The 54,550-nt window shown below is 60.9% G+C and carries 59 protein-coding genes (2 of these 59 cut by a window edge); 37 read left to right on the top strand and 22 right to left on the bottom strand.

The window, feature by feature from the left end:
• The 7 genes from BSF79_RS04045 to BSF79_RS04015 all read left to right on the top strand — a co-directional run.
• On the top strand, positions 1-422 hold the 3' end of the coding sequence (locus tag BSF79_RS04045; RefSeq protein WP_090268529.1) for a Zn-dependent hydrolase. The gene continues 829 nt to the left of window position 1, outside the view; the window shows 422 of its 1,251 coding nt (coding positions 830-1,251); its start codon lies beyond the left edge, outside the window; the stop codon is at positions 420-422.
• A 96-nt stretch (positions 423-518) separates the two neighbouring features.
• Positions 519-1,979: a dihydropyrimidinase gene (gene hydA / locus BSF79_RS04040; RefSeq protein WP_090268526.1), complete on the top strand. Its 1,461-nt coding sequence runs from the start codon at positions 519-521 to the stop codon at positions 1,977-1,979.
• A gap of 85 nt (positions 1,980-2,064) precedes the next feature.
• Positions 2,065-2,856 (top strand): ABC transporter ATP-binding protein, encoded by a 792-nt coding sequence (locus BSF79_RS04035; RefSeq protein WP_090268524.1) that lies wholly within the window; start codon positions 2,065-2,067, stop codon positions 2,854-2,856.
• A 114-nt stretch (positions 2,857-2,970) separates the two neighbouring features.
• Positions 2,971-3,834, top strand: coding sequence for an ABC transporter permease (locus BSF79_RS04030; RefSeq protein ID WP_090268522.1), 864 nt, complete (start codon positions 2,971-2,973; stop codon positions 3,832-3,834).
• Positions 3,834-4,673 (top strand): ABC transporter permease, encoded by an 840-nt coding sequence (locus BSF79_RS04025; protein WP_090268520.1) that lies wholly within the window; start codon positions 3,834-3,836, stop codon positions 4,671-4,673. Before BSF79_RS04030 ends, BSF79_RS04025 begins: the two co-directional genes overlap by 1 nt.
• A gap of 34 nt (positions 4,674-4,707) precedes the next feature.
• Entirely contained in the window at positions 4,708-5,697 is a 990-nt protein-coding gene (locus tag BSF79_RS04020; protein WP_090268517.1) for an ABC transporter substrate-binding protein, read from the top strand.
• A 302-nt stretch (positions 5,698-5,999) separates the two neighbouring features.
• On the top strand, positions 6,000-6,578 hold the full coding sequence (locus BSF79_RS04015; protein WP_090268724.1) for a hypothetical protein: 579 nt from the start codon (positions 6,000-6,002) through the stop codon (positions 6,576-6,578).
• A 130-nt stretch (positions 6,579-6,708) separates the two neighbouring features.
• On the opposite strand, the gene BSF79_RS04010 is transcribed toward BSF79_RS04015, so the two are convergent.
• On the bottom strand, positions 6,709-7,122 hold the full coding sequence (locus tag BSF79_RS04010) for a MarR family winged helix-turn-helix transcriptional regulator (protein WP_175545250.1): 414 nt from the start codon (positions 7,120-7,122) through the stop codon (positions 6,709-6,711).
• 232 nt (positions 7,123-7,354) lie between these two features.
• Between BSF79_RS04010 and BSF79_RS04005 the strand changes: the two genes are divergently transcribed.
• The 10 genes from BSF79_RS04005 (at position 7,355) to BSF79_RS03960 (ending at position 17,120) form a co-directional block, all read left to right on the top strand.
• Positions 7,355-8,050 (top strand): fumarylacetoacetate hydrolase family protein, encoded by a 696-nt coding sequence (locus tag BSF79_RS04005; protein WP_090268510.1) that lies wholly within the window; start codon positions 7,355-7,357, stop codon positions 8,048-8,050.
• On the top strand, positions 8,047-8,694 hold the full coding sequence (maiA, locus tag BSF79_RS04000; protein WP_217650041.1) for a maleylacetoacetate isomerase: 648 nt from the start codon (positions 8,047-8,049) through the stop codon (positions 8,692-8,694). The genes BSF79_RS04005 and maiA overlap by 4 nt, the downstream gene beginning before the upstream one ends.
• Before the next feature lie 68 nt (positions 8,695-8,762).
• Positions 8,763-9,797, top strand: coding sequence for a TRAP transporter substrate-binding protein (locus tag BSF79_RS03995; protein ID WP_090268508.1), 1,035 nt, complete (start codon positions 8,763-8,765; stop codon positions 9,795-9,797).
• A gap of 99 nt (positions 9,798-9,896) precedes the next feature.
• Complete coding sequence (locus BSF79_RS03990; protein ID WP_245776310.1) at positions 9,897-10,469, top strand: TRAP transporter small permease; 573 nt, start codon at positions 9,897-9,899, stop codon at positions 10,467-10,469.
• Complete coding sequence (locus tag BSF79_RS03985; protein WP_090268503.1) at positions 10,466-11,788, top strand: TRAP transporter large permease; 1,323 nt, start codon at positions 10,466-10,468, stop codon at positions 11,786-11,788. Before BSF79_RS03990 ends, BSF79_RS03985 begins: the two co-directional genes overlap by 4 nt.
• Before the next feature lie 121 nt (positions 11,789-11,909).
• A complete protein-coding gene (locus tag BSF79_RS03980; RefSeq protein ID WP_090268722.1) occupies positions 11,910-12,680 on the top strand; it encodes a crotonase/enoyl-CoA hydratase family protein in 771 nt (256 codons plus the stop codon).
• A gap of 5 nt (positions 12,681-12,685) precedes the next feature.
• Positions 12,686-13,159: a MarR family winged helix-turn-helix transcriptional regulator gene (locus BSF79_RS03975; RefSeq protein ID WP_090268500.1), complete on the top strand. Its 474-nt coding sequence runs from the start codon at positions 12,686-12,688 to the stop codon at positions 13,157-13,159.
• An 11-nt stretch (positions 13,160-13,170) separates the two neighbouring features.
• On the top strand, positions 13,171-14,967 hold the full coding sequence (locus BSF79_RS03970) for a feruloyl-CoA synthase (RefSeq protein ID WP_090268497.1): 1,797 nt from the start codon (positions 13,171-13,173) through the stop codon (positions 14,965-14,967).
• A 77-nt stretch (positions 14,968-15,044) separates the two neighbouring features.
• A complete protein-coding gene (locus tag BSF79_RS03965) occupies positions 15,045-15,917 on the top strand; it encodes an amidohydrolase family protein (protein ID WP_090268495.1) in 873 nt (290 codons plus the stop codon).
• Between the two features lie 225 nt (positions 15,918-16,142).
• On the top strand, positions 16,143-17,120 hold the full coding sequence (locus BSF79_RS03960; protein ID WP_090268721.1) for an SLAC1 anion channel family protein: 978 nt from the start codon (positions 16,143-16,145) through the stop codon (positions 17,118-17,120).
• Between the two features lie 96 nt (positions 17,121-17,216).
• Here the strand turns inward: BSF79_RS03960 and BSF79_RS03955 are convergent, their stop codons facing one another.
• The gene (locus BSF79_RS03955; RefSeq protein ID WP_090268493.1) at positions 17,217-18,050 is read right to left on the bottom strand and encodes a 3-oxoadipate:acetyl-CoA acetyltransferase; all 834 of its coding nucleotides are present in this window, start codon (positions 18,048-18,050) and stop codon (positions 17,217-17,219) included.
• 171 nt (positions 18,051-18,221) lie between these two features.
• The gene (locus BSF79_RS03950; RefSeq protein WP_090268491.1) at positions 18,222-19,907 is read right to left on the bottom strand and encodes an acyl-CoA dehydrogenase family protein; all 1,686 of its coding nucleotides are present in this window, start codon (positions 19,905-19,907) and stop codon (positions 18,222-18,224) included.
• A 144-nt stretch (positions 19,908-20,051) separates the two neighbouring features.
• Here BSF79_RS03950 and BSF79_RS03945 point away from each other — a divergent pair, with 144 nt between their 5' ends.
• A complete protein-coding gene (locus BSF79_RS03945) occupies positions 20,052-20,822 on the top strand; it encodes a sulfite exporter TauE/SafE family protein (protein ID WP_090268489.1) in 771 nt (256 codons plus the stop codon).
• 4 nt (positions 20,823-20,826) lie between these two features.
• Here BSF79_RS03945 and BSF79_RS03940 read toward each other — a convergent pair whose 3' ends face one another.
• A complete protein-coding gene (locus tag BSF79_RS03940) occupies positions 20,827-21,204 on the bottom strand; it encodes a helix-turn-helix domain-containing protein (RefSeq protein WP_090268720.1) in 378 nt (125 codons plus the stop codon).
• A gap of 229 nt (positions 21,205-21,433) precedes the next feature.
• On the opposite strand from BSF79_RS03940, the gene BSF79_RS03935 reads away from it, so the two are divergent.
• Both BSF79_RS03935 and BSF79_RS03930 read left to right on the top strand, forming a co-directional pair.
• Complete coding sequence (locus tag BSF79_RS03935; RefSeq protein WP_090268486.1) at positions 21,434-22,336, top strand: helix-turn-helix domain-containing protein; 903 nt, start codon at positions 21,434-21,436, stop codon at positions 22,334-22,336.
• Between the two features lie 41 nt (positions 22,337-22,377).
• Complete coding sequence (locus tag BSF79_RS03930; RefSeq protein WP_090268483.1) at positions 22,378-23,082, top strand: hypothetical protein; 705 nt, start codon at positions 22,378-22,380, stop codon at positions 23,080-23,082.
• 75 nt (positions 23,083-23,157) lie between these two features.
• Here the strand turns inward: BSF79_RS03930 and BSF79_RS03925 are convergent, their stop codons facing one another.
• Positions 23,158-24,756 (bottom strand): phosphoenolpyruvate carboxykinase, encoded by a 1,599-nt coding sequence (locus tag BSF79_RS03925; RefSeq protein ID WP_090268481.1) that lies wholly within the window; start codon positions 24,754-24,756, stop codon positions 23,158-23,160.
• Positions 24,757-25,137: 381 nt separating this feature from the next.
• Between BSF79_RS03925 and BSF79_RS03920 the strand changes: the two genes are divergently transcribed.
• The 7 genes from BSF79_RS03920 (at position 25,138) to BSF79_RS03890 (ending at position 30,525) form a co-directional block, all read left to right on the top strand.
• Positions 25,138-25,839 carry a response regulator transcription factor gene (locus tag BSF79_RS03920; RefSeq protein ID WP_090268478.1) on the top strand — a complete coding sequence of 234 codons (702 nt, stop codon included), beginning with the start codon at positions 25,138-25,140 and terminating at the stop codon, positions 25,837-25,839.
• Positions 25,839-27,557 carry a sensor histidine kinase gene (locus tag BSF79_RS03915; protein WP_090268476.1) on the top strand — a complete coding sequence of 573 codons (1,719 nt, stop codon included), beginning with the start codon at positions 25,839-25,841 and terminating at the stop codon, positions 27,555-27,557. Before BSF79_RS03920 ends, BSF79_RS03915 begins: the two co-directional genes overlap by 1 nt.
• On the top strand, positions 27,499-27,990 hold the full coding sequence (locus BSF79_RS03910; protein ID WP_245776309.1) for an HPr kinase/phosphorylase: 492 nt from the start codon (positions 27,499-27,501) through the stop codon (positions 27,988-27,990). Before BSF79_RS03915 ends, BSF79_RS03910 begins: the two co-directional genes overlap by 59 nt.
• Positions 27,991-28,005: 15 nt before the next feature.
• Positions 28,006-28,917, top strand: coding sequence for an RNase adapter RapZ (gene rapZ, locus BSF79_RS03905; RefSeq protein WP_090268718.1), 912 nt, complete (start codon positions 28,006-28,008; stop codon positions 28,915-28,917).
• 16 nt (positions 28,918-28,933) lie between these two features.
• A complete protein-coding gene (locus tag BSF79_RS03900; protein WP_090268474.1) occupies positions 28,934-29,326 on the top strand; it encodes a PTS sugar transporter subunit IIA in 393 nt (130 codons plus the stop codon).
• A 5-nt stretch (positions 29,327-29,331) separates the two neighbouring features.
• Positions 29,332-29,610: an HPr family phosphocarrier protein gene (locus BSF79_RS03895; RefSeq protein WP_090268472.1), complete on the top strand. Its 279-nt coding sequence runs from the start codon at positions 29,332-29,334 to the stop codon at positions 29,608-29,610.
• An 84-nt stretch (positions 29,611-29,694) separates the two neighbouring features.
• On the top strand, positions 29,695-30,525 hold the full coding sequence (locus BSF79_RS03890; protein WP_090268717.1) for a lysophospholipid acyltransferase family protein: 831 nt from the start codon (positions 29,695-29,697) through the stop codon (positions 30,523-30,525).
• Here the strand turns inward: BSF79_RS03890 and BSF79_RS03885 are convergent, their stop codons facing one another.
• Positions 30,526-31,401 (bottom strand): 3-hydroxybutyryl-CoA dehydrogenase, encoded by an 876-nt coding sequence (locus BSF79_RS03885; RefSeq protein WP_090268470.1) that lies wholly within the window; start codon positions 31,399-31,401, stop codon positions 30,526-30,528.
• A 159-nt stretch (positions 31,402-31,560) separates the two neighbouring features.
• Here BSF79_RS03885 and BSF79_RS03880 point away from each other — a divergent pair, with 159 nt between their 5' ends.
• The 4 genes from BSF79_RS03880 to BSF79_RS03865 all read left to right on the top strand — a co-directional run bounded on the left by BSF79_RS03880 (position 31,561) and on the right by BSF79_RS03865 (position 34,911).
• On the top strand, positions 31,561-32,376 hold the full coding sequence (locus tag BSF79_RS03880) for a DUF6473 family protein (RefSeq protein WP_090268468.1): 816 nt from the start codon (positions 31,561-31,563) through the stop codon (positions 32,374-32,376).
• A gap of 146 nt (positions 32,377-32,522) precedes the next feature.
• Entirely contained in the window at positions 32,523-33,002 is a 480-nt protein-coding gene (locus tag BSF79_RS03875) for a GNAT family N-acetyltransferase (RefSeq protein WP_175545249.1), read from the top strand.
• A 50-nt stretch (positions 33,003-33,052) separates the two neighbouring features.
• On the top strand, positions 33,053-33,778 hold the full coding sequence (locus tag BSF79_RS03870) for a lipase family protein (protein ID WP_090268465.1): 726 nt from the start codon (positions 33,053-33,055) through the stop codon (positions 33,776-33,778).
• Positions 33,775-34,911 carry an alpha-D-ribose 1-methylphosphonate 5-triphosphate diphosphatase gene (locus BSF79_RS03865; protein ID WP_090268463.1) on the top strand — a complete coding sequence of 379 codons (1,137 nt, stop codon included), beginning with the start codon at positions 33,775-33,777 and terminating at the stop codon, positions 34,909-34,911. Before BSF79_RS03870 ends, BSF79_RS03865 begins: the two co-directional genes overlap by 4 nt.
• A gap of 71 nt (positions 34,912-34,982) precedes the next feature.
• Here the strand turns inward: BSF79_RS03865 and BSF79_RS03860 are convergent, their stop codons facing one another.
• From BSF79_RS03860 to BSF79_RS03850, 3 genes are read right to left on the bottom strand one after another with little or no spacing between them, the layout of a single operon-like run.
• Entirely contained in the window at positions 34,983-36,050 is a 1,068-nt protein-coding gene (locus BSF79_RS03860) for a 5-(carboxyamino)imidazole ribonucleotide synthase (protein WP_090268716.1), read from the bottom strand.
• Positions 36,043-36,531, bottom strand: a complete 489-nt coding sequence (purE, locus tag BSF79_RS03855; RefSeq protein WP_090268461.1) for a 5-(carboxyamino)imidazole ribonucleotide mutase — start codon at positions 36,529-36,531, stop codon at positions 36,043-36,045. Before purE ends, BSF79_RS03860 begins: the two co-directional genes overlap by 8 nt.
• 46 nt (positions 36,532-36,577) lie before the next feature.
• A complete protein-coding gene (locus BSF79_RS03850; protein ID WP_090268460.1) occupies positions 36,578-36,802 on the bottom strand; it encodes a YdcH family protein in 225 nt (74 codons plus the stop codon).
• Between the two features lie 162 nt (positions 36,803-36,964).
• Here BSF79_RS03850 and BSF79_RS03845 point away from each other — a divergent pair, with 162 nt between their 5' ends.
• Together BSF79_RS03845 and BSF79_RS03840 are read left to right on the top strand one after the other, a co-directional pair.
• On the top strand, positions 36,965-37,378 hold the full coding sequence (locus BSF79_RS03845) for an Hsp20 family protein (RefSeq protein ID WP_090268715.1): 414 nt from the start codon (positions 36,965-36,967) through the stop codon (positions 37,376-37,378).
• A gap of 4 nt (positions 37,379-37,382) precedes the next feature.
• Positions 37,383-37,610: a DUF1150 family protein gene (locus BSF79_RS03840; RefSeq protein ID WP_090268459.1), complete on the top strand. Its 228-nt coding sequence runs from the start codon at positions 37,383-37,385 to the stop codon at positions 37,608-37,610.
• 117 nt (positions 37,611-37,727) lie between these two features.
• Here the strand turns inward: BSF79_RS03840 and BSF79_RS03835 are convergent, their stop codons facing one another.
• Together BSF79_RS03835 and trxB are read right to left on the bottom strand one after the other, a co-directional pair.
• The gene (locus tag BSF79_RS03835) at positions 37,728-39,434 is read right to left on the bottom strand and encodes a bifunctional sulfate adenylyltransferase/adenylylsulfate kinase (protein WP_090268458.1); all 1,707 of its coding nucleotides are present in this window, start codon (positions 39,432-39,434) and stop codon (positions 37,728-37,730) included.
• A 157-nt stretch (positions 39,435-39,591) separates the two neighbouring features.
• Positions 39,592-40,536, bottom strand: a complete 945-nt coding sequence (gene trxB / locus BSF79_RS03830) for a thioredoxin-disulfide reductase (RefSeq protein ID WP_090268714.1) — start codon at positions 40,534-40,536, stop codon at positions 39,592-39,594.
• Positions 40,537-40,732: 196 nt separating this feature from the next.
• Between trxB and BSF79_RS03825 the strand changes: the two genes are divergently transcribed.
• Positions 40,733-41,233, top strand: coding sequence for an Lrp/AsnC family transcriptional regulator (locus tag BSF79_RS03825; RefSeq protein ID WP_090268456.1), 501 nt, complete (start codon positions 40,733-40,735; stop codon positions 41,231-41,233).
• Between the two features lie 48 nt (positions 41,234-41,281).
• On the opposite strand, the gene BSF79_RS03820 is transcribed toward BSF79_RS03825, so the two are convergent.
• From BSF79_RS03820 to lgt, 5 genes are all read right to left on the bottom strand, one after another.
• On the bottom strand, positions 41,282-42,058 hold the full coding sequence (locus BSF79_RS03820; protein WP_090268454.1) for a Hint domain-containing protein: 777 nt from the start codon (positions 42,056-42,058) through the stop codon (positions 41,282-41,284).
• Positions 42,059-42,396: 338 nt separating this feature from the next.
• Positions 42,397-42,531, bottom strand: a complete 135-nt coding sequence (locus BSF79_RS20195) for a hypothetical protein (protein WP_281248627.1) — start codon at positions 42,529-42,531, stop codon at positions 42,397-42,399.
• A gap of 258 nt (positions 42,532-42,789) precedes the next feature.
• Positions 42,790-43,545, bottom strand: a complete 756-nt coding sequence (gene pgeF / locus BSF79_RS03815) for a peptidoglycan editing factor PgeF (protein WP_090268452.1) — start codon at positions 43,543-43,545, stop codon at positions 42,790-42,792.
• Positions 43,542-44,603: a class I SAM-dependent methyltransferase gene (locus BSF79_RS03810; RefSeq protein ID WP_175545248.1), complete on the bottom strand. Its 1,062-nt coding sequence runs from the start codon at positions 44,601-44,603 to the stop codon at positions 43,542-43,544. The genes pgeF and BSF79_RS03810 overlap by 4 nt, the downstream gene beginning before the upstream one ends.
• Positions 44,600-45,502 (bottom strand): prolipoprotein diacylglyceryl transferase, encoded by a 903-nt coding sequence (lgt, locus tag BSF79_RS03805; RefSeq protein ID WP_090268450.1) that lies wholly within the window; start codon positions 45,500-45,502, stop codon positions 44,600-44,602. The genes BSF79_RS03810 and lgt overlap by 4 nt, the downstream gene beginning before the upstream one ends.
• Before the next feature lie 96 nt (positions 45,503-45,598).
• On the opposite strand from lgt, the gene BSF79_RS03800 reads away from it, so the two are divergent.
• Positions 45,599-45,844, top strand: a complete 246-nt coding sequence (locus BSF79_RS03800) for an accessory factor UbiK family protein (RefSeq protein ID WP_090268447.1) — start codon at positions 45,599-45,601, stop codon at positions 45,842-45,844.
• A 77-nt stretch (positions 45,845-45,921) separates the two neighbouring features.
• Here BSF79_RS03800 and hemC read toward each other — a convergent pair whose 3' ends face one another.
• Positions 45,922-46,866, bottom strand: a complete 945-nt coding sequence (gene hemC, locus BSF79_RS03795) for a hydroxymethylbilane synthase (protein WP_090268446.1) — start codon at positions 46,864-46,866, stop codon at positions 45,922-45,924.
• 317 nt (positions 46,867-47,183) lie between these two features.
• On the opposite strand from hemC, the gene hemE reads away from it, so the two are divergent.
• Positions 47,184-48,218 carry a uroporphyrinogen decarboxylase gene (hemE, locus tag BSF79_RS03790; protein WP_090268444.1) on the top strand — a complete coding sequence of 345 codons (1,035 nt, stop codon included), beginning with the start codon at positions 47,184-47,186 and terminating at the stop codon, positions 48,216-48,218.
• A 1-nt stretch (position 48,219) separates the two neighbouring features.
• Here hemE and BSF79_RS03785 read toward each other — a convergent pair whose 3' ends face one another.
• Positions 48,220-49,623: an FAD-binding oxidoreductase gene (locus BSF79_RS03785; RefSeq protein WP_090268712.1), complete on the bottom strand. Its 1,404-nt coding sequence runs from the start codon at positions 49,621-49,623 to the stop codon at positions 48,220-48,222.
• A 133-nt stretch (positions 49,624-49,756) separates the two neighbouring features.
• On the opposite strand from BSF79_RS03785, the gene BSF79_RS03780 reads away from it, so the two are divergent.
• A complete protein-coding gene (locus BSF79_RS03780; protein WP_090268442.1) occupies positions 49,757-50,752 on the top strand; it encodes an acyltransferase family protein in 996 nt (331 codons plus the stop codon).
• A gap of 74 nt (positions 50,753-50,826) precedes the next feature.
• Here BSF79_RS03780 and hpaH read toward each other — a convergent pair whose 3' ends face one another.
• The 4 genes in view from hpaH to hpaE are tightly spaced (at most 55 nt apart) and all read right to left on the bottom strand, a layout consistent with a single transcriptional unit that may run on beyond the window.
• A complete protein-coding gene (gene hpaH / locus BSF79_RS03775; protein ID WP_090268440.1) occupies positions 50,827-51,627 on the bottom strand; it encodes a 2-oxo-hept-4-ene-1,7-dioate hydratase in 801 nt (266 codons plus the stop codon).
• On the bottom strand, positions 51,624-52,481 hold the full coding sequence (locus BSF79_RS03770) for a fumarylacetoacetate hydrolase family protein (RefSeq protein WP_090268711.1): 858 nt from the start codon (positions 52,479-52,481) through the stop codon (positions 51,624-51,626). The genes hpaH and BSF79_RS03770 overlap by 4 nt, the downstream gene beginning before the upstream one ends.
• Before the next feature lie 55 nt (positions 52,482-52,536).
• A complete protein-coding gene (gene hpaD, locus BSF79_RS03765; RefSeq protein ID WP_090268438.1) occupies positions 52,537-53,517 on the bottom strand; it encodes a 3,4-dihydroxyphenylacetate 2,3-dioxygenase in 981 nt (326 codons plus the stop codon).
• 12 nt (positions 53,518-53,529) lie between these two features.
• Positions 53,530-54,550 carry the 3' portion of a 5-carboxymethyl-2-hydroxymuconate semialdehyde dehydrogenase gene (gene hpaE / locus BSF79_RS03760; RefSeq protein WP_090268436.1) on the bottom strand. 491 nt of this gene lie beyond the right edge of the window, so 1,021 of the gene's 1,512 nt are visible here — the last part of the coding sequence; its start codon lies beyond the right edge, outside the window; the stop codon is at positions 53,530-53,532.

The following is a 54,550-nucleotide window of genomic DNA, read 5'->3' as shown; positions in this document are numbered from 1 at the left end:
CGCGCAACGTGATCCCCGGCAAAGTGGTGTTCACCGTTGACTTCCGGTCGCCCGATCTGAGCGTGATCGAGGATATGGAGGCGCAGCTGAAGGCGGGTGCCACGAAAATTTGCGCAGACATGGGGCTGGGCGTAGAGTTCGAGAAGGTTGGCGGATTCGATCCGGTGGCCTTTGATGAAGGATGTGTCACGGCGTTGCGCAATGCGGCCGAGCGGTTGGGCTATAGCCATATGAACCTGATTTCCGGCGCGGGGCATGATGCGTGCTGGGTCAATCAGGTGGCGCCAACGGCGATGGTGATGTGCCCCTGTGTGGACGGTCTTTCGCACAATGAAGCGGAAGAGATTTCGAAAGACTGGGCCACGGCGGGCGCGGATGTGTTGCTTCATGCAGTGGTCGAGACCGCTGAGATCGTTGAATAAATGCGGCTCGCCTTGGGGCGTTGCCCCCGGGCCCGCAAAGCATGTGTGGCAAGATGAAAGAGCGCCCGGTGCGCTTGGCCGACAAGGAGGATTGAGATGAGCAAGGTGATCAAGGGCGGGCTGGTCTGTACGGCGGATCGGACGTGGAAAGCGGATGTGCTGATCGAGGGCGAGACGATCAAGCAGATCGGCGAGGATCTGGTTGGTGACGAATATATCGACGCCGAGGGGGCCTATGTGATCCCCGGCGGGATTGATCCCCATACCCACCTGGAAATGCCGTTCATGGGCACCACGGCGGCCGAAACGTTTGAGACCGGCACCTGGGCCGCGGCGGTGGGGGGGACGACGATGGTCGTCGATTTCTGCCTGCCGGGCGAAGATGGCAGTATCAAGAACGCGATTAATGAATGGCACCGCAAATCGGCGCCACAGATTTGTTCGGACGTCGGCTATCACATGGCGATCACTGGTTGGAACGAGAATGTTTTCAACGAGATGAAGGACGCCGTGGATATGGGCGTGAACTCATTCAAGCACTTCATGGCCTATAAGGGTGCGTTGATGGTGGAGGATGACGAGATGTTCGCCAGCTTCCAACGCTGCCGCGAACTGGGCGCTTTGCCGATGGTGCATGCCGAGAACGGTGATCTGGTCGCGGCGATGCAGGAAAAAATGCTGGCCGAGGGGATCACCGGGCCAGAGGGCCACGCGTATTCCCGCCCGGCGGAGTTCGAGGGCGAGGCGGCGAACCGGGCGATTACCATCGCCGATGCGGCGGGTGTGCCACTGTATATTGTGCATGTTTCCTGTGAGCAGAGCCACGAAGCGATTCGTCGGGCGCGGCAAAAAGGCATGCGGGTTTACGGTGAACCTCTCATACAATTCTTAACATTGGATGAATCCGAGTATTTTACCGGCGACTGGATGCATTCGGCGCGTCGAGTGATGAGCCCGCCGTTCCGCAACAAGGACCATCAGGACAGCCTGTGGGCCGGTTTGCAGTCGGGCAGCTTGCAGGTCGTGGCCACCGATCATGCGGCGTTCACGTCTGAGCAAAAGCTGATGGGCAAGGATAATTTCTGTTTGATTCCAAACGGATCGAACGGGCTGGAAGAGCGGCTGGCGGTGCTGTGGACCCAAGGCGTGGAAACCGGGCGGCTGACACCGAACGAGTTTGTCGCCGCGACCAGCACCAATGTGGCGAAGATCCTCAACATCTATCCCAAGAAGGGGGCGATTGTGGAAGGGGCCGACGCCGATATCGTGGTTTGGGACCCAAAAATCAGCAAGACGATCAGCGCAAGCAACCACCATTCCATCCTTGATTACAACGTGTTCGAGGGTTTCAACGTGTCGGCACAGTCGCGCTATACGCTGAGCCGGGGCGAGGTGATCTGGGCGTGGGGGCAAAACAGCCAGCCGCAGCCGGGACGGGGGCGGTTTGTGCCGCGCCCGGCGTTCAACTCGGCCAGCGTGGCGCTGTCGAAATGGAAAGAGCTGAGCGCGCCGAAGATGATCAAACGCGACCCGATGAATATCCCTGCAGGGATCTGATGCACCGCGCGCCTCGGAGGATTTTCGGGGCGCAACATGATGATAATAAAGAAAAGACTGCGGCATTTGACCGTGGCACGGAGTGATGGGATTGACGACGGAAACTGTGATCAGCGCAAAGAATCTGGGGCTTACGTTCCAGACGAATGACGGGCCGGTGCATGCGCTGAAAGACGTGACGCTGGACATCCACAAGGGTGATTTTGTGAGCTTTATCGGGCCGTCGGGCTGTGGCAAGACCACGTTCCTGCGGGTGATGGCGGATCTGGAAAAGCCAACCAGCGGTGATATCACCGTGAACGGTGTCAGCCCGGAAGAAGCCAGAAAATCAAGGGCTTATGGTTATGTTTTTCAGGCGGCGGGGCTGTATCCCTGGCGCACGATCGGGGGCAATATCCGGCTGCCGCTGGAGATCATGGGCTATGACAAGGCCGAGCAGGCAGAGCGGGTGAGCCGGGTGCTGGATCTGGTGGAACTGTCTGGATTTGAAAAGAAATTCCCATGGCAGCTGTCGGGCGGGATGCAGCAGCGGGCGAGTATCGCGCGGGCGTTGGCGTTTGATGCCGACCTGTTGCTGATGGACGAGCCGTTTGGCGCGCTGGATGAAATCGTGCGCGACCATTTGAACGAGCAACTGTTACAGCTGTGGAAGCGGACCAACAAAACCATTGGATTCGTTACACATTCCATCCCCGAAGCGGTGTATCTGAGCACGCGGATCGTGGTGATGAGCCCGCGTCCGGGGCGGATTACCGATGTGATCGAGAGCACTTTGCCACGGGACCGACCGCTGGATATTCGCGACACGCCGGAGTTTCTGGAGATCGCCCACCGGGTTCGCGAAGGGCTGCGCGCGGGGCATGCTTATGATGAATGAGGCGGCAAAAACCGGCTGCACGGGCCATGCACATGACATGCACACTACATGCATATACGGCAGCGTATGGTCTGAGCCGCGCAGCGGTTGCGAAATGACCGGGGGGGCGGGCGCATGAGGCGGGCTGTTCTTCCGGTGGTCGCGGTTGTCGCGATGATCTTTGTACTGTGGTACGCCGCAGCGGTAGCGCTGAATGCGCCATGGGCGCAGGACCGGGCGAAACGGGCCGGGGTCGAGTTGAGCTTTTCCGAGCTGGTGGCGGATACCTGGGCGCAGGACAAGCCGAAGCTGCCGGCGCCGCATCAGGTGGTGGCGGAAATCTGGAAGACCACGGCGCTGAAGAGTGTGACCTCGAAACGGTCGCTGGTGTTTCACAGCTGGATCACGCTGAGTGCGACCTTGCTGGGCTTTGCCATGGGCACCGCGCTGGGGATCGCTTTGGCGGTGGGGATCGTATTCAACCGGGTGATGGACATGAGCGTGATGCCGTGGATCATCGCCAGCCAGACGATACCGATTTTGGCGATTGCGCCGATGATTATCGTGGTGCTGAACGCGGTTGGTATCTCGGGGTTGCTGCCGAAGGCGATGATTTCGATGTATCTGTCGTTTTTCCCGGTTGTGGTCGGCATGGTGAAGGGGCTGCGTAGCCCGGACCATATGCAGCTGGACCAGATGCGGACGTGGAATGCCAGCGGCAACCAGACGTTCTGGCGGCTGCGGTTACCCTCGTCGATGCCGTATCTGTTTACCTCGCTGAAGGTGGCGATGGCGGCCAGTCTGGTGGGCGCGATCGTGGGTGAATTGCCGACGGGGGCCGTGGCCGGATTGGGCGCGCGTCTGCTGGCGGGCAGTTACTATGGGCAGACCATTCAGATCTGGAGTGCGCTGTTGATGGCGGCGGCTTTGGCGGCCGCGTTGGTGGCGCTCATCGGGGTGATCCAGCGGATCACGCTGAAGCGGATGGGGATGGCGTGATGGGCTGGATTGTTTTGGGGCTTGTTGCGTGGATCGTCGGCTGGGCGGCGAATGTCTGGTTGGCGCGGTTGCCGAAGACACGGTCGGTTGCGCTGGCGGTGCCGGTGATCTTTGGTGTGACGCTGATCGTGATCTGGGAATGCGTGGTGCGCGGGTTTGACATCTCGCCGGTGTTGCTGCCGACGCCTACGGCGATTGCGGTGCGGTTCGCGGCCTCGACCGGCATTCTGTGGCAGGATTTCGTGCAGACGGTGCTGAAGGGCGCGTTGTCGGGATATGTCATCGGCTGCGGGTCGGCGTTTCTGGTGGCGGTGGCGGTGGACCGGTTTCCGTTCCTGCAACGCGGGTTGCTGCCGGTGGGCAATTTCGTGGCGGCTTTGCCGGTGATCGGCATGGCGCCGATTCTGGTGATGTGGTTCGGGTTCGACTGGCAATCCAAGGCGGCGGTGGTCGTGGTCATGGTGTTCTTCCCGATGCTGGTGAACACGGTGCAGGGGTTGCAGGCGACCGACACAATGCAGCGCGACCTGATGCGGACCTATGCGGCGGGATACTGGCAGATGCTGTTTCGGCTGCGGCTGCCTGCGGCGATGCCGTTCATTTTCAACGGGCTGAAGATTGCCACTACGCTGGCGCTGATCGGTGCTATCGTGGCGGAGTTCTTTGGCTCGCCGATCCGGGGCATGGGGTTCCGCATTTCCACTTCGGTGGGGCAGCTGGCGCTGGATCTGGTCTGGGCCGAGATCGTCGTGGCGGCGATTGTGGGGTCGGCATTTTATGGCGGGGTCGCATTGCTGGAAAAAGCAGTGACGTTCTGGCACCCGTCACAACGAGGCTGAGCAAATAATTCAGTTCAACAAGGAGAGTATGACAATGAAAACAATGATGAAAACGCTGGGTGTGGCGGCGCTTGGGGTCTGGGCCGGAATGGCGCAGGCGGCGGACGACGTGACGCTGCAGTTGAAGTGGGTCACGCAGGCGCAGTTCGCGGGCTATTACGTGGCGCTGGACAAAGGGTTCTACGGTGAAGAGGACCTCAACGTCACGATCAAGCCGGGCGGTCCGGATATCGCACCGGCGCAGGTGATTGCGGGCGGCGGGGCTGATGTGGTTCTGGACTGGATGCCGTCGGCCTTGGCGAGCCGCGAAAAGGGTCTGGCGCTGGTGAACATCGCGCAGCCGTTCAAGTCGTCGGGGATGATGCTGACGTGCCGCAAGGATGCAGGCATCGAGACGCCTGCGGATTTCGCGGGCAAGACGCTGGGCGTTTGGTTCTTCGGCAACGAGTATCCGTTCCTGAGCTGGATGAGCAAGCTGGGTCTGGCGACCGATGGGTCCGAAGGTGGCGTGACGGTTCTGAAGCAGGGCTTCAACGTCGATCCGATCCTGCAGGGGCAGGCGGCGTGCGTGTCGACCATGACCTATAACGAATACTGGCAGATCATCGATGCGGGTCTGACGCCGGACGATCTGGTGGTGTTCAAGTACGAAGATCAGGGCGTCGCGACGCTTGAGGATGGCATGTATGTCATGGAAGAGAACCTGAAAGATCCGGCCTTCGAGGACAAGATGGTGCGCTTTGTGCGCGCGTCGATGAAGGGCTGGAAGTGGGCAGAAGCGAACCCGGATGACGCGGCGATGATCGTTCTGGACAACGATGCGTCGGGCGCACAGACCGAAGCGCATCAGAAGCGGATGATGGCAGAGGTCGCCAAGCTGACCGCCGGTTCGAATGGCGCGCTGGACGTGGCTGATTACGAGCGCACGGTGGCGTCGCTACTGGCGGGCGGGTCGGACCCGGTCATCAGCAAGGCACCCGAGGGCGCATGGACCCACGCGATCACGGATAAAGCGCTGCACTAAGGCGTTTGATCTGACAAGACAGGGGGCCGGTCCGAGTGACCGGCCCTTTCCGTTTGTGGGCCGCTAGGCTCCATACTCCAGACGCGCGCGTTGTTGCGTCAGGTGTCTGATGTGCTGACATCGTTGCGGTACAGGGCCGCAATGCCCCGATTGGCGATCTGAACGCCTGAGGCCGCCGCCGGACCTGCTCTGGGAGCTGTTATCATATTGCTACACTGGCGAGGTTGATTCCGATCAACGCGTTGCCAGAGCGTTCTGAATACAAAGGTCGTGCAGCCAAGGTGAGAAAGAAGGTGACGCCAATGACTAATCAAGATGAAAGCGAACGCAGAACCACAGTTATCGACATTCCAGAGGCCGTAGGTGTGTTTGACACCTTCGAAGACCTTCAGCGCGCCTTCTATGATCTGCGAATGGTTGGTTTCAGTCGGTATGACATCAGTCTGCTGGCCCGGCAGGAGATTCTGGAGGAAAAGCTGGGTAAAGCATACTGGCGTACGTCCGAATTGGAGGACGACCCCAATGCGCCACGCGCGGCCTTCGTGTCGGAAGAAGCGATTGGAGAGCTTGAAGGTGCTATTGTCGGTGGTTTTCTTTTTCTTGGCTCGTTCATCGCCATGGCCGCGATGCTGACGCCCGCCAGCACGTTGGCTGCGTCCATCGCCGCGATTGCGATCGGTGGCAGTCCCGCCACCGTGATAGGAACGCTGCTGGCACGTCGGGTCGGCAAGCACCACAAGGACTACTATACGAACCAGATTGAACACGGCGGCATTCTTCTGTGGGTGCGGGTGTCCGATAAGGAGCGTGAAGATGTGGCCACCAAGATAATGAAGGGCCACTCGGGCCGTGACGTGCATGTGCACGCGTGGAGTGAATGACCCCTTCTGTCGAGTCCGCTTAGGGATCAAAGCCGCCGGTCGGGAAATGATCACGCCGCCCGGTTGGCGCGATTTACGGCACATCTGGCAAGGGGTTTGGTCCGTGTGACCGGCCCTTTTTGATGCGCGGTTACTTTGGGTGGTTGTCGCAGACGCGTTGCAGCAGGTCGACTAGGATGTCGCGCTCTTGCGGGTTGAGACCTTGGGTGAGGCTGTCTTGGATGGCAAGCGCGACGGTTTCTGCCTTTTGCAGGATCGCGCGACCCGAATCGGTCAGGTGCAGCACGCGGGCGCGGCGGTCTTTGTCCGAGATCTGACGCAGCACCAGACCCTTTTCAACCAACCGGTCCAGCACGCCGCCCATGGTGGCGCGATCACAGGCGGTCCATGCGGCGGCGGTGGCTTGATCCAGCCCCGGCTGCATCTGGATCGCCGACAGGGCCGCAAACTGAAAGGGTGTGATATCAAGGCCCTCTTTCGTCATCTGTTCGACAAAGATGGCGGTGGCCACCTGATGTGCGCGCCTGACAAGGTGCCCGGGCATGGTGTTGAACTGTAGCATCCTGATTTTCGCGCCTTGGTAAGCTTGACCGTTCGGTCGGTTAAATATTAAGGTGCCGCAAGATTAAATTGACATAGCCTATAACAATATGAATACATATCGATGAATTGAGCAACACTCGAACCTGGGGAGGAGGAGCCGTGTTGAAAAACCTACCTGCTTTGTGCCGTTTTTCGCAAGTCGTCTGGCTGCTTCCTTTGGGGCGTGGTGCGAAATGAAGCCGCTATTTGAGCTTCCTGCGCCGCCGATGGTGCCTGTCAGCGGGCAAGATGTTGGCTTTCCTGTGCGGCGGATTTTCTGCGTCGGGCGCAACTATGCCGCCCATGCCGCCGAAATGGGCCACGAGGTGGACCGCGAGGCGCCGTTTTACTTCACCAAGACGCCCTGGGCCATCTGTCTGAGCGGCGCAACTGTGCCCTATCCGTTGGAAACCAACGACTGCCATCACGAGATGGAGTTTGTCGTGGCGATTGGCGCACCTGCATTTCGCGTGACGCAGGGCGATGCAATGGCAGCGGTTTATGGCTATGCCGCCGGGTTGGATATGACGCGGCGCGATCTGCAACAGCAGGGCAAGGACAAGCGCCGCCCCTGGGATCTGGGTAAGGATTTCGAGGATGCGGCGGTGATCGGGGCGATCACGCCTGCCGCCACCTTCGGAAACATCGCGGATCAGCAGATCCGTCTGACGGTTGACGGTGTGGTGACGCAAGAGGCCGTTCTGAGCGATCTGATCTGGTCGATCCCTGAACTGATCAGCCATTTGTCACGCTTTTACCATTTGATGCCGGGGGATCTGATCTATACCGGGACGCCTGCGGGTGTCGGGCCGGTTGTGCCGGGCAATGAGTTACATGGCGCGATCAGCGGGCTGGAGCCTGTGGTGCTGACGATTGGAGAGCCGGAATGATGCGATTTATGGGATATTTCCGCAGCTCGTCGTCGTACCGTTGCCGGATCGCCTTTAACCTCAAGGGGTTGGAGTATGATTTCGAGAGCGTGCATCTGAAGAGCGGCCAGCAGAAAGCGGCAGGGTTTGCGGCGGTCAATCCGCAGAAGCTGCTGCCGGTGCTGATCACCGAGGACGGGCAGGAGCTGTATCAGTCCCTGGCCATCATCGAGTGGTTGGACGAGACATATCCCGACGTGCCGCTGTTGCCGGGCGACAAGGATCTGCGGGCGCAGGTGCGGGCGTTTGCACAGGTCATCGCCTGCGAGGTTCATCCGCTGCAGAACCTGCGGGTGCTGCAGTATCTGCGCGCCGATCTGCGGCTGGACGAGGATCAGGTGCAGGCCTGGTTGTCGCGCTGGTTGGGCGAGGGGTTGCAGGCCTGCGAGGATATTTTGCAAAAGCGGGGCGGCGGGAGTGCGTTCTGTTTTGGCGAGGAACCGGGGTTGGCGGATCTTTGTCTTGTGCCACAAATCTTCTCGGCGCAGCGGTTCGGGGTTGATATCAGCGACCTGACCCGTCTGAATGAGATATACGACACCTGCGCGGCGTTGCCCGCCTTTGCCAAGGCGCACCCGGCGCAGCAACCGGATTTCGAAAAATAGTCCGGGCCTGAACGAATATCGCCCTGAATGCGGGGCGAATATAAAGCGATCCAAGGGAGGAAATACCAATGAAAATTCTTAAAACAGTTGCGCGTGGCGTTGCGGTTGCGGCGATTCTGGCGGGCACATCCGCCACCGCATTTGCGCAGGAAGTGACGCTGAAAATGCATCAGTTCCTGCCGGCGCAGGCCAATGTGCCCAAGCTGGTGCTGGACGTGTGGGCCGACAAGGTCGAGGCCGAAAGCCAGGGCCGGATCAAGATCGAGCGCTATCCCTCGATGCAGCTGGGTGGCAAGCCGCCCGCGCTGATCGGGCAGGTGCAGGACGGGATCGCCGATATCGTCTGGACGGTTGTGGGCTATACTCCCGGCCGGTTCCCGCAGGCCGAAGTGTTCGAGCTGCCGTTCACGATGACCAATGCCGAGGCCACCAGCCGCGCCTATTGGGAGTTTGCCGAGGCGAACATGCTGGACAAGGATTACGCGCCGTTCAAGGTGATCGCGGTTTGGGTGCATGGCCCCGGTGTGATCCACTCGAAAGCGCCGATCACGTCAGTGGCGGATCTGAACGGTGTGAAGCTGCGCGCGCCGACGCGGGTGACCAACATGCTGTTCAGCTCGCTGGGCGCAACCCCGATCGGGATGCCGGTTCCTGCGGTGCCCGAGGCCCTGTCGAAAGGTGTTATCGACGCGACAGTCATTCCGTGGGAAGTGACCGCGGCGTTGAAAGTGTCGGAACTGGTGGGCAACCACACGACCTTTGGGGATGAGTCGCTGTACACGACCTCGTTCATCTTCGCGATGAACAAGGAAAAGTACGAAAGCATGCCCGATGATCTGAAAGCCGTGATCGATGCCAACTCGGGGGCCGATGTATCCGCTTGGGCCGGCAAGGTCATGCAGGCGTCGGACGAACCGGCGATGCAGATCGCGGTCGACCGTGGCAACAACATTATCGAGCTGACACCCGAGCAGGTCGCCGAGTGGAAGGCCGCCGCAGAGCCGATCGCTGGCGAGTGGGTCGAAGAAATGAATGCCAAGGGCTTTGACGGGCAGGCGTTGCTGGATCAGGCGAAAGCGCTGATTGCCAAGAACACCAAATAAGCCGAACGGTATGTTGACGAAGGGCCGCGGCGGGTAATCCCTGCCGCGGCCCGGTTCCAACCCTCCTGAACAAGGACGAGGATATTTATGCAACGTTTCATGACTGGCCTGGCGCGTGCGATGGCGGTGTTGGGTGGCGTGGTTCTGACCCTGTTGATCCTGCTGACCTGCGTGTCGGTGATCGGGCGGACGCTGAACACTTTGCTGCATACGGATTGGGTTGAGGGGCTGCTTGGTGGCTTTGCCAAGACGCTTCTGGGCACCGGGATCGGGCCTATATTGGGGGATTTCGAGCTGGTTGAAGCCGGGATCGCCTTTGCCATTTTCGCCTTCATCCCGCTGTGTCAGATCACCGGTAGTCATGCCACGGTCGATATTTTTACCTCGGTTCTGTCGAGCCGGGTGAACCGGGCCATTCAGATGGTGGTGGAAATCGTGTTCGCACTGGTTCTGATCCTGATCGCCTGGCGGCTGTATGAGGGGATGAATTCGAAAATGCGGTATCAAGAGACAACCTTTTTGCTGCAATTCCCGATCTGGTGGGCTTATGCCGCCAGTTTCGCGGCCTCGGTCGTGAGCGCGGTTGTGGCGGTTTACATGGCGGTCGTTCGGATCGCCGAATCCCTGAGCGGGCGCACGATCATTCCGGTCGGCGGAGGAGCAGAGCATTGACCAACCTTGAAATCGGACTGACGTCCTTTCCCGTTCTGCTGCTGATGATTTTCCTGCGGGTGCCGATCGGGCTGGCGATGTTTCTTGCCGGACTGGGCGGGCTGTATTTCATCACGGGCGGCACCAACGTCGCCTTTGCCAAGCTGAAGACCGAGACCTATTCGACGTTTTCCAGCTATTCGTTGTCGATCGTGCCGATGTTCCTGCTGATGGGGCATTTTGCGACGCTGGGCGGGATGTCGCAGGCGTTGTTCAAAGCGGCCGAGAGCTTTTTGGGGCATCGCAAGGGCGGGGTGGCGATGGCCGCCGTGGGCGCGTGTGCCGGATTCGGGTCGATCTGCGGATCGTCGCTGGCGACGGCGGCCACGATGAGCCAGGTCGCGCTGCCTGAATTGCGACGCTATGGTTATTCGGGGGGATTTTCGACCGCGACGCTGGCGGCGGGGGGCACATTGGGCATTCTGATCCCGCCCTCGGTGATCCTGGTGATCTATGCGATCCTGACCGAGCAGAACATTGCCAAGCTGTTTCTGGCCGCGTTCATTCCGGGGATTCTGGCCGCGATCGGCTATATGATCACGATCTCGATCTATGTGCGGATCCATCCTGATGCGGCGGGTGTGCGCGAGCCTGTGCCGATGGCGCAGCGGTTCAAGGCGCTGGCCGATGTCTGGCCGGTTCTGCTGGTGTTCCTGCTGGTGGTCGGCGGGATCTATATGGGGATTTTCACCCCGACCGAGGGCGCCGCTGTGGGGGCTGCCGGGACCGGTGTGATCGCGCTGATCAATGGCGGGCTGAACCGGGCCACGTTGATCGAAAGCTTCATGGCGACGGCGCGCAACACGGCGATGATCTTTTTCATCGTGCTGGGGGCGGCGTTCTATAACGGGTTTTTGGCGCTGAGCCAGGTGCCGCAGGAGCTGTCGAACTATGTTGCTGGTCTGGGCTATAGCCCTTGGGTGATTTTGGCGATCATTCTGCTGCTGTATCTGGTGTTTGGCTGTCTGATGGACAGCCTGTCGATGATCCTGCTGACGATCCCGATTTTCTTTCCGATCATCTCGGTTCTGGACTTCGGGATGACGCTGGACGAGACGGCGATCTGGTTCGGGATTATCGTTCTGATCGTGGTCGAGGTCGGGTTGATCACGCCACCTGTTGGGATGAACCTGTTTGTTATCAACTCGATGGATCGGCTGACGCCGATGGTCGAGACCTATAAGGCGGTGATGTATTTCGTTGCCTCGGACATCGTGCGGGTGATCATTCTGGTCGCGTTCCCGGGCATCACGCTGTTCCTCTTGCGCTTGTTTAACTGACATTGCGGGCCCTGCGTTTTCGAACGCGGGGCCTGATTTTCGCGGGTGCGTTCCCCGACTGGACGAGATGAGCTATAATAGTTATGAGTTATAGCCAAATATGACATTGCCGGAGATGAAGATGAGCGAAACAGAGATCCTGAACATCACGCTGGAGGGGCCGATTGCGGTTCTGACGATGACGCGGCCCGACAAGCGCAACGCGATGAACGATCAGCTTTTGGCAGCGCTGGATGGGTTTTTCAGCGCCCCGCCCGAGGGGGTGAAGGTGGTGGTTCTGACCGGCACGGCGGGGCATTATTGTTCCGGGCTGGACCTGAGCGAGCATGTAGCGCGCGACGCCGAGGGCACGTTGCGCCATTCGCGGGCCTGGCATGCGGTGATGGAGAAGATCCAGTTTTCCGGTCTGCCAGTGGTGTCGGCCATGTTCGGCGCGGTGATTGGTGGCGGGCTGGAGCTTGCGACCTCGACCCATGTGCGGATTGCCGAACCGTCAGCGATTTTCCAACTGCCCGAGGGGCGGCGCGGGATTTACGTTGGCGGCGGCGCGAGCGTGCGGGTCGGGCGCATTCTGGGCGCTGACCGGATGATCGAGATGATGCTGACCGGTCGCAAATACGGCGCCGAAGAGGGCAAGGCCTTGGGGCTGTGCCACTATGCCGTGGGCGAGGGCGAGGCGCTGCCGCTGGCGATGGAGCTGGCGGGGAAGATCGCCAAAAATGCCGGGCTGTCGAACTATGTGATGATCCATGCGCTGGCGCGGATCGAGGATATGTCGAAGGCGGATGGGCTGTTTACCGAAAGCCTGTGTGCCGCCCTGACCCAGACCAGCCCGGATGCGCAGGAGGGGCTGAAGGCCTTTCTTGAAAAGCGCACTCCGACCTTTCGGTGAGCGGAATGGCGCGGTCAACATCCACCTCTGCTGATCCTGCGTCGCCTGTGGTGGGGTTGGATCGGGGGCTGCGCGGGCTTGTCGGGTATAACATGAAGCGCGCGGTTCATATCCTGCAGGCCGATGCGGCGCGGGTCTTGGACGAGTTCGGCCTGCGGATCACCACATTTTCGGCGCTGTCGGTGATCTGTGACACGCCGGATGTGACGCAGTCGCAACTGGCGGCAGCGCTGAACATGGAGCGGTCCAACACCGTTGTGATCATCGACACGCTGGAGCAGGCCGACCTGATTGGCCGCCACCGGGTGCCGACCGACCGGCGGTCCTATGCGCTGCGTGCGACGCTGGCGGGGATCAAGCGCCGCGAGGCGGCGTCGGTCGCGCTTTATGCCCATGAAGACCGGCTTTTGGCCAATCTGACACCGCAGGAGCGCGCGCAGTTGATCGCGCTTTTGCGCCGTATTGATTCACCAGACTGAAGGAGCGCGAAATGCTTGCCCACTCTGTTACTGTTCCACAGAAAGTTCTGAGCGAAACCCGGCCTGACGGTAGTTTGGTGTTGCGCTCGGCGCACCCGCTGGGGCCGGTTGCTGAAACCACCGGGGCCTGGCTGCATCACTGGGCCGCAGCGACGCCCGACGCGGTGTTTCTGGCCGAACGGTCGGGGGCGGGCTGGCGCGAGGTCACCTATGCGCAGGCGCTGGAGATGGTGCAGACGCTGGGCGCGTGGTTGCTGGCCGAAGGGCACGCGGAGCGCGGGCCGCTGGTGATGCTGTCGGGCAATTCGGTCGATCACGGGCTAATGACGCTGGCGGCGCAATATGTCGGGATGGCCAGCGTGCCTGTGGCCGAGCAATATTCGCTGATCCCCGGCGCCCATGACCGGCTGTTGTATATCATTGAAAAGGTGAAGCCGGGGCTGCTGTTCGTTGACGACGCGGCGCGCTATGGCGAGGCTTTGGCGCTTGAGGCACTGGCAGGGTATCCGGTTCTGACCAGCGCCCCGGCGGGGGCGCCACGACCGGTGATCACGATGAATCAGGCCTTGCAGGGGGGGGCTGCGGATGTGGCGGCGGCTTATGCGGCGGTCGGGCCGCAGACGCTGGCCAAGATCCTGTTCACCTCGGGGTCGACATCGCACCCCAAGGGGGTGATCACGACGCACCGGATGATGTGCGTGAACCAGACCCAGATTGCCGATGCCTTTCCGGTGCTGCGGGCGCGGGCGCCCAAGATCGTGGACTGGCTGCCGTGGAACCATGTCTTTGGCGGCTCGCACAACTTCAACATGATGCTGGCCAACGGCGGAGCGCTGTATATCGACGACGGCAAGCCGACCGCGGCACTGTTCGGGCGCAGCCTTGAAAACATGAAGATGCATACCGGAACGCTGGCCTTCAACGTGCCGGTGGGCTTTGCCCGACAGCTTGAGGCGCTGCGCGCCGATGCGGATCTGCGGCAGGCGTTTTTCACCGGGCTGGAGTTCACCTTCTATGCCGGGGCGTCACTGCCGCAGGAAATCTGGGACGGGATCGCCGAGATGGCCCGCGAAGTGACCGGCACGGTGCCTTTGATGGTTTCAAGCTGGGGTATGACTGAAACGGCGCCTGCGGTTCTGCTGACCCACGAGCGGGTCACGCGTTCGGGCATCGTCGGCGCGCCGCTGCCCGGCACCGAGGTTCGCCTGATCCCCGAGGATGAGGGCCGGTACGAGTTGCGCGTGAAGGGGCCGAACGTGATGGAGGGCTATTTCGAGGACCCCGAAAAGACCGCCGAAAGCTTCGATACCGATGGCTTCCTGATCACCGGCGACGCGGTGCAGTTCGTCGATGCGCAGGACCCCGACCGCGGGCTGAGCTTCGCCGGGCGGATCTCGGAGGATTTCAAACTGACCTCGGGCACATGGGTGCGGGCGGCGGCCCTGCGCGGGCAGATCATGACGGCGCTTGAAGGGCTGATCGGCGATCTGGTGATTACTGGACACGACCGGAGTGAACTTGGCGTGCTTTTGTTCCCGGCCACACCCACGAATGGCGCCGAGGGCGATGTGATCAGCGACCCTGCGCTGATGCAGGACATCGCCGCAAGGCTGGCGGTTCTGGCCGAAAGCGCCACGGGGTCGTCCACGCGGGTCGGGCGCGCGATGGTTCTGGCCGAAGCGCCTTCGCTGGCGGATCACGAGGTCACGGCCAAGGGCAACCTGAACACCCGCAAGGTGCTGACCCGCCGCGCCGCCTTGGTCCAGCGCCTGTATGATGACACGGCTGCGGACGTGATCCGCGTCTGAGCACTTCACATTTTCCAAATATCCCCGCCGGAGGCATCCGTCCTCGCCCCCTGCGCCAACGACGAAAGAGGTAAGCCATGGTTGATATTTCCAAAATCCGCGCGATCGACATCCACACCCACGCCGAAGAACCCTGCGGTTGTCACGCTGACGACGGCTATGACGATCTGCAATCGACAATGGCCACGTATTTCGGCGCGCCGTGGTCCCATCCGCCGACGATCGAACAGACCGCCGCGCATTACCGCGAGCAGAATATCGCGGCGGTGATTTTCCCGGTCGATGCCGAGCGCGAGACCGGATATCGCCGGTACAAGAACGAAGAGGTCGCCGCGCTGGCTGCGGAAAACGATGATGTTCTCATTCCCTTTGCCAGCATCGACCCCTGGAAAGGCAAGATGGGCGCGCGTGAAGCGCGGCGGTTGATCAAGGATTTCGGCATCAAGGGGTTCAAGTTCCACCCCACCATGCAGGGGTTTTATCCCAATGACCGGATGGCCTATGAGCTCTACGAGGCAATCGAGGAAAACGGCGGCATTGCGCTGTTTCACACCGGGCAGACCGGGGTTGGTTCGGGGATGCCAGGCGGCAATGGCATGCGGCTGAAATACTCGAACCCGATGTATATGGATGACGTGGCAGTGGATTTCCCCGACATGAAGATCATCCTCGCGCACCCGTCGTTCCCCTGGCAGGAAGAGGCGCTGGCCGTGGCTCAGCACAAGCCGAACGTCTATATCGACCTGAGCGGGTGGTCCCCGAAATATTTCCCGCCGATTCTGGTGAAATACTGCAACTCGATCCTGAAGAAGAAGGTGTTGTTCGGCTCGGACTGGCCGATGATCACGCCTGAGCGCTGGTTGGCGGATTTCGAGAAGATTGATATCAAGGATGCACTGCGCGAGGACATCATCAAGGGCAATGCCGCGCGGTTGCTGGGCCTGACCTGAGCCGAGTCTGCGCAGGCCGAGTCTGCGCGTGCGGGCAAAGTGGACATCAGGCGCGCCCTGCTTTGGTATCAGGGCTTGTGGCGGGGCGCGGCTGCGGTCATCCTGTATGAGAGTCTGACGCGCGGCATCTTTTTGACTTGGCGCAAAGCGGCGAGTCGAGGTTGCATGCAATGGCTTGCATGTAAGGCGCGGGCAAGGCCGTGTCAGCGCAGGAAGGAACCGCACATGACGGACGCAAGCCAGACCCCGCACGCCGATAGCTGGTTAGAGCATTATCCAGTCACATTTTTCGCCATTGTCATGGGCGTGTCGGGGCTGACGCTGGCCCTGCATGCAGCTGAGGTGGCGTATGGGCTGAGCAGCACGGCCTCGACCGTGGCCTATGGCCTGGCGGTGGGGCTGTTTGCGCTGATCCTGCTGATCTATGCGCTCAAGGCGCTGCGGTATCCGGCGGCTGTGGCGGGCGAGTGGCATCATCCGGTACGGATGGCGTTTTTTCCGGCAATTTCGATCTCGCTGCTGCTGCTGGGCACGGCAACGCTGTCACGCGCGACCCCGGTGGCAGAGGCGCTGTGGCTGGTGGGGATGGCGATGCACGGCGCGCTGACCATCGCAGTTGTTTCGGGCTGGATCGGATCGCGGAGCTTTCAGACCGGGCAGTTGAGCCCTGCGTGGTTCATCCCGGCGGTGGGCAACGTGATTGTGCCGATCGCGGGGGTGCCTTTGGGGTATGTGGAACTTAGCTGGTATTTCATGGCGGTCGGGCTGATCTTCTGGGTGGTGCTGCTGACGCTGGTGATGAACCGGCTGATCTTTCATGATCCGCTGCCGGGGCGGTTGCAGCCGACGCTGGTGATCCTGATTGCGCCACCGGCCGTGGCCTTTGTGGCTTGGGTGCGGCTGGTGGGGGATGTGGACGCATTCGCGCGCATCCTGCTGAACGGAGCCTATCTGTTCACGCTGATCGTCGCGGTTCAGTTGCCACGTATCGTGAAGCTGAACTTCGCGCTGAGCTTTTGGGCGCTGAGCTTTCCCTTCGCTGCGGTCACCATCGCCAGCTTCAACTTCGCCGCCACAACGGGCAGTACGGTGCACAAGCTGATCGGCACCGGGTTGCTGGCAGTTTTGCTGGTGATCATTCTGGCGCTGCTGATCCGCACCGCACGCGCGATACGCGCAAACGAGATCTGCGTGCCGGAATAACCGCGCCGCGCAAACAGGGCGGCCTGCGCCGCCGCCCGGTTCCACATTTTAAAAATATCCCTGCCGGAGGCATCTTCGCGTCCGGCAGGCAATGCCTTAGCTGATCGGGCGCAGCCCCAGCATCTCACGCGCCTGGGCCGCGGTGGCGACGGGGCGTTGATACTTGTCGCACAGATCAACCACGCGCTGCACCAGCGCGGCATTCGACGGCGCGAGGGTATTTTTATCGAGGCGGACGTTGTCCTCAAGCCCCGCGCGGGCGTGGCCGCCCGAGGACACGGCCCAGTCGTTCAGCGTGATCTGGTGCGGGCCGATACCGGCGGCGCACCATTCGCTGTCGGGCAGCAGGCGTTTGACGGTTTTGATATAGTAATCGAACACGTCGCGGTCGACGGGCATGGCGTTTTTCACGCCCATGACGAACTGCACATAGGGCGAGTCGACCAGACGGCCATCGGCATACATTTTAGCGGCCTGATGGATGTGGGACAGGTCGAAGGCTTCGATTTCGGGACGGACGCCATAGGTTTTCATCTCGGAGGCCAGCCAGTCAACCAGCGCAGGCGGGTTCTCGTAGACGCGGGTGGGAAAGTTGTTGGACCCGACCGAAAGCGAGGCCATATCGGGGCGCAGCGACAGCATGCCGCCACGGGTCTCGCCCGCGCCAGAGCGGCCACCGGTGGAGAATTGGATGATCATGCCGGGGCAGTGCTTTTCCAGCCCTTCCTTGAGGCGGGCGAATTTCTCGGGGTCGCTGCTGGGGGTCTCATCAGGGTTGCGCACGTGGGCGTGACAGATGCTGGCGCCGGTCTCGAAGGCTTCTTGTGTGCTTTCGATCTGTTCTTCGACGGTGACGGGCACGGCGGGGTTGTCGGCCTTGGTGGGCAGGCTGCCGGTGATGGCAACGCAGATGATGCAGGGTTTTGTCATTAGGGGCGCGCTTTCTGGTCTGGTGCGGCCGGTGCCGCAAGGTAATTGACATTGCCATATATCTATCCCGCCGGGCAAGTCTTGCAAAGGCGATGTGGCGCGCAAGGGCCGTTGGCACACGAAAAAGCCCGGCACGTGGCCGGGCTTATATCATGTCGATTTGAGGCTGGATCAGTCCAGAAGGCGGCGGGCGATCACCTGCGCCTGAATTTCGGCGGCCCCTTCGAAGATGTTCAGGATACGCGCGTCACACAGGATGCGGCTGATTTTATATTCCAGCGCAAAGCCATTACCGCCATGGATTTGCAGCCCGTTATCGGCCGAGGCCCAGGCGACGCGAGCGCCCAGAAGTTTGGCCATGCCCGCCTCAAGGTCGCAGCGTTTGTCGTGGTCTTTTTGCCAGGCGCTGTAATAGGTCAGCTGCCGTGCGACCATGATTTCGACGGCCATCATCGCCAGTTTACCGGACACGCGGGGGAAGTTGATCAGCGATTTGCCGAATTGTTTGCGGTCGATGGCATATTGCATCGCGACATCCAGTGCCGATTGCGCGACGCCAATGGCGCGGGCGGCGGTTTGGATGCGGGCGGATTCGAAGGTCTGCATCAGCTGCTTGAAGCCTTTGCCTTCTTCGCCGCCGAGCAGATTTTCACCTTTGACGTGGAAGTTGTCGAAGCCCAGTTCGTATTCCTTCATGCCGCGATAGCCGAGCACCTCGATTTCGCCGCCGGTCATGCCTTCGGTCGGAAAGGGCGCCTCATCGGTGCCGGGGGTTTTTTCGGCAAGGAACATGCTGAGGCCGCGGTGATCGGTGGTGTTGGGATCGGTACGCGCCAGCAGGGTCATGACATGGGTGCGGGCGGCGTGGGTGATCCAGGTCTTGTTGCCGGTGACGCGGTAATCATCGCCGTCTTTGGTGGCGCGGGTGCGCAGGCTGCCAAGATCGGAGCCGGTATTGGGTTCGGTGAACACGGCGGTCGGCAGGGTTTCACCGCTGGCGATCTTGGGCAACCATTGGGATTTCTGCTCGTCCGTGCCGCCGCAAAGGATCAGCTCGGCGGCGATCTCGGACCGGGTGGCCAGAGAGCCGACGCCGATATAGCCCCGTGAGAGTTCTTCGGAGACGACGACCATGCTGGCCTTGGACAGGCCGAAACCGCCGAGGTTTTCAGGGATGGTCAGGCCAAAGACGCCCATTTCGGCCAGTTCCTCGATGATCTCCATCGGGATCAGTTCGTCCTTGAGGTGCCAGTCGTGCGCAAAGGGTTCGACCTTGTCCAGCGCGAAGCGGCGGAACTGATCGCGGATCATTTCCAGTTCGTCCTCAAGGCCGGTGGCGCCGACGGTGACGTTGGCGGACTGTTCTTGCATCAGTTCGACCAGACGGGTGCGGGCGGCCTGATTGTTGCCTTGCGCCATGAGGGTTTGCACCTCGGTGGTCTGGAAGGGCGCGAGCGCATCCCAGCCCAGCCCCATATCGCGCAGGCGGAAGATTTCGGTCTGGCTCATCGGGATGCCGCCAGCGATCTGGTGCAGGTATTCGCCAAAGGCGATCTGGTGGATCAGCTGTTCGATCTCGCCGAATTTGCCGTCGGTGCTGAGGCGCTCGGCCCATTTTTGCATCTGGCGCAGCGCTTCGGTGTAGGTGGCAAGCCAGGACAGGCCGTGGGCGGCGGTCTGGTTTGCCTCGATCAGGCCGGCGGACACCCGGCCATCAGCCGTGACAAGGCCGCGCAGGCTTTCGGTGGCGGTGGCAAGCACCTGTTCCACCGGGGCAATCGACGCCGCTGTCAGCGTCAGAAGATCGGGAAGAAGAGTGGGGGTTGCCATTGCGCTGTCCTGTCCGTCGTGGGCCATGAATCTTATCCTGTTTTGCTGCGCCCCGTCCTAGACACTTTGCAAGTGCAGCGCAACAAAAATACCTTATTTGTCTGCGTCACGTTCGATTATTGCGCGTCGATTTTTGCGGTGCAGCATGCGAGAACGGTGATAAGAGAGCGAATGGATATGCTTTTCTCACTGATGTCGCCGCAGGTTTTTCTATTGTCCTGCATGGTTGCCCTTTTGGCGGGCGTGATCAAGGGCATGGTGGGATTCGCCATGCCGATGATCCTGATTTCCGGGCTAAGCAGCCTGATCAGCCCGGAATTGGCGCTGGCGGGGTTGATCCTGCCGACGGTTTTGACCAACGGCTGGCAGGCGCTGCGCCAGGGGCACGCGGCGGCGTGGGGCTCGGTCAAGCGATTCCGGGTGTTTTTGCTGGTCGGGCTGGTGGCTTTGCTGATCAGTGCGCAACTGGTGCGGGTGATCCCGCATTGGGTGATGCTGTTGCTGATCGGGGGCCCGGTGTCGGTGTTTTCGATCATCCAGCTGCTGGGGTGGCAGTTTCGGCTGCCCGAGCGCGGGCATGGCTGGGTCGAAGCGGGCATTGGCGGTTTTGCCGGTTTTTTGGGCGGCATGTCGGGGGTCTGGGGCCCGCCGACGGTGCTGTATCTGACAGCGCTGGACACGGCGAAGACCGAGCAGATGCGCATTCAGGGCGTGATTTACGGGCTGGGCGCGGTGGCACTGTTCGGCGCACATATCGGTTCGGGCGTGGTGCGGGCCGAGACGTTGCCGTTTTCCGTGGCGCTGCTGGTGCCCGCGCTGGCAGGCACCTGGCTGGGGTTTCAGATACAGGACCGAATTGATCAGGTGGCTTTCAAGAAAGCGACGCTGCTCATCCTGCTGATTGCGGCGCTTAATCTGGTGCGCCGCGCTTTGATCGGCTGACGCCTTAGCTGACGGGCGTTTCTTCGGGGGTCGGAGCATACCCGGCGACCGCATCGATGAACGAGCGGATCTGTGATTTCAGGCGCTCGTCCTTGATCTTGCTGAAAACAGCCGCGATGCGGGCGGTTTCCTCGTCGATGACGGGGCTTGAACCATCTGCGGACTGATTCAATCCGTCGAAGAAATAGGATGGCGCCACATTCAGGATGTTCGAAAGTTCGAACAATTTGCTGGCGGAAATCCGGTTCCGGCCAAGTTCATACTTCTGAACCTGCTGGAAGGAGATATCCAACCCCTTTGCGACATCGGTCTGGGTCTGTCCGCGCAGAACGCGCAGATTTTTAAGCTTTTTTCCAACATGAACATCTACTGGGTGCGACATAACTTTTTCCATTTCAGACTACCTGAACAAGAAAAGACAATTCCGATTTTCAATCAACTGGTTAGAAATTTCCAATTTGGGAAGATTTGTGTACCTATGATGTATGATTTGCGTACCGTCGCGTTAGAGTGGTAAAGGTCGTTGTTTTTATGGTATTTTGCGGTGCAGCATAACGCAGGGTGTTGGGGAATTCTCTGCGAGTGCGGGTGAAACGGGGCAAGGAGCATTTATGTCAGAACAACAGAATCACGCTTTGCTGTTTGAATTACTACGCTCTTTCACGACTCTCGCCGATACGTTGAACCTGTCACGGGCGGTGGAAAAGTTGTCTTCGACGCGCCAGACGGTGCGGCGGCACATCAGTATTCTGGAGCAGATCAAGGGTGAGGCGCTTTTCGAAGTCGAGGACCGACAATACCATCTGACAGATGCGGGCCGCAGGTCAGTGCGCGAAGCCGAGGATATTCTGGCGCGGGGCCGGGCGTGGATCAACAATGAAGCGGGCCATATTGGCGGGCTGTATCTGATCAACCGGGGCGGGGATGGCGATTGGTATTACCACCTGCAACAACATCCGATCAGCGACATCTGGACCAGCAAATCGCGTTTGTTGAAGCAGGGGATCAAGTGTTGGGCCGAAGCCGAGGGCGATATTGAAAGCCCGGCGCTTGAACCGATCCGGCCCAATCTGATGGTGTTTCGCAGGCTGGAGGGCGATTGGGTCTGTGCCAAGGTTGGCAGCGAGTCTTCTTATGCGACTTGGTATGGCTGGCGGTGGGAATTAAGCGCGATCGGGCGCAAGGTGCCCAGTCTGCCGGGCGGCGCCGCGCTGGCGCATCTTCTGGCGCAACCCTTTGAGGAGGTGCGCGCCAATCACGGGCTGAGATACGACCACGTGTTCACCCAGATGCACCGCGGTGAGGACGGCAATATGGAGCCGATCAGCTTCAAGAGATTGCTGATGGGGTGCCGCTTTCCTGACGGTAGTTTCGCGCTCGCCTCGTTGGTTGAGCGCAGTCACGATCTGCGGATTGAAGGGGTCAGCGATGCGCAGATCCGCTTGATGCCGGAAAATCTGGTAATGGATTCAATACCCGCAGAAGAGGAACTAGGAAAAGACTTTTCCTCATAGGTTGGTCATCCTGTGTGAACCGGAACACACAGGAGACCCAAATGACCATTCACGACGTTTTTGACGGCGCGCGCTTTCTGACCGAAACGATGAATACGCTGAGCGCCAACCAGATTTATCTGACAGTCGGCGACGACTTCGATGAATATGCCCGGCTTGTCAGTCAAGGCCGCCCCGAGCAGCCGCTGGGCCCGCCGTTTGACCCGAAAAAGCAATTTTTGCCTTCTGCCAGAGGGTTTTGGGTGGTTGGACGCAACCCGCAGGGGCAGGTGGTGCACACGCAGGCGATGCGTTTGCTGGACCTGTGCGATCAGACCTTGGCACGGTATATGTCGGCGCGTTTCGGTGACTTTCCGCCCGGCGGTGCGGGGATTGATATGGACGGATCTTGGTTCCGTCCGGGGCCGGGAGCCAAGCGAATCACTGGGCGCGCGGTGTATCACGGAGAAATGTGGCTAAAGGATGACCCTATCTATCGCGGACGCGGATTGATCGATGTTTTGGCGCGTTTCGCGTTTCTGACCTCGATGTTGAACTGGCAGCCGGATTTCGTGTTTGGTTTCATGCTGCGCCCGATTGCCCGGCGCGGACTGGCCGAGCGGGAAGGCTATATGCATAGCGACCCATATTGTCTGAGCTGGAAGATCGAGGGCAAGAACAAGCCGATGGACTGCAATATGGTCTGGATGGGGCTGGAGGATATCCGCCACGTCATTCACATTCCGGCCGAGGAAATCGCGGCGTGACGGCAGGCAAAACAAAACCGCCCCGGCATCAGGATGACCGGGGCGGTTTGCAATAATCTTACAGGTGAAGCGAGATCAGCCGATCGAGGCGGCTTTCACGTCTTCGTCGATATAGGGCAGGTACTGCTCGAAGTTGTCGGCAAACATCTGCACCAGCTTCTTGGCCTGCGCGTCATAGGCGGCCGGATCGGACCAAGTCTGGCGCGGGTCCAGCAGCTTGTCATCAACGTCGGCAACCGAGACGGGAACATCGAAGCCGAAGTTTTCGTCCTTGCGGAAGGTTGCATCGTTCAGGGAGCCTTCAAGCGCCGCAGTGAGCAGGGCGCGGGTGGCCTTGATCGGCATCCGGCTGCCGCTGCCGTACGCGCCGCCGGTCCAGCCGGTGTTGACCAGCCAGCAGGTGGCGCCGTGCTTGGCGATTTTTTCGCGCAACAGGTTGCCGTACGCCTCGGGGCGGCGCGGCATGAAGGGGGCGCCGAAGCAGGTCGAGAAGGTGGGCTCGGGTTCGGTCACGCCACGCTCGGTCCCGGCAACTTTGGAGGTGAAACCGGACAAGAAGTGGTACATCGCCTGCGCCGGGGTCAGCCGCGAGATCGGGGGCAGAACGCCAAACGCATCACATGTCAGCATGATGATATTCTTGGGGTGGCCGCCAAGGGCCGTGTCCGACGCGTTCGAGATGTATTCCAGAGGATAGGCGCAACGCATGTTTGCGGTCAGGCTGTCATCCTCGAAATCCAGTTCTTTGGTTTCTTCGTCGAAGACCATGTTCTCGATCACGGTGGCGAATTTTTTGGTGGTGGCATAGATTTCCGGCTCAGCCTCGGGGTTGAGGTTGATGGTCTTGGCATAGCAGCCGCCTTCGAAGTTGAAGGTGCCGCGATCGGACCAGCCGTGTTCGTCATCGCCGATCAGCGTGCGCGAAGGATCTGCCGACAGGGTGGTTTTGCCAGTGCCCGACAGGCCGAAGAACACGGCGGTGTCGACCGGATTTCCGGTGGCGTGGTTGGCCGAGCAGTGCATCGGCATGATGCCCTTTTCCGGCAGCAGGTAGTTCAGCAGGGTGAATACGGATTTCTTGTTCTCGCCCGCGTATTCGGTGCCACCGATCAGGATGATCTTCTTGTCGAAGTTCATCGCGATCACGGTTTCGCTGCGGCAGTCGTGTTTGGCGGGATCCGCCTGAAAGGTCGGGCAGTTGATGACGGTGAAATCCGCCAGGAACCCGTTCAGTGCGTCGCGTTCGGGGCGGCGCAGCAGGTGGCGGATGAACAGCCCGTGCCAAGCCAGTTCGGTCACCATGCGGACGTTGATCGAATGGGCCGGGTCGGCGCCGCCAACCAGATCCTGAACGTAATAGTCTTTGCCCTTCATGTGGGCCAGCATATCGGCATAGAGTGCGTCAAATCCTGCGGGCGACATGGCGGCGTTATTTTCCCACCAGATGCTGTCGACCACGCTGTCGGTTTTGACCACATGTTTGTCTTTCGGCGACCGGCCCGTAAATTTGCCGGTGGTCACAAGGAAGGCACCGCCATTCCCAAGTGTTCCTTCATCGTTTTTGAGCGCGGCTTCAACAAGCGCAGGCTCCATAAGATTGTAAAAGACATTGCCCAGACCTTCGATCCCCTGATCTTCCAGCCGGAATTGGGGGTTTACCCGTCCAAATGTCATATTGCCAAGCTCCTGTAGCCGCGAAATCTGCGGCGTTCTTATCTGCGGGGCGGGACTCCTCTCCCGCCACGATCGGGAACACACCCGATAGTCGGGGTCTTAACATGACGCTTCCATGAAGGAACAGGACGCTTTTGCGCAGTTAGCGCAACCAGTCTCAGGTTAGCGCAATCACGGCGAAATTCCTCTGACCTGAGGTCACCGAGGCTGAACAATGCGACCCAAATTAGCCATTGGTTGAGGAATTTAACGCTAAATCATTTCCGGGCGGCTCCTGATTCGCAGTTAGGGATTGATTGCAAACGCTGAAAATGACCATAATAGGGAAAAAATCAGGCAATAAGAAAATCAGGCAATAAGAGTAGTAAAAGGAATTCGCGAATGTCGAAGATCGCCCTTGTGGACGATGACAGGAATATCCTGACATCGGTGGCCATGACCCTTGAGGCAGAAGGGTTTGAGGTAGAAACGTATAACGACGGACAGTCGGCTTTGGATGCTTTCAATAAAAAGCTGCCCGATATGGCTGTTCTGGATATCAAGATGCCTCGCATGGACGGGATGGATCTGTTGCAGCGTCTGCGGCAGAAAACCCAGATGCCGGTGATTTTCCTGACCTCGAAGGATGACGAAATCGACGAGGTTCTGGGGCTGCGCATGGGCGCGGATGACTATGTGAAAAAGCCGTTTTCGCAGCGGCTTCTGGTCGAGCGTATCCGGGCGCTGCTGCGCCGTCAGGAAGCTGTGGCGACAGATGAGGTGGGCGAGACCGAAGAAACCAAGGTTATCGAGCGCGGCGAATTGCGGATGGACCCGCTGCGCCATTCGGTCAGCTGGAAGGGGAACGATGTGTCCTTGACGGTCACCGAATTTCTGCTGCTTCAAGCGCTGGCACAGCGCCCCGGTTTCGTGAAATCGCGCGATCAGCTGATGGACGTCGCCTATGATGATCAGGTTTATGTCGATGACCGCACCATCGACAGCCATATCAAGCGTTTGCGCAAGAAGATGCGCACGGCCGATACCGAATTTTCGGCGATCGAGACGCTGTATGGCATCGGATACAGATATAACGAAGAGTAATGGCTCTCGCGGAAGGGATCAGCTTGCGGGATACTGCACCAGGGCGCGACGGTGATGTCGTGTTGGGGGACGATTTTGTTGCCCCCGACAGCACCGTCGAGAAGGAGCTGCGCGTTCGGAGGGAACGGCGCGGCTTTCTGACGTTGAACCGTTCACCACTGACGCGCAAAATCATTACGTTCAATCTGATCGCGCTGAATATTCTGGTCGCAGGCGTGCTGATGCTGAATTCCTCGCGGGATTCGCTGGCGGTGGAGCGGGCGAATGCACTGGCCGCGCAAGCAGAGCTGATTGCTGATGTGTTCGAGGCGCAATTGCCGGTCGGGGCGCCCGTTAGTCTGGGCGCCGGTGACGGGCTGGACGTGGTGCGGACACTGGATGGTCTGGACCTGCGCAAAGGGGTCGAGGTGTTTGTCTTTGATCCCGCAGAAGCCCTGATTGGGGCGGGCGAAGGCAAAGGTGTTGTGCGGGCCAAGGATTCTGCCGGGCGCGGCACGACAGTGATTACTGATACGCTGACCTGGATTTGGTCCGGCCTGTCGGGGGTGCTCAACCCGCACGGGGCGGCGCAGGTGCTGCCCAGCCTTGAGGATCAGGCGCGCGCGCTGGCGGTTCGGGCCATGGCCTCGGGGGCGCAGATCGAAACCGGGCAGGCCGCTGATGGCGGAACGGTTTTCACCGTCGCGACCCCGATCATGCAGGACAATCAACCGGTGGGGGCCGTTGCCCTGACCAGTGCTGCGGGCGAGGTGGACAACCTTGTGCGCAGCGAGCGTGAGCGTGTGCTTCAGATGTTCCTGATTGCGACGCTGGTCTCGATCGGGCTGAGCCTTGTTCTGGCCTCGACCATAGCCAATCCGCTTGCGGATCTGGCCTCGGCGGCGGAGCTGGGCAGCGCCCGTGACCGCAGGCAAGCCGCGGCGGGACGGATCCGCATCCCGGATCTGACGGCCCGCCCGGATGAAATTGGCCGTCTGTCTGGCGCGTTGCGCGGTATGGTTTCGGCGCTTTATGACCGGATCGACAGCAACGAACAGTTTGCAGCGGATGTGTCGCATGAGATCAAGAATCCGCTGGCCAGCCTGCGCTCGGCCGTGGGGACGCTGCGGGTCGCCAAGCGCGATGATCAGCGCGAGAAACTGCTGGATGTGATCGACCACGATGTGCGCCGTCTGGACCGGTTGGTGTCAGATATTTCGAATGCCTCGCGGCTGGACAGCGAGCTGGTAAAGGAAGAGCAGGAATCCTTCGACCTGATGAAGATGTTGGGCAACCTGAGCGAATATCTGGGGCAGCAGGCAGGCGAGCAGGGGATTGATTTCATTACCGATCTGCCAAAAACGCCGGTCATGATCCTGGGGCTTGAGGCGCGTTTGGCACAGGTGTTTGTCAATCTGATCACCAATGCGATCAGCTTTTGCGAGGATGGCGATGCGATCCGGGTCTGGGCCCGTCGGCGGGAAAACCGCGTTCTGGTCGTGGTCGAAGATACCGGCCCCGGCATCCCCGAACAGGCGCTGACAAAAGTGTTCAAACGCTTCTATTCCGAGCGACCAGAAAGCCAGTTTGGCAATAATTCCGGTCTGGGGCTGGCGATCTCGAAGCAGATTATCGAAGCGCATGATGGGGTGATCTGGGCCGAGAATATCCGTCCGACCGATGCGGATGTTACGTCAGAACCACTGGGCGCGCGCTTTGTCGTGGGCCTGCCTGTCTGACGTGGCGACGGGCGCTGACCGTTTAATCCTACATGCCAGCAGTGTGGCGCTGAACGGGCGCGCGGTGGTGATCACCGGCGCGTCGGGCGCCGGAAAATCGGCACTGTCGTTGCAGCTTATGGCGATGGGGGCCATTCTGGTTGCGGATGATCGGACCTGTCTGTGGCGTCAGGGCGATATGTTGCTGGCCGATGCGCCGGACACGATCCGGGGGCAGATCGAGGCGCGGTTTGTCGGCATTCTTGGCGCCGAGGCCGAGGGGCCTGCCGAGGTGGCGCTGTGGGTGGATCTGGACCAAATCGAGGATCAGCGCCTGCCCGAAGTTCGGCACAAGACGGTGCTGGGCGTTTGCTGTCCCTTGGTGCACAATGTGCAGGCGCAGCATTTTCCGGCTGCGATTCTGCAATTTCTGAAGGTGGGGCGACAGAGCTGACCGATGACAGACAGCATGAGCCAACAGCCACCGCGACGCCGCATCGTTCTGGTGACGGGGCCGTCGGGGGCAGGGCGAACAACCGCGATCCGGACGCTTGAGGATCTGGGATATGAGGCGATTGATAACCTGCCTTTGTCCTTGTTGCCGCGCCTGTTGGACGGGCCGCCGCTTTCGCGGGATCTGGTGCTGGGGCTGGATGTGCGCAACCGGGATTTTTCGGTCAATGCGCTGATTGAAACCCTGGACCGGTTGCAGGGGATGCCGGGGATCGTGCCGGATCTGCTTTATCTGGACTGCCGCCGCGATGTTTTGCTGCGGCGGTTTTCCGAAACGCGGCGGCGGCATCCTTTGGCCCCGGCGGAAGACCCCGAGCAGGGGATCAGGCGCGAATGTGACCTGCTGGTGCCGATTCTGGCGCGTGCCGATATGCTGATCGACAGTTCGGACCTGACCCCGCACGAGTTGCGCGCGGAATTGCAGCGGTTGTTCGCCAGCGAGACCGGGCCGCGGCTGGCGGTGTCGGTCAACTCGTTTTCCTATAAGCGCGGGCTGCCGCGCGGCATGGATATGGTGCTGGACTGCCGATTTTTGCGCAACCCATATTGGGAGCCTGCGCTGCGCGGGATGGATGGGCGCGCGGGGAAAGTGGCAACCTATGTGGCCGAAGATGCGCGGTTTGCGGCGTTCTTTGACAAGGTGCTGGACCTGACGCAGATGCTGCTGCCTGCCTATTTGGAGGAGGGCAAAGCGCATTTCGCAATCGGCTTTGGGTGTACCGGAGGGCAACACAGATCGGTCGCAATAACAGAAAAGCTGTCGCAGGCCCTTGCGGAGGACGGCTGGCAGGTGTCAACTAGACATCGCGAACTGGAGCGAAAACAAAGCTCTGCCCCCGCCGTGATTGCGGCAAACAGCGACTTGTGAGCAAAGGAAGGCAAGCGTGATCGGTATCGTCATCGTCGCGCATGGAGGCTTGGCCAAGGAATATTTGGCCGCGATCGAACATGTGGTTGGGGCGCAAAGCGGTATCCGGGCGATTTCGATCGAAGCCGAACACGACCGCAGCCTGAAACAAAGAGAGATTTGCGAGGCCGCCGATGCGGTGGATCAGGGCCAGGGCGTGGTCGTGGTCACGGATATGTTCGGCGGATCGCCGTCAAACCTGTCATTGTTGGCGTGCCAGCCATCTGGGCGGCGCATTTTGTACGGCGCGAACCTGCCGATGCTGATCAAGCTGGCCAAGAGCCGCCATCTTGGTGTAGCAGATGCGGTTCGTGCTGCGATGGAAGCAGGGCGGAAGTATATTGACAGCCAGAACATATCAAAAGCTTAGAAAACATGCCTGAGACCACGCACCGCACATTGAAGATCATCAACGTAAAGGGGCTTCATGCCCGCGCTTCGGCCAAGCTGGTCGAGGTGGTCGAGGGGTTTGACGCCAGCGCCGAAGTTTCGCGCGATGGCATGAGCGCCTCGGGTGACAGCATCATGGGGCTTTTGATGTTGGCAGCGTCAAAAGGAACTACTATTGAGGTCCAGACCTCGGGCGCGGATGCCGGGGCTTTGGCGGATGCGCTTGAAGCCTTGGTAGCGGACCGGTTCGGGGAAGAGATGTAGGCGCGCGCGCGCCAAGGTAAGAATGGTGCGGCCCAAGTGGTAGACAGCTCTCAGAATGAACAACAGGGGCAGGGCCCGCAGGTGGTGAACTATACCACCTACGACCGCCGCAGCCTGACCTATGCCAGCACCTTTGACAGCCGTTTGAAAACGCTGGCGATCAAAGCCGTGGAATGGTTCACGGGAAAACTGACAATCCTGCGCATGATCCGCCGGTTCGAGAAGCAGGGCGCGCCCGAGGGGCAGGCGTTCTGGCGGGCCGCGCTGGATGTGATGGGCATTCCGTTGATGACCCCGCAGTCGCAGATCGACCGTATTCCCGAAACCGGCCCGGTCGTGGTGGTCGCCAACCACCCGCACGGCATGGTGGATGGCATGATCCTGGCGGATCTGATCGGGCGGCGGCGCGATGACTATAAGATCCTGACGCGGGCCGTGCTGACCGGAATTGACGAGGTTGCTACGTCCTACATGATCTCGGTGCCATTCCCGCATGAGGAAGACGCACAGCGCAAGAGCGTTGAGATGCGGGCACAGGCGATGACGCATTTGAAAAGCGGCGGGGTGATCAGTGTCTTCCCGTCAGGCGTTGTGGCAGCATCGGAGACGATGTTCGGCCCCGCGATTGAGGCCGAGTGGAACGTGTTCACAGCGCAGATGATCCGCCGGTCCGGTGCGAAAGTGGTCCCGATCTTCTTTCCGGGGGCCAATTCGCGCTGGTATCACATGGCCAACCGGGTTTCGGCGACATTGCGACAGGGGCTGTTGCTGCACGAAATCGTGCACAGCTGCAATCGCCCGCAGGCGCCGATCGTTGGCGACCCACTGACCGAGGCGCAGATGGAGCGGCTGACGAGTGACCCGCGCGGCTTCATGGCCTGGTTGCGGGATCACACGCTGGCGCTGAAGGACTGATCAGCGCGTCGGCACTGGCACGTCGCCGCGATAATCATAAAACCCGCGTTTGGTCTTGCGGCCCAGCCATCCGGCCTCGACATATTTGGTCAGCAGCGGGCAGGGGCGGTATTTGGTGTCGGCCAGCCCGTCGTGCAGCACGTGCATGATCGCCAGACAGGTATCCAGCCCGATGAAATCAGCCAGTTCCAGCGGTCCCATCGGGTGATTTGCGCCCAGTTTCATCGACTCGTCGATGGATTTCACGTTCCCGACGCCTTCATAGAGCGTGTAAACAGCCTCGTTGATCATCGGCACAAGGATGCGGTTGACGATGAAGGCGGGGAAATCCTCGGCCGAGGCGGCGGTTTTGCCCAAGCGATCCACCACGGCGTGGCAGGCTTTGTAGGTTTCCTCGTTGGTGGCAATGCCGCGGATCAGCTCGACCAACTGCATTACCGGCACGGGGTTCATGAAATGGAAGCCCATGAAACGCTCGGGCCGGTCGGTGCGGCTGGCCAAGCGGGTAATTGAGATCGAGGAGGTGTTCGAGGTCAGGATCGTATGCGGTTGCAGGTGCGGCAGAAGCTCGTCGAAGATCGCCTGTTTGACGGTTTCGCGCTCGGTCGCGGCTTCGATCACCAGATCGGTCTGGCCCAGATCGGTGAGGGTCAGCGTGGTGGAGATGCGCGCCATCGCCTCATCCTTGGCGTCTTGGCTGATCTTGTCGCGGCTGACCTGCCGGTCAAGGTTGCGACCGATCAGGGCAACGGCCGCGTCCAGCGCGTCCTGGCTGATATCGGTCATCACGACGTTATAGCCCGCAAGCGCCATGACGTGTGCAATGCCGTTGCCCATCTGGCCCGCGCCAACAACGCCAATTTTCTGAATGTCCATGCGCCTGTCCCTTTGTGCTTTGCGAAAATCATATGCGCGGCGCGGGTCCAGCCGCAAGGGTGGGCAGTGGTTAAAACTTAGCATGAATTTGCAAATTAGGAGTTTTTCAAGACCTTCAGGCGAATCTGGGTCCGGGTGAGTATAACATTGGTGGGAGCCATGACATTTGAACACGCCGGGGCGGGGGCCCTGGACTATCTGCCGTGCCAATATGGCACGTCAAAATTGGTATTTCGCGGACCGGGGCGACATCTGGATCGGGACTATGCCTTGTTTATTGGTGGGACAGAGACCTATGGGAAGTTTATCCCCAGGCCGTTCCCGTCCCTTGTCGAGGAGATGACGGGCATACCAAGTATCAATTTTGGATGTGTAAACGCGGGCATCGACGCGTTCGCCCAAGATGCCACGGTGATTGCCCGTGCCAGACGGGCGCGAGTGATCGTGTTGCAGGTGATGGGGGCGCAATATGTGTCGAACTGTTTTTATTCGGTGCATCCGCGGCGCAACGATCGTTTCATTACCGCACATGAACCGTTGCGCAGGCTTTTCCCGTCTGTAGATTTCACCGAGTTCAACTTTATTGGCCATGTCCTGAGCGCGCTTGAACGCCGCTCGCCGCGCCGGTTTGATCTGGTGGTGCGGGCGTTGCAAAAAACATGGTCACACCGGATGGCAACGATCCTGCATCATATGGCGCGCCCCGCGGTTTTGTTGTGGCTGGAGGAGGGGCCGGATCATGCGCATGGTTTTGTGACACCGGCGATGATGAGCGAGTTGCGGCCGATAGCAGCGGCGATGATTCAGGTGCGCTGTGAAGAAGCGGCAGCGCAGGATAACGGAGGCATGGTATTTACGCCGTTCGAGGCCACAGCCGCTGTCGGGTTGCCCAATGCCGCGACACATTTGCGCGTGGCGCAGGATCTTTCAGCTGTCATTAATGATCTGTCTGCGCGGGGTGCCCTGAAGCGTTAAAGGGGTGGGCAAAACACGATATGGTTGAATGACGTAACGTCAGGCTCAGGGGGATTTAGCGCAGGCTGTTGTTTTTCCATTTGTTTTCGACGCACGGGGGGGCGATACAGAAGTGGACCGCATCCTTCGGTTGTCGGGAAATGAGTATGATAAGAGTATTGTATGATCCAGATCGGATCGCTGTAGCCCGCCTGACCGGGCGCGCATACGGACGTAGCTATGAGCCTTGGCTTGTGCAGGCTCTGCGCGAGGCCAATGACATCGCCGTGGAGCTGGTTCTGGAGCATGACGGGGCGGTTGTTGGCCATATCTGCTTTGCCGTTCATCCGATGCCGCAAGGGTGGTGGAGCCTGTGCACTGTTGCGGTTGATCCCGAGATGCAGGGTCACGGATTTGGCAGCGACCTTGTGCGCAGTGGGCTGGAAGCCGCGCGACAGGCAGACGTTCTGGCGATCACGGTGCTGGGCCACGCGCAATACTATCGCCGGTTCGGGTTCACCCGCGCGGCGGCGTCAAACCTGACCACGCCATTTTCAGACGAAAATACGCTGGTCTATCCGATCAGGCCCGACAATGCTGGGCTCAGCGGCGCATTGCTTTATCCAGAGGCGTTTTCCCGCCTCTGAGGATCGGGGCAGGGGTTTTGTCATGCAGGATTTACCCTTATCTGGGGAAGATGCGATTCCTTCTGGCCTTTCTTCTTCTGATCCCCGGCGTGGTCCGGGCCGACTGCGTCGTGCTGTTGCACGGGCTGGCACGCACCGAAACGTCCTTTTTGCTGCTGGAGCAGGTCTTTCGGGCGCATGGGTATGATGTGGTGCGGCCGGGGTATGCGTCGACCGAGGAAACGATCGCCAATCTGGCGCTGAATGTCTTGCCCGGTGCGATTGAGCGATGCGGTGATCAAACGACCCATTTCGTGACCCACTCGATGGGGGGCATTCTGCTGCGGTATTGGCTGGTGGCGCATCGGCCGACGCAACTGGGGCGGGTTGTGATGCTGTCGCCGCCCAATGGTGGATCCGAAATTGTGGATGTGCTGGGCGATCTGGAAGCATTCAGCTGGCTGAACGGACCGGCGGGGCAGCAATTGCGGACGGGGCAGGCGGGGCTGCCCGCGCATCTGCCGCCAGTAGATTTTGATCTTGGGGTGATCGCGGGCAATCGTTCGCTCAACCCTGCGTTTTCCGCGATGATTGGCGGGCCGGATGATGGCAAGGTCTCGGTTGCCTCGACCCGGGTTGAGGGGATGCGCGACCATATCATCTTGCCGGTGACCCACACATTCATGATGAACAATCCGCTGGTGATCGCGCAGGCGTTGCGGTTTCTGGAAACCGGAGCCTTTGATCCGGCGATGACATGGGGCGAGGCGTTGATGCTGCTGCCGGAATACGAATGAGCGCGCTGTCGCTGACCCTGACAGGGGCGCAGGTGCTGGGGCCGGGTGGGCTGAAACAAGGCGATCTGTGTCTGAGCGCGGGAAAGATAGTGGGGCAGGCTGTGGGGCGCCGCGTCGACCTGAGCGGTTGCACGGTTCTGCCAGGGATCGTGGACATCCACGGTGACGGGTTCGAGCGGCATCTGGCGCCGCGTCGCGGGGCGATGCGTGATCTGAACGTGGGGCTGACCTCGGTCGAGGCAGAGCTGGCGGGGAATGGGATCACGACGGCAGTGCTGGCGCAATTCTGGAGCTGGGAAGGCGGGCTGCGCGGCCCGGACTTTGCCCAGAAGTTTCTGACGGCTTTGGAGGGGTACCGCAGCGGCGGAACTGACATGCGGGCACAGCTGCGGTTCGAGACCCACATGCTGGAGGATTACGCGGCATTTGAAGCAGCGGTTGCGGCGTTTGGTGTGGAATATGTGGTGTTCAACGACCACCTGCCACACGCGGCGTTGGCCAAGGGCAAGCGCCCCCCGCGTCTGACGGGGCAAGCGCTGAAAAGCGGGCGCAACCCAGAGGTCTATCTGGCGCAGATACAGAAAATGCATGCCCGCAGCGCTGACGTGCCCGAAGCGGTCGCAGCACTGGCTGCGCGGCTGTCGGCGCGGGGCGTGCGATTGGGCAGCCATGACGATGCGACGGCGGAGGGCCGACTGACGTGGCGCGCGCGCGGAGTGGCATTGTCGGAGTTCCCTGAAACGCAGGAGGCGGCCGCGGCGGCGCGGGCGGGTGGTGACAGCGTGATCATGGGCGCGCCAAACGTGATGCGGGGCGGGTCACATTCCGGCAATGTCAGCGCGGCTGATCTTGTGCAGGCAGGGCTGTGTGATGCGCTGGCATCCGATTACTATTACCCTGCGCCCCGAATGGCGGCGCTGCAATTGGCGGACAGGATCGGAGTGGCGCAGGCGTGGCGGCTGGTCTCAGAGGGGCCTGCGCGCCTGTTGGGGCTGGACGATCGCGGTGTATTGGCGCCGGGCAAGCGCGCTGATTTGATTGTACTGGATGGCGCCGGGCGTTTGGGCGCGACGCTGGCGGGGGGCTGTGCGACCTATCTGAGTGGCGAGGTTGCCGCACGGCTCTTGTCGTAAGCGCCCACAGAGAGTTTGGGACGCTCCGCGGGGAGTATTTGGGTCAGAAAGAAGCCTGAGCGGTGTGAGGCTCAGGCTTTGATCCGGTTGATATGGCCCATTTTGCGACCCGGCTTGACCTTGGCCTTGCCATAGAGGTGCAGCGCGGTGTTGGGTTCCTGCGCAAGGTCGGGCACGCGGTCCATATCGTCGCCAATGAGGTTTTCCATCACCACGTCGGAATGGCGTTTGCCATCGCCCAGCGGCCAGCCAGCCACGGCGCGGATGTGTTGTTCGAACTGGTCGACCGCGCAGCCATTTTGGGTCCAATGACCGGAATTATGTACGCGCGGGGCGATTTCGTTGACGATTAGACCGGTTGGAGTGACGAACAGTTCGACCCCCATGGTGCCGACATATTTAAGCGCGTTGAGGATTTTGGCGGTCAGCAGGACCGCATCCATCCGCTGACTGGCAGTCAGGCGGGCGGGCACGGTGGTGGTGTGCAGGATACCGTCGCGGTGGACATTTTCGCCGGGATCGAAGCAGGAGACCTGCCCATCGAGGCTGCGGGTGCCAATGACAGAGACTTCGTGCGTGAAGTCAATGAAGCCTTCGTAGAGGGCGGGGGCCTCGGCCATGTCTGTGAGGGCCTGTTGCGCGTCGTCGGCAGATTTGAGGCGGGATTGCCCTTTGCCATCATAGCCGAAGCGGCGGGTTTTCAGGATCGCGGGGGTGCCGATTTCCTCGATAGCCTCGGCCAGATCCACCTCGTCGTCGACGGCGGCGAAGGGGGCGGTTTGCAACCCCAGATCGGTCAGGAAGGCCTTTTCGATCAGGCGGTCCTGTGAGACGGCCAGCGCGCGGCGGCCGGGGCGGATCGGGCGCAGCGGATCGAGGAGGTCGAGCGCCGAGGTCGGGATGTTTTCAAATTCGTAGGTGATCACATCGACGGTAGCAGCAAAGGCGCGCAGGGCGGCTTCGTCGTCATAAGATGCGGTGGTGACGGCATGGGCGACATCGGCGGCGGGCGGATTGGCGCCGGGTTCAAAGATGTGGGTTTTGAAGCCAAGCCGGGACGCCGCGACAGAGAGCATCCGCCCCAATTGGCCGCCGCCCAGAATGCCGATGGTTGCGCCGGTTTTGAGAGGATCAGTCATCGGTGGGTTCATCCGGGATGGAGGCCGAGAGGGCTGCGCGCCAGGCATCAAGCCGGGCGGCGATGGCGGGATCGGCGATGGCGAGGATGCCAGCGGCCATGAGGCCCGCGTTGGCCGCCCCGGCCGAGCCGATGGCCATGGTGGCGACCGGAAAGCCCTTGGGCATTTGCAGAATGGAATACAGACTGTCGACACCCGACAAGGCGCGGGTCTGCACCGGGACGCCGATCACCGGCACGCGGGTTTTTGAGGCCATCATGCCCGGCAGGTGCGCGGCACCGCCGGCGCCTGCGATGATCACGTGCAGGCCACGCTCGACCGCGGTTTTGCCATAGGCCCACAGGCGGTCCGGTGTGCGGTGCGCCGAGACGATCTTGGCCTCGTATGGAATTTGCAGTTCATCCAGAATGGCGGCGGCTTCTTTCATCGTGGGCCAGTCGGATTGGCTGCCCATGATGATGCCGACTTTTACCTGTGTCATCTCAAACCCCGCAGATTGGAGCGCGCACTATAGCCAAGGCAGGGGGTTACGCAATGATATCCGGCGTCAGGCGGTCTTCGATCTGGGCGATCATGTCCTTCAGGCGCAGCTTTTTCTTCTTAAGCCGTTGAATCGTCAGCTGATCACCGGTGCCACGCGCGACCAGAGCTGCAATCGCCTCGTCCAGATCGCGGTGTTCACGGCGGAAAACCTCTAGCTCGATCCGCAGAACATCGTCGGTCTTCATTGCAATGTCTGTGGGTGCGTTCATGTTGGGTGATTCCGTTTTTCTGCCTGACTTTTAAGATACTGAAAACCAAGCGTTTCGCAAAGCCCTTGCACCCGGGCGGTGCTGTGCCCATATTTCAAAGGGTGGGTTGCCGATGCGGGACCTGCGCAAACTGGACTGTCGCTTGATGATGAGGACGTGTCGATGACAAAACTTACCTTGGGGTCGCACCCCTATTTGCTGGGGTTTGACCAGTTGGAACGGCTGCTGGAGCGCAATGCGAAATCCGGCAATGAAGGGTATCCGCCGTTCAATATCGAACAGACCTCGGCCAATTCCTATCGGATCACGTTAGCTGTGGCCGGATTTGCTGAAGAGGATCTGGCGATTACGGTCGAGGACCGTCAGTTGGTGATTCGCGGTCGTCAGAACGATGACGCCGAGGGGCGCGTATTCCTGCATCGCGGGATCGCGGCACGGCAGTTTCAGCGCTCGTTCGTGTTGGCTGATGGCGTTGAGGTAGGCGAAGCTGTCATGGAGAATGGTCTGCTGCATGTCGATCTGACGCGCGCGCAGCCGGAAACCGTGGTGCAGACAATCATGATCAGGAAAGGGTGAAGGCATGGATGTGAAATATGATTTTGGCGATGAAGGCGAAAACCCCATCGTTTATGTCCGGCCGGTGAAAGTTGTGGATCTGCCTGAAGAAATTCGAGAGCAGGCTGAGGGTGCCGACACGCTTTACGCTGTGCACAGTGCCGAAGGTGAGCGGCTGGCGCTGGTCAAGGACCGGAAGATGGCCTTTTTGCTGGCACGCCAGAATGATCTGGCCCCTGTAACCGTTCACTAACCAAGTTGCGGTGGTCGGTGCGGTTGGAATGCGGCACGACTTGACTGGTGTAGAAATTGAAAACGCCGCCCCTCTGATAGGGACGGCGTTTTTTAATGCGGCATTGGGCGCGGGTGCTTAATCCGCGATCAGGCCCAAGCTTTCCAGCTTCAGAAGAACCTGATGGGCGCAGTTGTCGACGTCTGTGCCTTCGGTCTCGATCCGCAATTCGGGTGACACGGGCACGTCGTATGGGTCAGAGATGCCAGTGAACTCCTTGATCTTGCCTTCGCGCGCCAGCTTGTAGAGGCCCTTGCGGTCGCGCTTTTCGCATTCCTCGATCGAGGTGGCGACGTGCACTTCGATGAAGGCACCGAATTGTTCGACATCCTCGCGCACCGCGCGACGCGTCGTGGCGTAGGGCGCGATTGGGGCACAGATGGCGATGCCGCCGTTTTTGGTGATCTCGGACGCGACATAACCGATGCGGCGGATGTTCAGGTCGCGGTGCTCTTTCGAGAAGCCCAGCTCGGAGCTGAGGTTTTTCCGCACGATGTCGCCATCAAGAAGCGTCACCGGGCGCCCGCCCATTTCCATCAGTTTGACCATCAGCGCGTTGGCGATGGTCGATTTTCCTGAGCCGGAGAAGCCGGTGAAAAAGACGGTGAAGCCTTGTTTGGCCCGCGGCGGTCTGGTCTTGCGCAGCTCGGTCACCACCTCGGGGAAGGAGAACCACTCGGGGATTTCCAGACCTTCGGCCAGACGGCGGCGCAGCTCGGTGCCCGAGATGTTGAGGACGGTTACGCCTTCTTCGATCTCGTCTGCGGGTTCGTATTGTGCACGCTCGGCGACCCAAACCATATGTTTGAAGTCGACCATTTCGATGCCCATTTCCTCTTGATGGGCGGCGAACAGTTCCTGCGCGTCATAGGGGCCATAGAAATCTTCGCCAGCCGAGTTCTTACCGGGGCCGGCGTGGTCGCGGCCAACGATGAAGTGGGTGCAGCCGTGGTTGGCGCGGATCAGGCCGTGCCAGACCGCTTCACGCGGGCCAGCCATACGCATGGCCAAGTTCAGCAGCGACATGGTGGTGGTGGCCGCCGGATATTTGTCCAGAACCGCCTCGTAGCAGCGCACGCGGGTGAAGTGATCGACATCGCCGGGTTTTGTCAGACCAACGACGGGATGGATCAGCAGGTTTGCCTGCGCTTCTTTGGCGGCGCGGAAGGTCAGTTCCTGATGCGCACGGTGCAGCGGGTTCCGGGTCTGGAAAGCGACAACCTTGCGCCAGCCCAGCTTGCGGAAATAGGCGCGCAATTCATTCGGGGTGTCGCGGCGACCGCGAAAATCATAGTGAACGGGCTGCTGAATTCCGGTCACGGGACCGCCGAGATAGATCTTTCCGGCCTGGTTATGCAGATAGTTGACGGCCGGATGGGCGTCGTCATCAGCGCCAAACACCTTTTCCGCTTCACGAGCCTTGTTCGGCTCCCAGCGATCGGTGACGGTCATGGTGGCGAGGATCACGCCTTCCTGGTCGCGCAGCGCAATATCCTGCCCCAGTTCGAGAGTTTCGGCGAATTTCTCAGACACATCCAAGTTGATCGGAATCGGCCACAGTGCGCCGTCTGCTGTACGCATGTTTTCGACAACGCCGTCGTAGTCTTCTTCGCTCAGGAAGCCCTTGAGCGGGTTGAAACCGCCATTCATCAAGAGTTCCAGATCACAAATCTGGCGAGGGGTCAGATCCCAACTGATGAGGTTTGCGGCCTCAATCTTCAATTTCTGGGCTGACTCGTAAGATACATAAAGCTCCGAAATCGGAGCAAGATTGGACGTATACATCTGGATAACTCTCGGTATGCAATTTCAGTCGCACGCGGTGCAGGGGAACACATTACGCAAGCGGACCTAGACCTTGTAGCGGTCCGTTTTCAAGACATCATTCCGAGATCGGCGAAAAACGGGTAAAAGTGCCGCCTATTTGCCAAAAATGGGACGTTTATACCGCATTTTCGGCAATAAAGCGTTCAGCGTCCAGCGCCGCCATACACCCCATTCCGGCTGAGGTTACAGCCTGCCGATATTTGTGATCCGTCAGGTCGCCTGCGGCGAAAATGCCGGGAATCGAGGTTTCGGTGCTGCCCGGTTTGACGGTGACATAGCCGCCATTGTGCAGCTCAAGCACATCCTTGACCAATTCGTTGGCAGGCGCGTGGCCAATGGCGACAAATACGCCCTTGCAGGGGATCTCGGTGATTTCGCCGGTTTTCACATGCTTCACACGCACGGCGGTGACGCCTTTGGGGTTATCTTCGCCCACAACTTCGTCAAGCTGATGGAACCACAACGGTTCAATCTTGGGATTCTTCATCAACCGATCGATCAGGATTTTTTCTGCGCGCAATTCGTCGCGACGATGGATCAGTGTGACCTTTGAGGCGAAGTTGGTCAGGAACAGCGCCTCTTCGACGGCCGTATTGCCGCCACCGATGACCACGATTTCCTGACCGCGATAGAAAAAGCCATCGCAGGTAGCGCAGGCCGATACGCCGAAGCCCTTATAGGCGTCTTCCGAGGGCAGCCCCAGCCACTTGGCGCGCGCGCCCGTCGCCAGAATAACAGCATCGGCCGTATAGATCGTGCCGCTATCGCCAATTGCGGTAAAGGGGCGCGCCGTGGTGTCCAGCGACATGATGATATCGCCGATGATTTCGCAGCCCATCGCCTTGGCGTGCGCCTCCATCTGGATCATGAGGTCGGGGCCCTGAACTTCGGTCAGGCCGGGCCAGTTTTCTACTTCGGTCGTGGTGGTCAGCTGCCCGCCCGGCTCGATCCCCTGCACCAGAATGGGCGAGAGCATCGCTCGGCTGGCATAGACCCCAGCGGTATAGCCCGCAGGCCCAGAGCCGATGATCAGTACCGATGTGTGACGTGTCTCGGCCATGGGGGCCCCCTTCGTTTGCGATTTTTTGAACCGTAAATTCATATAGTCGCCAGTGGAACCGGGGGGAAGGGCTTGGGTGAGAAATCGGAAAAACAGCACAAATGCGAATATTCCGCAATGATCTTGCGCCAAGGGGAAAGAATCTTGCGCGGGCAGCTCTGGGTGGTATAAGAAACTGTTCCACAGGAGGACCACGATGCCCACAACGCGGCTTGATCCCATTGATCGCAAAATACTAGCTGAGTTGCAGGCAGATGGTCGGATGACCAACGTGGAACTGGCCAAGCGCGTTGGCATTTCTGCCCCGCCCTGTCTGCGGCGTGTGCGCACGCTGGAAGAGGCCGGTTTCATCCGCGGGTATCATGCCGATGTCGATGCGCGCGAACTGGGGTTCGAGGTTCAAGTCTATGCCATGGTTGGGCTGCAAAGTCAGGCAGAGGCGGATCTGAGCGCGTTCGAGACCCTGTGCCGGAACTGGCCGCTGGTGCGCGAGTGCCACATGCTGAACGGCGAGGTGGATTTCATCCTCAAATGCGTGGCGCCTGATCTGAGCACTTTTCAGAGCTTTCTGACCTCGCAATTGCTGACCGCGCACAATGTGGCCTCGGTCAAGACCAGTTTGGTGATTCGGGGCGCCAAGGACGAACCCGGCGTACCGTTCGAGGTGCTGGAAGAGCGGCTCAGCCGTATGGCCTGATCAGTTGGTTTGATCCTGCGGAAAGGGCTGAACTGCGTGTTTCGCGGGTTACACCAACGAAAGCTGTCCACGTTGCAAGGACCGGCTGTGGAGATAGGCCATGGTGCCAAAATCCTGAAGGCTCTGGATATGCGGGAACAGCGACAGGAATAATTTGAGCATATTTGGCCCCAGTAGTTCGGCAAAGCCTTCGCCGGGATGATAGCTTTCCATGCGCAGTCCGCCGACAAAGATGGTCGCGTGGCGAGGCAGGCACAGGTGATGAACCTGTACGGGCATCGGCGGCGTGATTTGGAAAACCCCATCACCATCGACAACATTGCTGACCGGGGTCAGTTCATCCTGATCCGGCTCGCCGCCGGGCACATGCCGCAACAAGCGTGCGCCGGGGCCGATCATCAGGTCTGATATCGGCCTGCCGATCCCGAAGGTATCAGGCATGATTCGCGTCAGGCGGGTCTGTTCAGGCGTGTCCACGGGCGCGTTCGGGATGATCTGCATCGAGCCCAGCCATTGCAGCGGTTGCGGGCCGAACTCGTGTGTTTCAATCATCATGCCAGGGTCCAGATCCTCGACCGCGCAGGGGCCGTCGGTGGTCCGGATCAGGGTGCCGCGCGCAAAAGCCGAGAAGGCCGATTCGAAAGTCGCATTCGCTGGCGCGACGAAGTTCTGCCATTCGGTGCGACCGCTCGACCCAAGATAGGTCACGTCATAGCGGCGCATCAGCGCTGGCTTTCGCGGGGTATGGTGGGTCGTGGGGCGCTGTGTGCGCGTGGTCGAAAATTGTTCGTTCCGAAAGCCGGTCAGGGGCGGGATACTCGTCATGCACGTCACCTATTGTGTGCGTCACATCCGCGTCGGCCCCCACCGACAACGACAGAAGGACATTAAAAATTCCATCTGAAGAAGGTACACAATGGGAAAAATCTGCATGAGTTGTCAAAAAAACCGGGGTATTGGCGGCAAATAGGACGGGAAACGTCGGGCTGAGATCGCTTTGTTGCTGATCCGAGAACGCGGTCGCCACATTCTGATTCGGTTCGCTGGAGCGATACGCAGAATCAGTAAGAGCCGCCCCGGGGATCGGTGCGGCTCCTGAGACTGATTAAAAGGGCACTCTGAAATACTTTGAGACCTTGCGGTCAAAACTCAATATGCGGGCTTCATGCGGTGCGCAGTTTGCCCGGCTTCGCAGCAGCTTTGTTCAGACGGCGGTTGCCGCGGGCCCAAGGCAGGGCGGGCATTTCGGCTTTGGAGGTTTCGATTGCCGATTTCATCCAGCGTTTCTGTTTTTGCATCGTGCTGCTCCTTCTGAATCTGACGGCGTCTTTTGCGCCGGGTTGGGAAACAATATGAGCTTCCAATGCGGCTTTGTTTTGGCAAGGGCAGGGAATAATCGGGCAAATACGGTGGGCTTTCCCGACAGCCACAGCCATAGGTGGAAATGCGTCAATCGTTTGGAATCAATGAATAAACAGATGTAGCGAGGGCGCTTTTGATCCGAACTGTGCGGCATTCGGTCGGGAATGGGGCAAACAAATGGCGCGGGGGCGCCGTTACAGGCGGATAACCGAGATCAGACGCCCATAATCAGCTTCGCCTTCATGGGTGGTCCGGCGGTAGGAATAGAACCGATCCGGGTCGCTGTAGGTGCAGTGGCGGGTCCATTGCGCCAGTCCCACGCCAGCGCGGCGCAAGCGGTGCAGGCCGTAGGCGGGCAGGTCGAACAACATCCGGTCGCCACGCCCGTTCGAGAAAAACTTTGTATTATCAACATCATCAGCGATGAAATCGTCAAGAAACTCGGGCCCGACCTCATAGGCGCGCTGACTGATCGAGGGGCCGATGACGGCGGTGATGTTTTCAGGTTTGGCCCCCAGCGCCTGCATCGCGTCAAGCGTGGCTTCCAGCACGCCCTCAAGCGCTCCGCGCCAGCCCGCATGGGCGGCACCGATCACGCGGGCGGTGCTGTCGGCGAATAAAACCGGCTGGCAATCTGCGGTCAGAATCGACAGGGCGACCCCCGGCGTGGCCGTGACAAGGGCGTCGGCTTTGGGTCGGTATTGCGTCGGTATTTCGACTGTATGAACGTCGGTGGAATGCACCTGATGCACGCCGACCATCTGTTCGACCGGCAGACCCATCGCCGCCGCAACGCGCGCGCGGTTGATGGCGACAATCTCGGATTGGTCCGACGACCCTTGCCCGCAGTTCAGCCCCTGAAACACGCCGGAGGAGGCGCCGCCCTTGCGGGTGAAAAATCCGTGGCGGATGCCGTTCAGGCTGTCAGAAGTCAGAATTTCCAAAGTCATGGTGCAAATCCGGGAGGCGGGGTCGCGCCTTTGGGGAAGAGCGCGAGGGTTTTGAAGAGCGTCCCCATTTCCTCGGGGTGCGTCAAGCGCCGATGTGCGGCGATCAGGCTGTCGCGCGCGGCACCGCTGAGCCGGTCGGCAAGGGTTTGCGCACGGGCGGTGATGCCGAGCCGTTCCAGAAACAGGCCCTGCGGCGTCAGGCGGCTGTAGGCCGAGGGGGTGGCAAGGGCCAGCGCCTCGAAGTCGACATGCGCGGTCAGGTCGGATTGGCCGGGGGCGCTGAGCGGATCGACCGGTTCATGCGCGCGCAGCGCTTGCAGGGTGTCGCCTTGCGAGCGCCAGTCGCCATAGTCGATGATCAGGGCGGCGCCGCCGCGGGTCTGAATGCAGTGGCCCAGAGCGGCCGCCATGGCCGGGGCGGCGGTGCAGATCTCGACCAGATCACCGGTGGCGGTGTCGGCAAGGCGGTGGGCCAGCGCGGGTTGTGGTGCCACGCCACCAAGGGCGAAGTGCAGGTCGTTGCCCTGAGCGGTGATGCGGCGTTCGCGCCAGCCATCGCCGTCGCGCTGAAATTGCCGGATCGGCAGGGCGTCGAAAAATTCGTTGGCGACGAAGAACAGCGGCAGGTCGGGCAGCTCGTCGATCTGGTCGATCCAATTGGCATCGGCGCGGCCCAGCACGGTCAGCTGGCGCGCGCGCAGCAGTGGCGAGGCCTCGATCAGATAGATCCGCATGGCGGCGTGAAAGCCGGGCACATTCCGGGTGGCGCGCAGGATGTCATCCATAAGGGTGCCGCGGCCCGGCCCCGCCTCGGCCAGAGCGAAGGGGGCGGGGGCGCCCTGATCAAGCCAGCTTTGCGCCAGCGCCAGCCCCACAAGTTCGCCGAACATCTGGCTGATTTCAGGCGCGGTGGTGAAGTCGCCCATCGCGCCAAATGGATCGCGGGTAGTGTAATAGCCCAGCGTCGGGTGCAGCAGGCACTCGGTCATATAGTCGGCGACGCTGAGCGGGCCGGTGGCCGCGATCCGCGCCAGAAGGTGCTGCCGCATCGCCGTCATGCGCGTGCACGCGTTTGCGCATACCTGCGCGCATAAAGCACGATTGCCAGCCCGAGCAGGATCATCGGCAGCGACAGCAGTTGTCCCATGGTGACGCCCGCAGGGCCAAGGTGCACGACATAGCCCATCGGGTTGTCGAGGCTGATGAACTGATCATCGGCCTGTCTGAAAAACTCGACGATAAAACGGGCGATGCCATAGCCGATGACGAAAAGGCCCATCACCTGACCGGGTATTTTCAACGCGCCGCGGCGGAAGGCCAGCCAGAGCAGCAGCAGGCCAAGAACGAGGCCTTCGAGGGCGGCTTCGTAGAGTTGCGAGGGGTGGCGGGCGCACAGGCCAATCACGCCTTCGCAGGTTTGGGCCGACGCGCCGGGAAAGGCCACACCCCACGGCAGGGTTGTGGGGCGTCCCCACAGTTCGGCGTTGATGAAGTTGGCGATACGGCCCAGCATCAGCCCGGTGGGCACCGCCAGCGCCAGCGCGTCACCTGCCGACAGGCGCGGGATTTTGTGGCGCGCCGTGAACACCAGCGCCACCAGCACCACGCCGAGAAAGCCGCCGTGGAACGACATGCCGCCCTGCCAAACCATCGGAATCTCGGTCGGATTGCGTAAATAGTAGCCGGGTTTATAGAACAGCACAAAGCCAAGGCGCCCGCCGAGGATGATGCCGAGGATGACCCAGCTGAGCAGATCCTCGACCTGAGCCGGGGTCATGGGGGCGCGATCATTCGGCCACAGGTTTGGGCGTTTGACCGCTGCGACGACGATGCGCCAGCCGATCAGGATGCCCGCGATATAGGCCAGCGCGTACCAGCGCAGGGCGAACTCGAACCCGAATAGGGGAATCGAGAAGATCTCGGGGGAAATGTCGGGGAAGGGGATCATGGCCTGCATGTGCGTCTGTGTGCCTCTGGCAATGGGGGCAAGTCAACCTTGTGGCGGACCGGTTTGCACCCCATATAGGAATCGACTGTAACGGTGGAGACCCACATGCAAACCCGTAACAAATTTTTCGACGACATGTCACATCTGATGACCAATGCGATGGGCGTGGCCCAAGGCGCCAAAGACGAGGCGGAAACCGCGATGAAGGGTTGGATTGACCGCTGGGTCGCCGACCGTGATTTCGTCACGCGCGAGGAATTCGACGCCGTTCGCGCCATGGCGCAGAAGGCGCGTGAGGAAAACGAGGCACTGAAAGCGCGGATCGAGCTGCTGGAGCAGGCCGCGAAGTAACGGGTTTTGAACGTTCATACGCTTCAATGCCCAGCCGCGCCGCCTGTTTTGGGCGGCCCGGCTGATCTGACCTGCGGTTAGCGCCAGTCGAAGAAGCCTTCGCCTGCTTGCGATAGAAGTGACTGCGCCATTTCGTGCCCAAGGGCCGGACCATCGGCGATGGGGCAGCTGCGATCCTCGTTGATCTTTTCCGACCCGTCAGGGCGCAGCACCTCGCCGCGCAGGCGCAGGGTGGTGCCATCGAGTTCGGCAAGACCGGCGATCGGTGTTTCGCACGACCCATCCAAAGCTTTCAGAAAAGATCGTTCGGCAGCAAGGCGTTGGCCGGTTTCCAAATGGTGAATTGCTTCGAGCATCGCCGCAGCACGGCTGTCATCGGCACGGCGTTCGATGCCAATGGCACCCTGCGCGACGGCGGGCAGCATCTGTTCGGGGGCGATGGCGGAGCGGGCGATGTCGGCCATGCCGAGGCGGTTGAGGCCGGCCATGGCGAGGAAGGTGGCTTGGGCCACGCCGTTTTCAAGCTTTTTCAGCCGGGTCTGCACGTTGCCACGCAACTCAACGACCTTGAGATGCGGAAAGGCGTTCAGCAGTTGCGCGCGACGGCGCAACGAGGAGCTGCCAACTTCGGCGCCTTCGGGCAGGTCGGACAGGGTTTCGACGGCCAGCGAGACAAACGCGTCGCGGACATCTTCGCGCGGCAGGTAGGTATCGAGCAGCAGGCCTGCCGGCTGCGCCACCGGCATATCCTTCATCGAATGCACGGCGAGGTCGATGTCGCCCGACAGCATTGCGTCTTCGATTTCCTTTGTAAACAAGCCCTTGCCGCCGATTTCTTTCAGCGGGCGATCCAGCACCCTGTCGCCTGTCGTCTTGATGACAACGATCTCGAACGCCTGTTCGGGCAGATCAAAAGCAGTAGAAAGCCGGGCACGGGTCTCATAGGCTTGCGCCAGTGCAAGCGGGGAACCACGGGTGCCGATCTTCAGCGGGGAGGCGGGGCTGGGCAAGGTCAAAGTCATGCGCCAAGCTCTAGCCATGGTGCGGTGATCTGACAAGCACCCATGCGGATTGCGGGGCGGGACAGATTGCCCCGCCGGGGCCGAATCGCCACGAAAGCCCAGGTTAACAAGGGCTGCGGCCCAAAATTGGCGATATGATCGACATGCACAGATCATGCACATCGGATGCAGACGGTGCGCGCGGTTTTTCCAGATTAACAAAGCGGGCGTTGCCGCGTGTCATGCGGCCTATGGACGTGAGGGGCGCGAAAACTGCGCGCGCGGCTTGACATCCTGCCGAAGGAAGGGGACGAACCGATGAGAAAAAGGGGAGCCTCATGTCTGAGCAGAAGAAGATATTGCGCGCGTTGGCTGGTGAAACACTGGACACGCCACCGATCTGGATGATGCGTCAGGCGGGGCGATATCTGCCCGAGTACCGCGCCACGCGGGCGCAGGCGGGGGATTTCCTGTCGCTGTGTTACAATAGCGAGCTGGCGGCCGAGGTCACGATGCAGCCGATCCGGCGCTATGGCTTTGATGCGGCGATTCTGTTCGCCGATATCCTGCTGTTGCCGCAGGCGCTGGGCGCGGATCTGTGGTTCGTGACCGGCGAGGGGCCGCGGCTGTCGACCACGACAACGGCGGACCAACTGGCGGCCCTGACCGGGGGCGATGCGATTCACGAGGTGCTGAACCCGATTTATGACACGGTACGGCGCGTGAAGCGCGACTTGCCGAAGGAAACCACGCTGATCGGGTTCGCGGGTGCGCCGTGGACCGTTGCGACCTATATGATTGCCGGGCGTGGGACGAAGGATCAGGGACCGGCACATGCGCTGAAGGCGGAAAACCGGGCGGTATTCGAGGGGCTGATCGAGCTTCTGACGACCTCGACCGTGGATTACCTGTCGGCGCAGATCGAGGCGGGGGCCGAGGTGGTCAAGCTGTTCGACAGCTGGGCCGGGTCGCTGAAGGGCGAAGATTTTGACAAATACGCGCTGGCGCCTGCGAAATACATCATTTCAGAGTTGAAGAAGCGGCATCCGGGCATTCCGGTGATCGCGTTCCCACGCGAGGCGGGCGATAAATATATCGGCTTTGCCAAGGCGACCGGGGCGGATTGCGTGGCGGTGGATGACAGCGTGACGGCCGAATGGGCGGCAGAACATGTGCAGGTCGATGGCTGCGTGCAGGGCAACCTGAAGTCATCGCATATGGTCACCGGCGGGCAGGCTTTGGTCGATGAGACCCGCCGGATTGTCGAGGCATTCCGCAACGGGCCGCATATTTTCAACCTTGGTCACGGCATCACGCCAGACGCTGACCCCGAGAACGTGCAGTTGATGATCGACACGGTGCGCGGCTGCTGAATTAGTCGGGCAGGACCTTGCCGGGATTGAGAATTCCGTTGGGGTCCAGCGCCGTCTTGATCGCCCGCATCGCCATCAGCGCGACCGGGTTCTTGCGCCGCCGCATCGAGGGCAGTTTCGAGGTGCCGATGCCGTGTTCGGCGGAGAAGCTGCCGCCAAGCTCAAGGACGACATCCTCGACCGCCTCCATGATGGCGTCGTGCACCACGGGGTCGAGGCTTGTTGGCCAGACGGTGTAATGCACATTGCCGTCGCCCAGATGCGCCACGGTGATGGCTGTTGCGCCCGCGTCCAGCGCGGGCATGCGGGCTTCGATCTGTTCAAGGAAAAGCGCGACTTTGTCGATCGGCACGGCGATGTCGTTGTTCACGATCGGGCTGTGGGCGAGGGCGATCTCGGCGGCGACCTCGCGGCGTTGCCACATCTCGGCGCGCTGGGCGTGGTTGTGGGCCACGACCGCATCGAGAATGCTGCCGTTTTCGAACATGTCGGCCAGCACTTCCTCGAGATAGCTGGCGACGGGGGTTTGGCCATCGGGGCCGACCGTGCAATCGCGGGGCGCTGTGGCGCCGACCTCGACCAGGATATTCACATCAAAGGTCTGATCGAAGGGCGCGCGGGCGTCGGGGAATTTTGCCAGGTGCCCTTCGATATAGGCGCGCGGCATGTATTCAAATGCCTCGACCCCGCCGCCTGTGGCCTCTTGCAGGCGGTTGAGCAGGGTCAGCGCGTCATTCAGCGAGGGAACCGCGACCATGGCGGTGGCATAGGCGCGCGGTTTGGTGTGCAGTTTCAGCACAGCGGCGGTGATGATGCCCAGCGTGCCTTCGGCCCCGATCAGCAGGTGTTTGAGGTTGTAGCCAGAGTTGTCCTTGTGCAGTTCGCTCATCAGGGTCATCACCTCGCCGGTGGGCAGCACGGCTTCGATCCCGAGGACCAGATCGCGGGTGTTGCCATAGCGCAGCACGTTCGAGCCGCCGGCGTTGGTGGACAGGCAGCCGCCGATCATGGCCGAGCCCTTGGCGCCGAATGTCAGCGGGAAAATCAGGTCCTGCGCTTCGGTGGCGTCGTGCAGGGTGGACAGGATCACGCCCGCCTCGACGATCGCGATGCGGGCATCGGGGCGGATGTCGCGGATGGCGTTCATGCGGTCGAGCGACAGCATCACGGCGCCGTCGGCGCGCGTGCCGCCGGTCAGGCCGGTGTTGCCCGAGACGGGCACGATTGGGGTGCCGGTGCGGTTGGCCAGCTTCACGACGGCAGAGACTTGTTCCGTGTTCGCGGGGCGCACAACGGCCAGCGGCTGAAAATGATAGGCGCCGGTCCAGTCCTGGGTCCAGCGGGCGATCTGCTGTCCGGTCAGTACGTGGTCGTCGCCCAGAATTGCGCGCAGCTGTTCAATCATCGTAGTCTCCTCGGTGGTGCGGTCCATCTGTCTGTGGAATGGCGGGGATTGGCAAGGGAGCAAGGGCTTGACGCACCTGTGTCGGGCTGATTATCAGCGCGTTCAGCAGGCGAAACGGCAGACAGGACGGACAATGACACAGCCCCCCGACGCAATCCTGCGACGCAACAGCGGTTTTGACGCGGTCAAGGGCGCGGCGATTGTTCTGGTGGTGCTGGGGCATTGCTGGATCGGGTTGGAGGGCGCGGGGCTGATCCCGGATGAGCGTCTGTTCAGCGCGGTGGAAAACGCGATTTATCTGTTCCACATGCCTGTGTTCTTTTTCGTGTCGGGGCTGTTTTTCAAGGCCGTTGCCGCGCCGGGCGCATTTTTGCGCGGCCGGACAGAGAGCCTTTTGTGGCCGCTGGTCCTGTGGTCCTGGGTCGAGGCGCTGGCGTTGATGGCGGCGGGAGAGGGGCGGGCGCCGGTCGATCTGATCGGGTTGCTGATGTATCCGGCGCCGCCCAAAAGCGTGTTCTGGTTCCTGTGGGCGTTGTTCGTGTTGCAGGTTGTGACATACGCTCTGCACAGGCTGTTCCGCGCCCGGACCGAGCCGGTTCTGATCGTGCTGGCCTTGGCTGCACTGGGGTATTTCGCCATGGGGTTCGATCCCGGTGGTTTGGTGAATGTGCTTGAAAATGCGCCCTATTTTCTGGCGGGGGTGATTTTGGCCAGCCGCAGGGCAGAGCTTCTGGACGGGCGATTTCCGTTGGGGCTGGCGGTGCTTTTGCTGGTCGGCACCGAGGGGTTGGTGTGGATTTGGGGGGCGGTGCCGGTGCCGCCTGCGGGGCAGTTGCTGGCCTTGGCGGCGGTCTTGGGGTTCACGGTTCTGGTCGGGCGCACGGCGGGGGTGCAGCCAGGTGCGGCGCTGGCCTGGTTGGGGCAGCGGACCATGCCGGTGTATCTGACGCATATCATCGTTCTTGCGGTGGTCCGGGTGGTGCTGCTGAAGCTGGGGCAGGAAGGTTTGGCGCTGCATCTGTTGCTTGGTGTTGGCTGCGGGATTGGGCTGCCAGTGCTGCTGGACCAAGTGGTGCAGCGGTTGGGGCTGTCGCGACTGGCAGGGTTTGGCAGCCGTCGCGCAACGTAGGGACGGGCGGTTTTCGGCTGTGGCGGTGGATGCCTCTGGCGGGGACATTTTGAAAATGTGAACCGGGTGGGGCCTCAGGCGAATTGAATGCCGACCGTGCCGAAGCTGCCGAAATCTGCGCTGATTTGCGCGCCGGAGGGGGCTTCGATCGGGCGGATGAAGCTGCCGGACAGGATGATCTGGCCCGCTTCGATCCGCTGGCCGTAGGTGTTCATCCGCCGTGCCAGCCAGACGATCCCTTCGACCGGGTCATTCAGGACGCCTGCGCCCAGTCCGGTTTCTTCGACCTCGGCGTTGCGGCTGACGATGGCGCCGACCCAACGCAGATCGACGGTGTCGATGGCGTGGCGGTGATCCCCCAGAACCAGACCCGCGTTGGCGGCGTTGTCCGAGATCGTATCGGTGATGATCCGCGTCTTGCCAGTTGCCGGGTCGGCCCGCAGGATGCGGGTATCGAGGATTTCAAGCGATGGGGTGACATAGTCGGTTGCCGCGATCACATCGGCCCGCGTGACGGTTTCGCCCGCAAGCGGGGCTTTCATGACGAAGGCGATCTCGGCCTCGACCCGCGGCTGAATGAAGCGGCGGGCGGGAATGGTCGCACCATTGGAGAACAGCATGTCGTCCATCAGCATGCCGCTGTCGGGAATGTCGATGTTGAGCGATTGTTGCATGGCCTTGGATGTCAGGCCGATTTTCCAGCCGATCACCTTGTGGCCCGCGCGTTTGCGCCGCGCGATCAGGGCGGCCTGCACGGCGTAAGCGTCGTCCATGCTCATCCCCGGATAGGCCAGCGAGAGAAGCCCGATCTGCTGACCGGTTGTTTCGGCTTGAAACAGCGCCTCGGCGGCGGTTTTTGCCTGATCGGGGGTCATGTTTCATCCTCGACGGTGTTGCGCAGGGTGCCGATGCCTTGGGCTTCGACCTCGATCACGTCGCCGGGCACGAGGTAGCGCGGCGGATCAAAGCGCGCGCCGGCCCCGGTGGGGGTGCCGGTGACGATGATGTCGCCCGGAACCAGCGTGGTGAAGGTCGAGATATAGGCGATCTGGCGCGCGACCGGGAACAGCATGCGCCCGGTGCGGTCGTCTTGCCGGACCTCGCCGTTCACGCGGGTGGTCAGCTGCACATCGGTGATCTGATCGGGGCGTTCAAACGGCACGATCCACGGGCCCATGGCGCCGGAGCGGTCCCAGTTCTTGCCCTGTGTGACGTTGAATTTCGCGTGCCGGACCCAGTCGCGCAGAGTGCCTTCGTTGCACAGGGTCAGGGCGGCGATGTGGCTTAGGGCCTGATCTTGGGGGATGCGCCGCCCACCTTTGCCGATGATCACGGCAATTTCGCCTTCATAGTCGAGCTGCGGGGTTTCGGGCGGGCGGATCAGCGGCGCGCCGTGCCCGGTGAAGCTGCGCGGAAAGCGGATGAACAGCGACATGTTGGGGGGGGCGTCCTGCCCGTCTTTGTATTCGGCGTTGCGGTCGGGAAAATTGACGCCGACGCAGATGATTTTTTCGGGGGCGGGAATGGGGATGTCCCAGCTGAAACTGCCCTCGGGGTGGGTCACGGCGCGGCCTGTGGCGGCTTTGGTCAGCGTGGGCAGCGCGTCGGCGGCGATCACTTCGCGCAGGGTTGGCCATTGCGGGAAGTCGGGCGAGAGCGCGACAAAGCCGCCGTCGATCACCGCGCCGTAGAGTTGCTGTTCGTCAGCCGTTACCGTTGCAAAGCGCATCTTTTCCTCTTTCGTCTTGGCCAAATTGGTCGTGCCTGGGCAATCGCCGCCCCGGTCAGGGGGCGATGATTGGTTGAGCGGTCATGGCCGAGGCCACGGGGTCGACCCCGGCAAACAGGCTGCCGTGTTCGAACCAGCTGCGCGGGGCGGGGGCGCCCCAGAGGGTTTGCCGCTGCGGGTCTTTCAGATCCCATTTGATCGGTTCAAGATCGGGATCGACGGTTTGATAGTCCGAACAGTAAATCTCGATCCGGTGACCGTCGGGGTCGAGGATATAGAGGAAGAAGGCGTTGGAGATCCCGTGGCGCCCCGGCCCGCGTTCGATATTGGCCACATAGCCGGTGGTCGCCATCAGATCGAGCAATTCGATGATGTTCAGCGGGGTCGGTACCCAGAAGGCGGTGTGGTGCAGTCGCGGACCCAGCCCGTTGGTGAAGGCCACGTCGTGCACGCCGCCCTTGCGGTGCATCCAGGCGGCCCAGAGTTTCTGGCTGTCTTCGTCTTCGGTGTATTCGGTCGTGCGAAAGCCGATTTCGTTATAGAAGGCCACGCTGGCGTCGACGTCGCTGGTGAACATGTTGAAATGGTCGATCCGCAGGGCTTTGACGCCGTTGTAGAGCTTGTATTGCTGGTGGATTGGTGGGAGCCGGTCCATTTGGACGTAGAATTCCAACGGGATGCCGAAGTTATCGCAGGTGCGCAGGGTGCGGCCCATGAAGGGGCGTTCGACCCATTCGACCGGCAGGCCCTTGGCGGCGAAAAACGCGGCGGCCTTGTCGAGGTCGGGGGTGTCGTAGAGCTTGAACCCCAGCACGCGGGCTTCGGGTTTGTCGGCTTTGCGCAGGGCGATGCAGTGGTGGCCGCGCTCTTCCATCGCGCGCATATACAGGCTTTCGTCATCTTCATAGGTGACTTGCAGGCCCAGCGTATCGACGTAGAACGCGCGGCTGGCGGCCAGATCGGTCACGCCGAATTCCACGTGGCTTAGGCGCACGATGTTGAACGGGGGATAAAGGACGGGGGCGGGGACGGGCATGGTGGTTCCTCCTTACGCGCCAAGTTTCGGGATTGCGTGCTGACCAAGCGCGAGGCCGATGTGTTTTTGTTCCATATAGAACTCGAACGACCAGTCGCCGCCATCGCGCCCGATGCCGCTGGTCTTGACGCCACCGAACGGGGTGGGCAGGTGGCGCACGTTTTCGCTGTTGACCCAGATCATTCCGGCCTCGAGCGCGTTGGTGAAGCGCAGCGCGCGGGTCAGGTCGTTGGTCCAGACATAGCCGGTCAGACCATATGGCACATCGTTGGCGATGGCGAGGGCCTCGGCTTCGGTTTGAAACGTGAGGGTGGTCAGGACGGGGCCGAAGATTTCCTGCTGCGCGATGCGCATGTCATTGGTCGCGTCGGTGAACAGCGTTGGCTTGACGTAGTAGCCGGGTTGATCCAGCGCTGCGCCGCCTGCGGCAATGGTGGCGCCGTCCTGTCGGGCGATGTCGAAATAGCTGCACACCTTGGTGAAGTGGGTTTTGTGGATCAGTGGCCCGACCTCGGTCGTCGGGTCCAGCGGATGGCCGACCTTGATCCGGTTCACGCGTTCAATCAGTTTGGCGGTGAAGGCGTCGGCAATCGGCGCGTGCAGCAACAGGCGGCTGGAGGAGGTGCAGCGTTCGCCGTTCAGAGAGTAGATCATGAAGATCGCGGCATCCAAAGCGCGGTCCAGATCGGCATCGTCGAACACCACGACGGGGTTTTTGCCGCCCAGTTCGAAATGCACACGTTTGAGCGTGTCAGCGCCCTGTTTCATGATCATGCTGCCGGTTTTGGTTTCACCGACAAAGGCGATGGCCTTGATGTCGGGATGTTCGGTCAGGGCGCGGCCGGCATCCTCGCCAAAGCCGTTCACGAGGTTCCAGACGCCGGGGGGCAGGCCGGCCTGTTCGGCGATCTCCATCAGGATGCGGGCGGTGACGGGGCTGAATTCGGCCGGTTTGTGCACCACGGTGCAGCCTGCGGCCAGCGCGGGCGCGATTTTCCAGGTGGAGAGCATGAACGGCGTGTTCCACGGGGTG

Origin of the sequence: Thalassovita taeanensis, assembly GCF_900110775.1 — a bacterium.
GTDB lineage: Bacteria > Pseudomonadota > Alphaproteobacteria > Rhodobacterales > Rhodobacteraceae > Litorimicrobium > Litorimicrobium taeanense.
This window is presented reverse-complemented; position numbering and strand designations above follow the sequence as displayed.

What these genes read in the sequence shown, in the direction of transcription:
- BSF79_RS03860 (WP_090268716.1), bottom strand. Translation starts at nt 36,050, where the DNA reads ATGACTGATCCTCTCAAAACCGGCGCAACCATCGGCATTCTGGGCGGC.
- BSF79_RS03960 (WP_090268721.1), top strand. Translation starts at nt 16,143, where the DNA reads ATGACGGACGCAAGCCAGACCCCGCACGCCGATAGCTGGTTAGAGCAT.
- BSF79_RS03980 (WP_090268722.1), top strand. Translation starts at nt 11,910, where the DNA reads ATGAGCGAAACAGAGATCCTGAACATCACGCTGGAGGGGCCGATTGCG.
- BSF79_RS03820 (WP_090268454.1), bottom strand. Translation starts at nt 42,058, where the DNA reads ATGACGAGTATCCCGCCCCTGACCGGCTTTCGGAACGAACAATTTTCG.
- BSF79_RS03940 (WP_090268720.1), bottom strand. Translation starts at nt 21,204, where the DNA reads ATGTCGCACCCAGTAGATGTTCATGTTGGAAAAAAGCTTAAAAATCTG.
- BSF79_RS03910 (WP_245776309.1), top strand. Translation starts at nt 27,499, where the DNA reads ATGCGGATGTTACGTCAGAACCACTGGGCGCGCGCTTTGTCGTGGGCC.
- BSF79_RS03785 (WP_090268712.1), bottom strand. Translation starts at nt 49,623, where the DNA reads ATGATTGAACAGCTGCGCGCAATTCTGGGCGACGACCACGTACTGACC.
- BSF79_RS03950 (WP_090268491.1), bottom strand. Translation starts at nt 19,907, where the DNA reads ATGGCCCACGACGGACAGGACAGCGCAATGGCAACCCCCACTCTTCTT.
- BSF79_RS04020 (WP_090268517.1), top strand. Translation starts at nt 4,708, where the DNA reads ATGAAAACAATGATGAAAACGCTGGGTGTGGCGGCGCTTGGGGTCTGG.
- BSF79_RS03810 (WP_175545248.1), bottom strand. Translation starts at nt 44,603, where the DNA reads ATGACGGCGATGCGGCAGCACCTTCTGGCGCGGATCGCGGCCACCGGC.
- BSF79_RS03850 (WP_090268460.1), bottom strand. Translation starts at nt 36,802, where the DNA reads ATGAACGCACCCACAGACATTGCAATGAAGACCGACGATGTTCTGCGG.
- BSF79_RS03875 (WP_175545249.1), top strand. Translation starts at nt 32,523, where the DNA reads ATGATAAGAGTATTGTATGATCCAGATCGGATCGCTGTAGCCCGCCTG.
- hpaH (WP_090268440.1), bottom strand. Translation starts at nt 51,627, where the DNA reads ATGACCCCCGATCAGGCAAAAACCGCCGCCGAGGCGCTGTTTCAAGCC.
- hemC (WP_090268446.1), bottom strand. Translation starts at nt 46,866, where the DNA reads ATGACTTTGACCTTGCCCAGCCCCGCCTCCCCGCTGAAGATCGGCACC.
- BSF79_RS03800 (WP_090268447.1), top strand. Translation starts at nt 45,599, where the DNA reads ATGCAAACCCGTAACAAATTTTTCGACGACATGTCACATCTGATGACC.
- hemE (WP_090268444.1), top strand. Translation starts at nt 47,184, where the DNA reads ATGTCTGAGCAGAAGAAGATATTGCGCGCGTTGGCTGGTGAAACACTG.
- BSF79_RS04010 (WP_175545250.1), bottom strand. Translation starts at nt 7,122, where the DNA reads ATGCCCGGGCACCTTGTCAGGCGCGCACATCAGGTGGCCACCGCCATC.
- BSF79_RS03930 (WP_090268483.1), top strand. Translation starts at nt 22,378, where the DNA reads ATGACCATTCACGACGTTTTTGACGGCGCGCGCTTTCTGACCGAAACG.
- lgt (WP_090268450.1), bottom strand. Translation starts at nt 45,502, where the DNA reads ATGCAGGCCATGATCCCCTTCCCCGACATTTCCCCCGAGATCTTCTCG.
- BSF79_RS03835 (WP_090268458.1), bottom strand. Translation starts at nt 39,434, where the DNA reads ATGTATACGTCCAATCTTGCTCCGATTTCGGAGCTTTATGTATCTTAC.
- BSF79_RS03920 (WP_090268478.1), top strand. Translation starts at nt 25,138, where the DNA reads ATGTCGAAGATCGCCCTTGTGGACGATGACAGGAATATCCTGACATCG.
- BSF79_RS03955 (WP_090268493.1), bottom strand. Translation starts at nt 18,050, where the DNA reads ATGACAAAACCCTGCATCATCTGCGTTGCCATCACCGGCAGCCTGCCC.
- BSF79_RS03880 (WP_090268468.1), top strand. Translation starts at nt 31,561, where the DNA reads ATGACATTTGAACACGCCGGGGCGGGGGCCCTGGACTATCTGCCGTGC.
- BSF79_RS03885 (WP_090268470.1), bottom strand. Translation starts at nt 31,401, where the DNA reads ATGGACATTCAGAAAATTGGCGTTGTTGGCGCGGGCCAGATGGGCAAC.
- BSF79_RS04030 (WP_090268522.1), top strand. Translation starts at nt 2,971, where the DNA reads ATGAGGCGGGCTGTTCTTCCGGTGGTCGCGGTTGTCGCGATGATCTTT.
- BSF79_RS03990 (WP_245776310.1), top strand. Translation starts at nt 9,897, where the DNA reads ATGACTGGCCTGGCGCGTGCGATGGCGGTGTTGGGTGGCGTGGTTCTG.
- BSF79_RS04005 (WP_090268510.1), top strand. Translation starts at nt 7,355, where the DNA reads ATGAAGCCGCTATTTGAGCTTCCTGCGCCGCCGATGGTGCCTGTCAGC.
- BSF79_RS03970 (WP_090268497.1), top strand. Translation starts at nt 13,171, where the DNA reads ATGCTTGCCCACTCTGTTACTGTTCCACAGAAAGTTCTGAGCGAAACC.
- BSF79_RS03945 (WP_090268489.1), top strand. Translation starts at nt 20,052, where the DNA reads ATGGATATGCTTTTCTCACTGATGTCGCCGCAGGTTTTTCTATTGTCC.
- BSF79_RS03925 (WP_090268481.1), bottom strand. Translation starts at nt 24,756, where the DNA reads ATGACATTTGGACGGGTAAACCCCCAATTCCGGCTGGAAGATCAGGGG.
- rapZ (WP_090268718.1), top strand. Translation starts at nt 28,006, where the DNA reads ATGAGCCAACAGCCACCGCGACGCCGCATCGTTCTGGTGACGGGGCCG.
- BSF79_RS03845 (WP_090268715.1), top strand. Translation starts at nt 36,965, where the DNA reads ATGACAAAACTTACCTTGGGGTCGCACCCCTATTTGCTGGGGTTTGAC.
- BSF79_RS03895 (WP_090268472.1), top strand. Translation starts at nt 29,332, where the DNA reads ATGCCTGAGACCACGCACCGCACATTGAAGATCATCAACGTAAAGGGG.
- pgeF (WP_090268452.1), bottom strand. Translation starts at nt 43,545, where the DNA reads ATGACTTTGGAAATTCTGACTTCTGACAGCCTGAACGGCATCCGCCAC.
- BSF79_RS03865 (WP_090268463.1), top strand. Translation starts at nt 33,775, where the DNA reads ATGAGCGCGCTGTCGCTGACCCTGACAGGGGCGCAGGTGCTGGGGCCG.
- BSF79_RS20195 (WP_281248627.1), bottom strand. Translation starts at nt 42,531, where the DNA reads ATGCAAAAACAGAAACGCTGGATGAAATCGGCAATCGAAACCTCCAAA.
- BSF79_RS03975 (WP_090268500.1), top strand. Translation starts at nt 12,686, where the DNA reads ATGGCGCGGTCAACATCCACCTCTGCTGATCCTGCGTCGCCTGTGGTG.
- hpaD (WP_090268438.1), bottom strand. Translation starts at nt 53,517, where the DNA reads ATGCCCGTCCCCGCCCCCGTCCTTTATCCCCCGTTCAACATCGTGCGC.
- BSF79_RS03995 (WP_090268508.1), top strand. Translation starts at nt 8,763, where the DNA reads ATGAAAATTCTTAAAACAGTTGCGCGTGGCGTTGCGGTTGCGGCGATT.
- BSF79_RS03935 (WP_090268486.1), top strand. Translation starts at nt 21,434, where the DNA reads ATGTCAGAACAACAGAATCACGCTTTGCTGTTTGAATTACTACGCTCT.
- BSF79_RS03770 (WP_090268711.1), bottom strand. Translation starts at nt 52,481, where the DNA reads ATGCGCTTTGCAACGGTAACGGCTGACGAACAGCAACTCTACGGCGCG.
- BSF79_RS03825 (WP_090268456.1), top strand. Translation starts at nt 40,733, where the DNA reads ATGCCCACAACGCGGCTTGATCCCATTGATCGCAAAATACTAGCTGAG.
- BSF79_RS03780 (WP_090268442.1), top strand. Translation starts at nt 49,757, where the DNA reads ATGACACAGCCCCCCGACGCAATCCTGCGACGCAACAGCGGTTTTGAC.
- hydA (WP_090268526.1), top strand. Translation starts at nt 519, where the DNA reads ATGAGCAAGGTGATCAAGGGCGGGCTGGTCTGTACGGCGGATCGGACG.
- BSF79_RS03965 (WP_090268495.1), top strand. Translation starts at nt 15,045, where the DNA reads ATGGTTGATATTTCCAAAATCCGCGCGATCGACATCCACACCCACGCC.
- BSF79_RS03915 (WP_090268476.1), top strand. Translation starts at nt 25,839, where the DNA reads ATGGCTCTCGCGGAAGGGATCAGCTTGCGGGATACTGCACCAGGGCGC.
- BSF79_RS04035 (WP_090268524.1), top strand. Translation starts at nt 2,065, where the DNA reads ATGGGATTGACGACGGAAACTGTGATCAGCGCAAAGAATCTGGGGCTT.
- BSF79_RS04015 (WP_090268724.1), top strand. Translation starts at nt 6,000, where the DNA reads ATGACTAATCAAGATGAAAGCGAACGCAGAACCACAGTTATCGACATT.
- maiA (WP_217650041.1), top strand. Translation starts at nt 8,047, where the DNA reads ATGATGCGATTTATGGGATATTTCCGCAGCTCGTCGTCGTACCGTTGC.
- BSF79_RS03870 (WP_090268465.1), top strand. Translation starts at nt 33,053, where the DNA reads ATGCGATTCCTTCTGGCCTTTCTTCTTCTGATCCCCGGCGTGGTCCGG.
- trxB (WP_090268714.1), bottom strand. Translation starts at nt 40,536, where the DNA reads ATGGCCGAGACACGTCACACATCGGTACTGATCATCGGCTCTGGGCCT.
- BSF79_RS04025 (WP_090268520.1), top strand. Translation starts at nt 3,834, where the DNA reads ATGGGCTGGATTGTTTTGGGGCTTGTTGCGTGGATCGTCGGCTGGGCG.
- purE (WP_090268461.1), bottom strand. Translation starts at nt 36,531, where the DNA reads ATGACACAGGTAAAAGTCGGCATCATCATGGGCAGCCAATCCGACTGG.
- BSF79_RS03840 (WP_090268459.1), top strand. Translation starts at nt 37,383, where the DNA reads ATGGATGTGAAATATGATTTTGGCGATGAAGGCGAAAACCCCATCGTT.